The 56,710-nt window shown below is 71.8% G+C and carries 50 protein-coding genes, 1 tRNA gene and 2 pseudogenes (2 of these 53 running past the window's edge); 26 read left to right on the top strand and 27 right to left on the bottom strand.

The window, feature by feature from the left end:
• The 3 genes from ACZ6C1_RS13910 to ACZ6C1_RS13900 form a co-directional block, all read right to left on the bottom strand.
• A protein-coding gene (locus tag ACZ6C1_RS13910) for a hypothetical protein (protein ID WP_469240656.1) crosses the window boundary here: on the bottom strand, positions 1–331 show its start. 494 nt of this gene lie to the left of the window's left edge; the window shows 331 of its 825 coding nt (coding positions 1–331); its start codon is at positions 329–331; its stop codon lies beyond the left edge, outside the window.
• A 160-nt stretch (positions 332–491) separates the two neighbouring features.
• A complete protein-coding gene (locus ACZ6C1_RS13905; protein ID WP_469240654.1) occupies positions 492–1,577 on the bottom strand; it encodes a metallophosphoesterase in 1,086 nt (361 codons plus the stop codon).
• Between the two features lie 232 nt (positions 1,578–1,809).
• On the bottom strand, positions 1,810–2,916 hold the full coding sequence (locus ACZ6C1_RS13900; protein WP_469240652.1) for a LacI family DNA-binding transcriptional regulator: 1,107 nt from the start codon (positions 2,914–2,916) through the stop codon (positions 1,810–1,812).
• A 579-nt stretch (positions 2,917–3,495) separates the two neighbouring features.
• Here ACZ6C1_RS13900 and hisC point away from each other — a divergent pair.
• A complete protein-coding gene (gene hisC / locus ACZ6C1_RS13895; RefSeq protein ID WP_469240650.1) occupies positions 3,496–4,578 on the top strand; it encodes a histidinol-phosphate transaminase in 1,083 nt (360 codons plus the stop codon).
• A gap of 163 nt (positions 4,579–4,741) precedes the next feature.
• Here the strand turns inward: hisC and ACZ6C1_RS13890 are convergent, their stop codons facing one another.
• Complete coding sequence (locus ACZ6C1_RS13890) at positions 4,742–5,113, bottom strand: cyclophilin-like fold protein (RefSeq protein WP_469240648.1); 372 nt, start codon at positions 5,111–5,113, stop codon at positions 4,742–4,744.
• Positions 5,114–5,311: 198 nt separating this feature from the next.
• On the opposite strand from ACZ6C1_RS13890, the gene ACZ6C1_RS13885 reads away from it, so the two are divergent.
• From ACZ6C1_RS13885 to ACZ6C1_RS13865, 5 genes and pseudogenes are all read left to right on the top strand, one after another.
• On the top strand, positions 5,312–6,838 hold the full coding sequence (locus tag ACZ6C1_RS13885) for a cytochrome ubiquinol oxidase subunit I (RefSeq protein ID WP_469240646.1): 1,527 nt from the start codon (positions 5,312–5,314) through the stop codon (positions 6,836–6,838).
• 16 nt (positions 6,839–6,854) lie between these two features.
• Positions 6,855–7,859: a cytochrome d ubiquinol oxidase subunit II gene (cydB, locus tag ACZ6C1_RS13880; protein ID WP_469240645.1), complete on the top strand. Its 1,005-nt coding sequence runs from the start codon at positions 6,855–6,857 to the stop codon at positions 7,857–7,859.
• 37 nt (positions 7,860–7,896) lie between these two features.
• Positions 7,897–11,475, top strand: a complete 3,579-nt coding sequence (gene cydD, locus ACZ6C1_RS13875; protein WP_469240643.1) for a thiol reductant ABC exporter subunit CydD — start codon at positions 7,897–7,899, stop codon at positions 11,473–11,475.
• A gap of 57 nt (positions 11,476–11,532) precedes the next feature.
• Positions 11,533–11,718, top strand: a pseudogene (locus tag ACZ6C1_RS13870) (hypothetical protein); the annotation flags it as partial.
• Between the two features lie 89 nt (positions 11,719–11,807).
• On the top strand, positions 11,808–12,929 hold the full coding sequence (locus tag ACZ6C1_RS13865) for a M23 family metallopeptidase (protein ID WP_469240640.1): 1,122 nt from the start codon (positions 11,808–11,810) through the stop codon (positions 12,927–12,929).
• Between the two features lie 9 nt (positions 12,930–12,938).
• Here the strand turns inward: ACZ6C1_RS13865 and ACZ6C1_RS13860 are convergent, their stop codons facing one another.
• Positions 12,939–13,793, bottom strand: coding sequence for a Cof-type HAD-IIB family hydrolase (locus ACZ6C1_RS13860; RefSeq protein WP_469240637.1), 855 nt, complete (start codon positions 13,791–13,793; stop codon positions 12,939–12,941).
• 95 nt (positions 13,794–13,888) lie between these two features.
• On the opposite strand from ACZ6C1_RS13860, the gene ACZ6C1_RS13855 reads away from it, so the two are divergent.
• The gene (locus ACZ6C1_RS13855; RefSeq protein ID WP_469240635.1) at positions 13,889–14,782 is read left to right on the top strand and encodes an LLM class flavin-dependent oxidoreductase; all 894 of its coding nucleotides are present in this window, start codon (positions 13,889–13,891) and stop codon (positions 14,780–14,782) included.
• 100 nt (positions 14,783–14,882) lie between these two features.
• Here ACZ6C1_RS13855 and ACZ6C1_RS13850 read toward each other — a convergent pair whose 3' ends face one another.
• The 4 genes from ACZ6C1_RS13850 to ACZ6C1_RS13835 form a co-directional block, all read right to left on the bottom strand.
• Positions 14,883–15,431, bottom strand: coding sequence for an RNA 2'-phosphotransferase (locus tag ACZ6C1_RS13850; RefSeq protein ID WP_469240634.1), 549 nt, complete (start codon positions 15,429–15,431; stop codon positions 14,883–14,885).
• A gap of 153 nt (positions 15,432–15,584) precedes the next feature.
• Complete coding sequence (locus ACZ6C1_RS13845; RefSeq protein ID WP_469240633.1) at positions 15,585–16,520, bottom strand: MerR family transcriptional regulator; 936 nt, start codon at positions 16,518–16,520, stop codon at positions 15,585–15,587.
• A 143-nt stretch (positions 16,521–16,663) separates the two neighbouring features.
• Positions 16,664–18,439 carry an SDR family oxidoreductase gene (locus tag ACZ6C1_RS13840; protein WP_469240631.1) on the bottom strand — a complete coding sequence of 592 codons (1,776 nt, stop codon included), beginning with the start codon at positions 18,437–18,439 and terminating at the stop codon, positions 16,664–16,666.
• Positions 18,439–19,299, bottom strand: a complete 861-nt coding sequence (locus ACZ6C1_RS13835) for a M24 family metallopeptidase (RefSeq protein ID WP_469240630.1) — start codon at positions 19,297–19,299, stop codon at positions 18,439–18,441. The genes ACZ6C1_RS13840 and ACZ6C1_RS13835 overlap by 1 nt, the downstream gene beginning before the upstream one ends.
• A 228-nt stretch (positions 19,300–19,527) precedes the next feature.
• Between ACZ6C1_RS13835 and ACZ6C1_RS13830 the strand changes: the two genes are divergently transcribed.
• The 5 genes from ACZ6C1_RS13830 (at position 19,528) to ACZ6C1_RS13810 (ending at position 23,365) form a co-directional block, all read left to right on the top strand.
• Positions 19,528–20,502 (top strand): ABC transporter ATP-binding protein, encoded by a 975-nt coding sequence (locus tag ACZ6C1_RS13830; protein WP_469241211.1) that lies wholly within the window; start codon positions 19,528–19,530, stop codon positions 20,500–20,502.
• A complete protein-coding gene (locus ACZ6C1_RS13825) occupies positions 20,499–21,392 on the top strand; it encodes an ABC transporter permease (protein ID WP_469240628.1) in 894 nt (297 codons plus the stop codon). The genes ACZ6C1_RS13830 and ACZ6C1_RS13825 overlap by 4 nt, the downstream gene beginning before the upstream one ends.
• Positions 21,389–22,300 (top strand): ABC transporter ATP-binding protein, encoded by a 912-nt coding sequence (locus ACZ6C1_RS13820; protein ID WP_469240626.1) that lies wholly within the window; start codon positions 21,389–21,391, stop codon positions 22,298–22,300. Before ACZ6C1_RS13825 ends, ACZ6C1_RS13820 begins: the two co-directional genes overlap by 4 nt.
• Positions 22,301–22,316: 16 nt before the next feature.
• Positions 22,317–23,036 (top strand): ABC transporter permease, encoded by a 720-nt coding sequence (locus ACZ6C1_RS13815; RefSeq protein ID WP_351815585.1) that lies wholly within the window; start codon positions 22,317–22,319, stop codon positions 23,034–23,036.
• Positions 23,037–23,140: 104 nt separating this feature from the next.
• Positions 23,141–23,365: an SGM_3592 family protein gene (locus ACZ6C1_RS13810; protein WP_469240624.1), complete on the top strand. Its 225-nt coding sequence runs from the start codon at positions 23,141–23,143 to the stop codon at positions 23,363–23,365.
• Here the strand turns inward: ACZ6C1_RS13810 and ACZ6C1_RS13805 are convergent.
• Both ACZ6C1_RS13805 and ACZ6C1_RS13800 read right to left on the bottom strand, forming a co-directional pair.
• The gene (locus tag ACZ6C1_RS13805) at positions 23,362–24,627 is read right to left on the bottom strand and encodes a CynX/NimT family MFS transporter (protein WP_469240621.1); all 1,266 of its coding nucleotides are present in this window, start codon (positions 24,625–24,627) and stop codon (positions 23,362–23,364) included. The two genes, ACZ6C1_RS13810 and ACZ6C1_RS13805, sit on opposite strands and share 4 nt — an antisense overlap.
• A gap of 52 nt (positions 24,628–24,679) precedes the next feature.
• Complete coding sequence (locus tag ACZ6C1_RS13800; protein WP_469240619.1) at positions 24,680–25,357, bottom strand: FadR/GntR family transcriptional regulator; 678 nt, start codon at positions 25,355–25,357, stop codon at positions 24,680–24,682.
• 110 nt (positions 25,358–25,467) lie between these two features.
• On the opposite strand from ACZ6C1_RS13800, the gene lpdA reads away from it, so the two are divergent.
• A complete protein-coding gene (gene lpdA, locus ACZ6C1_RS13795) occupies positions 25,468–26,871 on the top strand; it encodes a dihydrolipoyl dehydrogenase (RefSeq protein WP_469240617.1) in 1,404 nt (467 codons plus the stop codon).
• A gap of 216 nt (positions 26,872–27,087) precedes the next feature.
• Here lpdA and ACZ6C1_RS13790 read toward each other — a convergent pair whose 3' ends face one another.
• From ACZ6C1_RS13790 to ACZ6C1_RS13750, 9 genes are all read right to left on the bottom strand, one after another.
• Complete coding sequence (locus tag ACZ6C1_RS13790; RefSeq protein ID WP_469240616.1) at positions 27,088–27,894, bottom strand: HAD family hydrolase; 807 nt, start codon at positions 27,892–27,894, stop codon at positions 27,088–27,090.
• On the bottom strand, positions 27,891–29,168 hold the full coding sequence (gene serS / locus ACZ6C1_RS13785) for a serine--tRNA ligase (RefSeq protein WP_469240614.1): 1,278 nt from the start codon (positions 29,166–29,168) through the stop codon (positions 27,891–27,893). Before serS ends, ACZ6C1_RS13790 begins: the two co-directional genes overlap by 4 nt.
• A 522-nt stretch (positions 29,169–29,690) precedes the next feature.
• Positions 29,691–30,626, bottom strand: coding sequence for a prephenate dehydratase (gene pheA, locus ACZ6C1_RS13780; protein ID WP_469240612.1), 936 nt, complete (start codon positions 30,624–30,626; stop codon positions 29,691–29,693).
• A gap of 41 nt (positions 30,627–30,667) precedes the next feature.
• Positions 30,668–31,912: an iron uptake transporter deferrochelatase/peroxidase subunit gene (gene efeB, locus ACZ6C1_RS13775; RefSeq protein WP_469240610.1), complete on the bottom strand. Its 1,245-nt coding sequence runs from the start codon at positions 31,910–31,912 to the stop codon at positions 30,668–30,670.
• Between the two features lie 7 nt (positions 31,913–31,919).
• Positions 31,920–33,815, bottom strand: coding sequence for a copper resistance CopC/CopD family protein (locus ACZ6C1_RS13770; RefSeq protein ID WP_469240608.1), 1,896 nt, complete (start codon positions 33,813–33,815; stop codon positions 31,920–31,922).
• 21 nt (positions 33,816–33,836) lie between these two features.
• On the bottom strand, positions 33,837–34,235 hold the full coding sequence (locus ACZ6C1_RS13765) for a copper chaperone PCu(A)C (RefSeq protein WP_469241209.1): 399 nt from the start codon (positions 34,233–34,235) through the stop codon (positions 33,837–33,839).
• A gap of 53 nt (positions 34,236–34,288) precedes the next feature.
• Positions 34,289–34,987, bottom strand: coding sequence for an SCO family protein (locus ACZ6C1_RS13760; protein WP_469240606.1), 699 nt, complete (start codon positions 34,985–34,987; stop codon positions 34,289–34,291).
• Positions 34,988–35,019: 32 nt separating this feature from the next.
• Positions 35,020–35,754, bottom strand: coding sequence for a YcnI family copper-binding membrane protein (locus ACZ6C1_RS13755; protein ID WP_469240605.1), 735 nt, complete (start codon positions 35,752–35,754; stop codon positions 35,020–35,022).
• A gap of 83 nt (positions 35,755–35,837) precedes the next feature.
• Positions 35,838–36,635 (bottom strand): hypothetical protein, encoded by a 798-nt coding sequence (locus tag ACZ6C1_RS13750; protein ID WP_469240603.1) that lies wholly within the window; start codon positions 36,633–36,635, stop codon positions 35,838–35,840.
• 234 nt (positions 36,636–36,869) lie between these two features.
• Here ACZ6C1_RS13750 and ACZ6C1_RS13745 point away from each other — a divergent pair, with 234 nt between their 5' ends.
• Positions 36,870–37,322 (top strand): ATP-binding protein, encoded by a 453-nt coding sequence (locus ACZ6C1_RS13745; RefSeq protein ID WP_469240601.1) that lies wholly within the window; start codon positions 36,870–36,872, stop codon positions 37,320–37,322.
• A 110-nt stretch (positions 37,323–37,432) separates the two neighbouring features.
• On the opposite strand, the gene ACZ6C1_RS13740 is transcribed toward ACZ6C1_RS13745, so the two are convergent.
• Both ACZ6C1_RS13740 and ACZ6C1_RS13735 read right to left on the bottom strand, forming a co-directional pair.
• Positions 37,433–38,896, bottom strand: a complete 1,464-nt coding sequence (locus tag ACZ6C1_RS13740; RefSeq protein WP_469240599.1) for an aminopeptidase P family protein — start codon at positions 38,894–38,896, stop codon at positions 37,433–37,435.
• A 113-nt stretch (positions 38,897–39,009) separates the two neighbouring features.
• On the bottom strand, positions 39,010–40,518 hold the full coding sequence (locus ACZ6C1_RS13735) for a PP2C family protein-serine/threonine phosphatase (protein WP_469240596.1): 1,509 nt from the start codon (positions 40,516–40,518) through the stop codon (positions 39,010–39,012).
• 545 nt (positions 40,519–41,063) lie between these two features.
• Here ACZ6C1_RS13735 and ACZ6C1_RS13730 point away from each other — a divergent pair.
• Both ACZ6C1_RS13730 and ACZ6C1_RS13725 read left to right on the top strand, forming a co-directional pair.
• Positions 41,064–41,747 carry a bifunctional DNA primase/polymerase gene (locus tag ACZ6C1_RS13730; protein WP_469240595.1) on the top strand — a complete coding sequence of 228 codons (684 nt, stop codon included), beginning with the start codon at positions 41,064–41,066 and terminating at the stop codon, positions 41,745–41,747.
• Between the two features lie 379 nt (positions 41,748–42,126).
• Positions 42,127–42,657 (top strand): hypothetical protein, encoded by a 531-nt coding sequence (locus ACZ6C1_RS13725; RefSeq protein ID WP_469240593.1) that lies wholly within the window; start codon positions 42,127–42,129, stop codon positions 42,655–42,657.
• 220 nt (positions 42,658–42,877) lie between these two features.
• On the opposite strand, the gene ACZ6C1_RS13720 is transcribed toward ACZ6C1_RS13725, so the two are convergent.
• The 3 genes from ACZ6C1_RS13720 to ACZ6C1_RS13710 all read right to left on the bottom strand — a co-directional run bounded on the left by ACZ6C1_RS13720 (position 42,878) and on the right by ACZ6C1_RS13710 (position 45,588).
• A complete protein-coding gene (locus ACZ6C1_RS13720; protein ID WP_469240591.1) occupies positions 42,878–43,852 on the bottom strand; it encodes a DUF5926 family protein in 975 nt (324 codons plus the stop codon).
• Positions 43,853–44,113: 261 nt separating this feature from the next.
• Positions 44,114–44,734, bottom strand: coding sequence for an ATP-binding protein (locus ACZ6C1_RS13715; protein WP_469240589.1), 621 nt, complete (start codon positions 44,732–44,734; stop codon positions 44,114–44,116).
• A gap of 53 nt (positions 44,735–44,787) precedes the next feature.
• Entirely contained in the window at positions 44,788–45,588 is an 801-nt protein-coding gene (locus ACZ6C1_RS13710; RefSeq protein WP_469240587.1) for a glycerophosphodiester phosphodiesterase, read from the bottom strand.
• A gap of 174 nt (positions 45,589–45,762) precedes the next feature.
• On the opposite strand from ACZ6C1_RS13710, the gene ACZ6C1_RS13705 reads away from it, so the two are divergent.
• The 4 genes from ACZ6C1_RS13705 (at position 45,763) to ACZ6C1_RS13690 (ending at position 48,950) form a co-directional block, all read left to right on the top strand.
• On the top strand, positions 45,763–47,169 hold the full coding sequence (locus ACZ6C1_RS13705; protein WP_469240585.1) for a S1C family serine protease: 1,407 nt from the start codon (positions 45,763–45,765) through the stop codon (positions 47,167–47,169).
• A 69-nt stretch (positions 47,170–47,238) separates the two neighbouring features.
• A complete protein-coding gene (locus ACZ6C1_RS13700; protein ID WP_469240583.1) occupies positions 47,239–47,463 on the top strand; it encodes a hypothetical protein in 225 nt (74 codons plus the stop codon).
• Between the two features lie 67 nt (positions 47,464–47,530).
• Positions 47,531–47,615: transfer RNA gene (locus tag ACZ6C1_RS13695), tRNA-Ser, on the top strand.
• A gap of 702 nt (positions 47,616–48,317) precedes the next feature.
• Positions 48,318–48,950: a LysE family transporter gene (locus ACZ6C1_RS13690; RefSeq protein WP_469240581.1), complete on the top strand. Its 633-nt coding sequence runs from the start codon at positions 48,318–48,320 to the stop codon at positions 48,948–48,950.
• Here ACZ6C1_RS13690 and ACZ6C1_RS13685 read toward each other — a convergent pair.
• On the bottom strand, positions 48,910–49,782 hold the full coding sequence (locus tag ACZ6C1_RS13685; RefSeq protein ID WP_469240579.1) for a bifunctional DNA primase/polymerase: 873 nt from the start codon (positions 49,780–49,782) through the stop codon (positions 48,910–48,912). The two genes, ACZ6C1_RS13690 and ACZ6C1_RS13685, sit on opposite strands and share 41 nt — an antisense overlap.
• A 317-nt stretch (positions 49,783–50,099) precedes the next feature.
• On the opposite strand from ACZ6C1_RS13685, the gene ACZ6C1_RS13680 reads away from it, so the two are divergent.
• The 6 genes and pseudogenes from ACZ6C1_RS13680 (at position 50,100) to ACZ6C1_RS13655 (ending at position 55,573) form a co-directional block, all read left to right on the top strand.
• Positions 50,100–50,405 carry a hypothetical protein gene (locus tag ACZ6C1_RS13680; protein ID WP_469240577.1) on the top strand — a complete coding sequence of 102 codons (306 nt, stop codon included), beginning with the start codon at positions 50,100–50,102 and terminating at the stop codon, positions 50,403–50,405.
• 126 nt (positions 50,406–50,531) lie between these two features.
• Positions 50,532–51,464 (top strand): bifunctional MaoC family dehydratase N-terminal/OB-fold nucleic acid binding domain-containing protein, encoded by a 933-nt coding sequence (locus ACZ6C1_RS13675; protein WP_469240575.1) that lies wholly within the window; start codon positions 50,532–50,534, stop codon positions 51,462–51,464.
• Positions 51,461–51,847: pseudogene (locus tag ACZ6C1_RS13670) on the top strand (MaoC family dehydratase); the annotation flags it as partial. The gene ACZ6C1_RS13675 and the pseudogene ACZ6C1_RS13670, both read left to right, overlap by 4 nt.
• 116 nt (positions 51,848–51,963) lie before the next feature.
• The gene (locus ACZ6C1_RS13665; RefSeq protein WP_469240574.1) at positions 51,964–53,139 is read left to right on the top strand and encodes a lipid-transfer protein; all 1,176 of its coding nucleotides are present in this window, start codon (positions 51,964–51,966) and stop codon (positions 53,137–53,139) included.
• A gap of 125 nt (positions 53,140–53,264) precedes the next feature.
• Positions 53,265–53,822, top strand: a complete 558-nt coding sequence (locus ACZ6C1_RS13660; protein ID WP_469240572.1) for a SigE family RNA polymerase sigma factor — start codon at positions 53,265–53,267, stop codon at positions 53,820–53,822.
• A 101-nt stretch (positions 53,823–53,923) separates the two neighbouring features.
• Positions 53,924–55,573 (top strand): long-chain fatty acid--CoA ligase, encoded by a 1,650-nt coding sequence (locus tag ACZ6C1_RS13655; RefSeq protein WP_469240570.1) that lies wholly within the window; start codon positions 53,924–53,926, stop codon positions 55,571–55,573.
• Positions 55,574–55,691: 118 nt separating this feature from the next.
• Here ACZ6C1_RS13655 and ACZ6C1_RS13650 read toward each other — a convergent pair whose 3' ends face one another.
• Positions 55,692–56,710 carry the 3' end of a hybrid sensor histidine kinase/response regulator gene (locus ACZ6C1_RS13650; protein WP_469240568.1) on the bottom strand. Its footprint extends 2,701 nt past the window's final position, so the window shows 1,019 of its 3,720 coding nt (coding positions 2,702–3,720); its start codon lies off the right edge, out of view; the stop codon is at positions 55,692–55,694.

The raw sequence follows: 56,710 nt of genomic DNA, 5'->3' as shown, positions 1-56,710 counted from the left end.
CCAGCACGGTGACGATGACACCGACCCCGGCGCCCGGTCCCGTCTGGGCCTCGTCACCCTCCGACGCCAGGACGGAATCGATGGCGGACACTCCGCCGGCTGTACGTGACTCCTCACGGACCTTGACGAAGTGGTCGTACTCGGCGGCGGCCGCAGCGGATATCAGCGCGGTGGCGTTCAGGGCCATGGTGCGCAGCTGCTCGGTATTGAGCCGCTGCCCGATCCCGGCGAGATCCGGACGGTCGTGAGCGGTGCGCAGCGCGTCGTCGAGGACGCGCTCATACTCGGCGCGGTCCTCGGTCAGCAGGTGCGGAGCGCTTTTCATGTGCATCCCCCGATGCTCCGTAGAGCCCTGTTTGCCCGCGTAGAACGGGCAGTCGGGCAGAAACGGAGGAGAGCCTGCTACGGAAATACCGATGGTAGAGCGGTTACGGCAAGGGGTGACAGAGGATTTCCGGAAATCGCCCTGGCCGACTGCGCTGCGTCATGGCTCAGTTGGGCAGGGGGAGCTGTACGACCAGCAGCTTTCCGGCCATGGTCACACCGCCGTCCATGGCGATCGCCAGGCCGTCCGCGTACACATGCGGTCCTTCGACCGTCGGGCCGCTGCCGTCCTCGCCGTCCTCGGAGCCCACTTCGCCGAGGAGATACGGAATCGGGCTGTGGCCGTGGACGATGCGCTCGCCGCCGTAGGCCGCCAGCAGTTCCTGTACGGCCGTGGGCCCCGACTCGTCCCGGAAGGCGAAGCGCTTGGTCAGTTTGCGGAACAGGTCCCAGCACTCGTCGGCGTCGTTGCGGGTGAGGATCTCGTGGACGGTGTCGTTGACGTCCTCGATGGTGGACCCGTACTCCAGGTAGGCGGTGGTGTCGGAGTGCACCAGCAGGTGCCCGTCCTCCTCCACCACGGCGTCGAGGCGCGACATCCACTGGAGGTGGACGTCCTGGAGACGGTCCATGTCGCTCTTCTGGCCGCCGTTGAGCAGCCAGGCGGCCTGGAAGGTGGCGGTTCCCGCACCGGAGTTGACGGGAGTGTCCGCGAACCGTTTGGCGCCGATCAGCAGCAGCTCGTGGTTGCCCATCAGGGCCTTGCAGTAGCCGCCGGCGGCGGCGGCCTCGGCGGAGAGCCGCATCACGAGGTCGATGACGCCGATGCCGTCCGGCCCGCGGTCGGTGAAGTCGCCGAGGAACCACAGTCGCGCGTTGCCCGCCGCCCAGTGCCCGTCGGCGTCGATGAGACCTTGCTGGTGCAGGGCGGCGAGGAGCTCGTCGAGGTACCCGTGGACGTCACCCACCACGTACAGCGGACCGGGACCGCTCTCCGCGGCGGGTGCCGGAGCAGCCGCGGCCTCGACCGGGACCGCTTCCGGGGCGACGGACACCTGGACGGTGTCACCGCGATTGATCACCGGGAGGTCGCGCTCGGTCGGCGTGTACCCCTCCGGCAGCTCACCCTCCGGGAACGCGTTGCCCGGGTGAGCGGCACGACCCTGCACGGGTACCTGGGCGTACGGCGGTACGCGGAAGTCGCGCAACGTCGCCGTCCGCACCACGGGTCCCTGACCGGCCCCCTGAGTCATCGACCCCTCCACCACCGTCGCGACGCCCTACACCTGGCGGACCGGCCTGGTCGGGGCGGTCCGCGGTGTCGTCCGCCCATCATAGGAATGAGCGTTGTGCTGTGTGACGCACCAGGGGTGGTGAATCCGGGTGCGCCCCGGGTTCACCGGCCGATTCACCCCCAATTGGGGAAGTTTGCCCTCGGCCGCGACCGGTGGGTGGCCCCGGTCGTTTCCGGGCGCCACGTGCGGGTCATTCCTGTGACGGGGACCGTGGCGGGCTGATCGTCGTCCGCGGGGGCCGTCGCTGGGAGGACGTCCGGACGATCAGCTCGGTCGGTATCACCTGTTCGACGGGCCGGTCGGTGTCGATTCCCTCGATGGCGTCGATGAGCAACTGGACGACGGCGGTGCCGATCCGGCGGGGTTTGAGGGAGAGGGTGGTGATGGGCGGTTCGGTGGCGGCGTAGACGGTCGACTCGCTGCAGCAGACCAGCAGCAGATCGTCCGGTACGCGCAGCCCGTAGCGCCGCGCCGCCGCCAGCAGGTCGGTGCCGTTGGGGTCGAACAGCCCGTACACGGCGTCGGGGCGGTCGGGGCGCGCGAGCAGGCGGTCGGCGGCCACCGCACCGGCGCACGGGTCGTGGGCCGGGTAGGCCTCGTAGACCGGGTCCTGTCCGACACGCTCGCACCAGTTCAGGTACGCCGTGGTGGACAGACGCGTGTACGTGTCGGTGCTGGTGCCGGTGAGGAGACCGATCCGGCGGGCGCCGGCGGCGGCGAGATGGTCCAGCAGGTCGAGGACGGCGGCTTCATGGTCGTTGTCGACCCAGGCGGTGACCGGCAGGGTGCCGGCCGGGCGGCCGTCGGAGACGACGGGCAGGCCTTGGCGGACGAGTTCGGTGACGACCGGGTCGTGGTCGGAGGGGTCGATGACGACGGTGCCGTCGAGGGCGACGTTCGACCAGACGTCATGGCGGGAGGTGGCGGGCAGGATGACCAGGGCGTAGCCGCGGGCGAGCGCGGCGGAGGTGGCGGCCCTGGCCATCTCGGCGAAGTACGCGAATTCGGTGAAGGTGAAAGGTTCATCCCCGTAGGTCGTCACGGTCAGGCCGATGAGGCCGGACTTGCCGGTACGGAGCGTGCGGGCCGCGGCGGAGGGGCGATAGCCCAGCCGGTCGGCGACCTCGCGGACATGGCGGCGGGTGGCGTCCGGGAGCCGGCCCTTGCCGTTGAGCGCGTCGGAGACAGTCGTGATGGAGACCCCGGCTGCGGCGGCCACGTCCCGGATGCCCGCTCGCCCTTGCCGGCTTCCCCGGGTCTGTGCCCGGCTCACCTGGTGCTTCCCTGCTGCTGTCATGGCGAGCCGATAGTAGGGCGAGGCCGGGCGGTTGGGCCGTTCGCATATTCACTCGTTGACAGGCACGTTTCTGCACGGTCGCCACCCCCCAATGGCCTGGAAATGCAAGGTAGTTGGGGCATTTTTTGTGGTGCCTCGAGTTGTCGGCGCGCATGAGCCTGCCAAATGGACGATGTCTCGATGAGGTCTCAACTCACCTCTACGGGGGACGCGCGCCACGGCGCGAGCCATGGGCGCACGGCACCAGGGGGAGCGCTCCCCCCCTGCCGTCACGCCGGTGGTGTGTGCGGCGCACGGCGGCTGCGCGCAGGGTGCGCGGAGGCTTTGCGCGGCCGTGGTCCGGTGGGTGCCCGGGTGGCGCCACGGTGGCTGCCCGGGGGCACCTGGCAGGTGCCCGGTGGGTGTTTGCGGGTGCTTTGCGGGGATCGACCCGGGTGGGGCGTGGCAGGAGTCCCGCGGGGCTTCCGGAAGGCTTCCGGAGGTCCGCGGAGGCCGGGCTGGAAATCGGCCATTCGCAGCGCGGCGGAATCCTCATATGGTGAGCAGTATTGGTGGTACGTACGGTCAAGGAGGACCAGAGTGAGCGAGACGAGCCCGAAGCTGCGCGCCGTGCTGGGCGGCATCCCCACCTACAAGCCGGGCAAGCCCGCCGCGTCCGAGGGGCCGGTCGCGTACAAGCTGTCCTCCAACGAGAACCCGTACCCGCCGCTGCCCGGGGTGATGGAGAGCGCGCTGGCCGCGGCGGCCTCGTTCAACCGCTACCCCGACATGGCGTGCACGGGGCTGATGAACGAGCTCGCCGAGCGTTTCGGGGTGCCCGTGTCGCACCTGGCCACCGGGACGGGGTCGGTGGGCGTGGCCCAGCAGCTCGTCCAGGCCACCGCCGGACCCGGCGACGAGGTCATCTACGCCTGGCGGTCCTTCGAGGCGTACCCGATCATCACGCAGGTCAGCGGTGCGACGCCGGTGCAGGTGCCGCTCACCCCGGGTGACGTCCACGACCTGGACGCGATGGCCGACGCGATCACCGACCGGACACGGCTGATCTTCGTCTGCAACCCGAACAACCCCACCGGCACGGTGGTGCGCCGGGCCGAGCTGGAGCGGTTCCTGGACCGGGTGCCGTCCGATGTGCTGGTCGTCCTGGACGAGGCGTACCGCGAGTTCATCCGGGACGCCGAAGTGCCGGACGGTGTGGAGATCTACCGCGAGCGCCCCAATGTGGCCGTCCTGCGCACGTTCTCCAAGGCGTACGGGCTGGCCGGGCTGCGGGTCGGCTTCGCGGTCGCGCACGACCCGGTGGCCGCGGCGCTGCGCAAGACCGCCGTTCCGTTCGGCGTCAGCCAGCTCGCCCAGGACGCGGCGGTGGCCTCGCTGCGTGCGGAGGACGAGCTGCTGGGGCGGGTGGGGTCGCTGGTGTGCGAGCGGAAGCGGGTGTACGAGGGGCTCGTCGACCAGGGCTGGACCGTGCCGGAGACGCAGGCCAACTTCGTCTGGCTGCGGCTGGGGGACCTCACCGTGGACTTCGCGGCCGCGTGCGAACAGGCGGGCGTGGTCGTGCGGGCGTTCGCGGGCGAGGGCGTGCGGGTCACCATCGGCGAGAGCGAGGGGAACGACATCTTCCTGCGGGCTGCCGAAGCCTTCCGCAAGGAGCGGTTCTAGCCGGTCGGACCGCGCCCGGGCCGGCCGGTGCGGTGAGGACCGCGCCCGGGCCGGCCAGGGCGTTCGGACCGCGCCCGGGCCGGCCGGTGCGGCTGGGGCCCGTCGGCCCGGGGTGGTTCACCCGGGACGGGACGGTTCGGGCCCAGCCGGCCGACCGTGACGTTCAGGAGGCCGGTTCGACGCGGATCGGGTCGCCCGGGCGGACCGTGGCGAGGACGCGGGGGTCGCCGTCGAGGCGGCCGAGGACGTTGCAGGGGCTCGCGAGGCGGCATTCGTCGCCTCGGGAGATCGGCGTGGGGCCGTACGGGAGGGCCAGTGCGGCGCCCTCGGTCCAGAAGGCGACCGTGCCGGGCTCGACCACCTGCTGGGCGTCGGCCTCCAGGGCGGGGGAGGCGGGTGTCTCGAAGTAGACCTCCTCGCCCCAGGTGTGGGCGGTGGAGCTGATCGGCAGAACCCCCGTGAGCGCCTTGCTGGTGGGGGTTTCGTCGAGGGTCGCGGTGACATGGCCCGCGGGCCAGGAGATACGAATCTGCATGTGCGAAATTCAACAAGATGTTGAAGTTTCGCGGAAGAGGCCCCCCGCCTTCCGGTACGGATTTCGTTTGAGTCATAATAGCTTGTGATTGTGAACGCATTCACAAGCGCGCCTGGTTCCTCCCAAGATCCACCGGAATCGGCGAGGCGACGCAACGACGTCCGGACCGTAGGACGTAGGCCGTAAGGAGAAGCTGACGTGGACCTGGCTCTGGCGCCAGAGACGCTGGCGAGATGGCAGTTCGGTATCACCACCGTCTACCACTTCCTCTTCGTACCCCTGACGATCTCCCTCGCCGCACTCACCGCCGGTCTCCAGACGGCATGGGTGCGGACCGAGAAGGAGAAGTACCTCAGGGCGACGAAGTTCTGGGGAAAGCTGTTCCTCATCAACATCGCGATGGGCGTGGTCACCGGCATCGTGCAGGAGTTCCAGTTCGGCATGAACTGGTCCGACTACTCGCGCTTCGTCGGTGACGTCTTCGGAGCGCCGCTCGCCTTCGAGGCACTGATCGCGTTCTTCTTCGAGTCGACCTTCATCGGCCTGTGGATCTTCGGCTGGGACAAGCTGCCGAAGAAGATCCACCTGGCGTGCATATGGATGGTGTCGATCGGCACCGTCCTGTCGGCGTACTTCATCCTGGCGGCCAACTCCTGGATGCAGCACCCGGTCGGTTACAAGATCAACGCTGCTACCGGCCGTGCCGAGCTCACCGACTTCTGGCTCGTGCTCACCCAGAACACGACGCTGACCCAGGTCTTCCACACCATGTCCGCCGCCTTCCTCACGGGTGGTGCGTTCATGGTCGGTATCGCCGCCTTCCACCTGGCGCGCAAGAAGCACATTCCGGTGATGAAGACCTCGCTGCGACTGGGTCTGGTCACCGTGGTGATCGGCGGCATGTTCACCGCGATCAGCGGTGACTTCCTCGGCAAGGTCATGTACGAGCAGCAGCCGATGAAGATGGCCGCGGCCGAGGCGCTGTGGGAGGGCGAGAAGCCGGCTCCGTTCTCGGTCTTCGCCGTGGGTGACGTGGACAAGGGCCACAACAAGGTCGCGGTGGAGATCCCCGGACTGCTCTCCTTCCTCGCGCACAGCGACTTCGAGTCGTACGTCCCCGGCATCAACGACACCAACAAGGCCCTCCAGGAGAAGTACGGCCCCGGTGACTACCGGCCCAACATCCCCGTCGCGTACTGGGGATTCCGGTGGATGATCGGCTTCGGCATGGCGTCGTTCTCGCTCGGCCTGCTCGGGCTCTGGCTCACCCGGAAGCGGTTCCTGCTGCCCGCGCGGCTGCGGGTGGGGGACGACGAGGTGCCCAACCTGGTGCTGTTCAAGAAGCCGCTCAGCCCGAAGCTGACCAAGCTGTACTGGCTGGTCGCGCTCTGGACGCTGGCCTTCCCGCTCATCGCGAACTCGTGGGGCTGGATCTTCACCGAGATGGGCCGCCAGCCCTGGGTGGTCTACGGCGTGCTGCGCACCCGCGACGCGGTCTCGCCCGGTGTCTCCCAGGCCGAGGTGATCACCTCCATGGTCGTCTTCACGGCCCTCTACGCGGTGCTCGCCGTGATCGAGGTCAAGCTGCTCGTGAAGTACGTGAAGGCCGGGCCGCCCGAGCTGACGGAGTCCGACCTCAACCCGCCCACCAAGATCGGCGGCCACGACCGGGATCCGCACAACCCCGAACGTGAAGTCGACCGGCCGATGGCCTTTTCGTACTGAGGACTGGAGCTGAGGCATGGAACTTCACGACATCTGGTTCGTCGTCATCGCCGTCCTGTGGACCGGCTACTTCTTCCTGGAGGGCTTCGACTTCGGCGTCGGCGTCCTGACCAAGCTGCTCGCCCGCAACCGGGTCGAGAAGCGGGTGCTGATCAACACCATCGGACCCGTCTGGGACGGCAACGAGGTGTGGCTGCTCACGGCCGGCGGGGCCACCTTCGCGGCCTTCCCCGACTGGTACGCCACCCTCTTCTCCGGCTTCTACCTGCCGCTGCTGGTCATCCTGGTCTGCCTGATCGTGCGGGGCGTCGCCTTCGAGTACCGGGCCAAGCGGCCCGAGGAGAAGTGGCAGCACAACTGGGAGCAGGCCATCTTCTGGACGTCGCTGATCCCCGCGTTCCTGTGGGGTGTCGCCTTCGCCAACATCGTGCGGGGCCTGCGGATCGACGCGACCAAGGAGTACGTGGGCACGATGGCCGACCTGCTCAACCCCTTCGCGCTGCTCGGCGGGCTGGTGACGCTGACCCTGTTCACCTTCCACGGGACGGTGTTCACCGCGCTGAAGACGGTGGGGGACATCCGGGTACGGGCGCGGAAGCTGGCGCTGACGCTGGGACTGGTCACCGTGGTGCTGTCCCTCGGGTTCCTCGGGTGGCTCCAGGTGTCGCGGGGTGATGGGGCGAGCCTGGTCGCCATGGCCGTCGCCGCTGTGGCTCTGGTCGGAGCGGTCGGCGCGATCAAGGCGGGGCGCGAAGGATGGTCGTTCGCGTTGTCGGGTGTCACGATCGCGGCCGCGGTGGCGATGCTGTTCCTGACGCTCTTCCCGAATGTCATGCCGTCTTCGCTGGACCCGGCCTGGAGCCTGACCGTCACCAACTCGGCGTCCAGCCCGTACACCCTGAAGATCATGACCTGGTGTGCGGCGATTGCCGCTCCGCTGGTGATGCTCTACCAGGGCTGGACGTACTGGGTGTTCCGCAAGCGGATCGGTACGCAGCACATCGCTGACGCCGCTCACTAGCTCACCAGTAGGGCGCTCACCAGCTCACCAGTAGGGGATGTTTCACGTGAAACCGATCGACCCGCGTCTGCTCCGATACGCCCGGGCCACCCGTCTGTTCCTCGCGGCGGTGGTGGCTCTGGGCGTCATCGGGGCGGCGCTGGTCGTCGCCCAGGCCATGCTCATCGCCGAAGTGGTGGTGGGCGCTTTCCAGCGGGGACTGGGGGTCGGGGACCTCGGGACGCCGTTGGTGCTGCTGGCGGCTGTCGCCGTCGGGCGGGGCGTCGTCTCATGGCTGACCGAGCTGGCCGCGCACCGGGCGAGTGCCGCGGTGAAGTCGGAGCTGCGCGGGCGGTTGCTGGAGCGGGCGGCCGACCTCGGGCCGGGATGGCTGAGCGGGCAGCGGGTGGGTTCCCTGGTGGCGCTGGCCACCCGGGGCGTGGACGCGCTCGACGACTACTTTTCGCGCTATCTGCCACAGCTCGGGCTGGCGGTGGTGGTGCCGGTGGCGGTCCTGGCGCGGATCGTCACCGAGGACTGGGTGTCGGCGGCGATCATCGTCGGCACGCTGCCGCTGATCCCCGTCTTCATGGTCCTCATCGGATGGGCCACGCAGGCCCGGATGGACCGGCAGTGGAAGCTGCTGTCCCGGTTGTCGGGGCACTTCCTGGACGTGGTGGCGGGTCTGCCGACGCTGAAGGTGTTCGGCCGGGCCAAGGCACAGGCGGAGTCGATCCGGGCGATCACGTCCGAGTACCGGCAGGCGACCCTGCGGACCCTGCGGATCGCGTTCCTGTCGTCGTTCGCGCTGGAGTTGCTGTCCACGCTCTCGGTGGCGCTGGTCGCGGTCGGTGTCGGCATGCGGCTGGTGCACGGGGACCTGGACCTGTACACGGGGCTGGTGATCCTGATCCTGGCGCCCGAGGCGTATCTGCCTCTGCGCCAGGTCGGTGCGCAGTACCACGCGGCGGCGGAAGGGCTGTCGGCCGCGGAAGAGATCTTCGCCGTCCTGGAGACTCCGGTCCGCAAGGGCGGGGACGGGGTTGCTCCGGCGGATGCGCGGCTCGAGCTGGAGAACGTGACCGTACGGCACGAGGGACGCGCCGAGCCGTCACTGGATCGTGCGTCGCTGGTCGTCGAACCGGGTGAGACGGTCGCCCTGGTCGGGCCGAGCGGGGTCGGCAAGTCGACGCTGCTGGATGTGGTGCTGGGGTTCACCGAGCCTTCGGGCGACGGGGGCGCGGTACGCGTCGGAGGGGTGGACCTGGGGTCGCTGGACCTGGAGCAGTGGCGGGAGCGGATCGCCTGGGTGCCCCAGCGGCCGTACCTGTTCGCGGGGACCATCGCGGAGAACGTACGCCTCGCCCGGCCGGACGCGGACGATGACGCGGTCGCCCGGGCGCTGGCGGACGCGGGGGCGTCCGACTTCGTGGACGCGCTGCCGGCGGGTGCCGGGACGGTGCTGGGCGAGGACGGCGCGGGGCTGTCCGCGGGGCAGCGCCAACGGCTGGCCCTGGCACGCGCGTTCCTGGCCGACCGGCAGTTGCTCCTGCTGGACGAGCCCACCGCGGCGCTGGACGGCGCGACGGAGGCGGCCGTGGTGGACGCGGTGCGCCGCCTCGCCGAAGGGCGCACGGTGCTCCTGGTCGTCCACCGCCCGGCGCTCCTGGCCGTGGCGGACCGGGTCGTCACACTCCGGGAGTCCGCTCCCGCGGGCGCGGCAGCCGCCGAGACGGGCGCACCGCGCGGTCTGGACGCGCTCGACGCGGCGTTCGGGCTCGTGGGCGGGCATCCGGACGCCGTGGAGGCCGACGTCGTGGCCGCCGATTCCCGGCAGGGCGGCGGGGAGTCCGGGCGCGGCGGTGGAGTGCTCGCACGGGTGCGTGGGACGGCCGGGGAACTGCGCGGGCGTCTCGGGCTCGCGCTGACGCTGGGCAGCCTGGCGCTCGGGTCGGCCGTGGGGCTCATGGCCGTGTCCGGGTGGCTCATCTCGCGGGCCTCGGAGCAGCCGCCGGTGCTGTACCTGATGGTGGCCGTGACGGCTACCCGGGCGTTCGGCATCGGGCGGGCCGTGTTCCGGTACGCCGAGCGGCTCGTGTCGCACGACACCGTGCTGCGGATGCTGGCCGAAGTGCGCGTCGCCGTCTACCGCAGGCTGGAGCGGATCACTCCGGCCGGGCTGCGCAGGGTGCGCCGCGGCGATCTGCTCTCGCGGCTCGTCTCCGACGTGGACGCCCTCCAGGACTACTGGCTGCGCTGGCTGCTGCCGGCCGGGGCCGCCGCGGTGGTCGGTGCGGGGGCCCTCGGGTTCACCGCGTGGCTGCTGCCCGAGGCCGGGGCGGTCCTCGCGGTCGGCCTGCTCCTCGCCGGCGTCGCCGTGCCGCTGGTCACCGGTGCCGTCGCCCGGCGCGCGGAGCAGCGGCTCGCCCCGGCGCGGGGCGTCCTGGCCGCCCGGGTGGTGGACCTGCTGCGCGGGTGCGCCGAGTTGACGGTGGCGGGCGCCCTCGCCGAGCGCGTCGCCCGGGTCCGCGAGGCCGACGGGGCCCTCACCCGGATCGCCACCCGTCAGGCCACCGCCACCGCCCTCGGCGGCGGCCTCTCCGCGCTGGTCACCGGCGTGACCGTGGCGGGCGCGGCGCTCGTGGGCGTACAGGCGGTCCACGACGGGCGGCTCGACGGCGTGACGCTGGCCGTGGTCGTGCTGACCCCGCTCGCCGCGTTCGAGGCGGTCATCGGGCTGCCGCTGGCCGTGCAGTACCGCCAGCGCGTCAAGCGCAGCGCCGAGCGGGTGTACGAGGTGCTCGACGCCCCCGTCCCCGTACATGAGCCGCGTGAGCCGCGACCGGCGCCGGACACGGCGTTCCCGCTGGAGCTGCGCGGCCTCACCGCCCGGTACGCGGGCCAGGACCGGGACGCCCTGGCGGCGTTCGACCTGCGGCTGGAGGCCGGCCGGCGGGTCGCCGTCGTCGGGGCGTCCGGCTCCGGCAAGACGACGCTCGCCCAGGTGCTGTTGCGGTTCCTGGACGCCGGGGACGGCACGTACCGGATCGGCGGAGTGGACGCGGCCGCGCTGGACGGCGACGACGTACGCCGACTGGTCGGGCTGTGCGCCCAGGACGCGCACATCTTCGACAGCTCCGTCCGGGAGAACCTGCGGCTGGCCCGGCCCGGCGCGAGCGACGGCGATCTGCGGGCGGCACTGGACCGTGCCCGGCTGCTGGACTGGGTGGACGGTCTCCCCGAGGGCCTCGACACCCTCGTCGGCGAACACGGGGCCCGGCTCTCCGGCGGCCAGCGCCAGCGCCTGGCGCTCGCCCGCGCGCTCCTCGCCGACTTCCCCGTCCTCGTGCTCGACGAGCCCGCCGAGCATCTGGACCTCGCCACGGCCGACGCGCTCACCGACGACCTGCTGCGGGCCACCGAGGGCCGCACCACCGTGCTGATCACCCATCGGCTGCACGGCCTCGACGCGGTCGACGAAGTCGTCGTCCTGGAGGACGGGCGCGGCGTGCAGCGCGGGCCGTACGCGGAGCTGGCGGCCGCCGACGGGCCCCTGCGCCGCATGCTGGAGCGCGAGCGGGCGGCCGATCTGCTGCTGAACACCCCTGCGGCAGGGCCGGCTTTCCCCAAGGACTGACTGTGCTCCGGGCGTGACCGCGCCCCGGATCCGGCGTACGGAGGCAGTGCGGCCACGACCGTCGCGTACGACGGCGTGGGCCTCCCGGAGCGCGGGCGCCGCAGCGGCCTGCGCAACCTCGCGCGGCGCGCGGAGCCGCTCGGCGGACCCAGCCGGTGCGGGCCGGGCACCGGCGAGCACGGCGGCGGTACGACGGTGGTGTGGGAAGCGCCACTGTGCGGACCCTTCCGGGTACGGCCGTAGGCCGGTTGGCGGAACGGGAATGGGCCGGTCGGCGGTACGACACCGCTGGGGTGCCGGACATCGGGCGCGTCCGGCGCCACCATCCCAGGATGTTGTTCGTGGCGCTGGCCGTCCTGCTCGCCCTGCTCCCCCAGCCCGCGGCCACCGCCGCCGACGGGCCGGGCGGCGCGGCCGCGGAGGTGGCGCGGCTGTACGACGAGGCCGCGCGGGCCACCGAGAGGTACGAGCAGGGCCGGCGCGCGGCGGCCGCGCAGCGCGCCCTGGCCGGCCGGCTCCAGCGGCAACTGGCCCTCAAGCGGCGTGAGCTGGCCGTGCTCAACGACCGGATGGGCGAGGTGGCACGCGCCCAGTACCGGGCCGGCGGGTCCGTGGGCCTCGCCGCGCGGCTGCTGCTGGGCGACGACGCGGACGAGGTGATGCGGGCGGAGCGGCTCGCCCGGCAGGCGGACCGGGCGGTGAACCGTCTGATGGAACGCACCAGGCAGGCGGAACGGCGCCTGGTGCTGGCCGAAGGCCGGGCCCGTACGGCGTGGCAGGAGCTGGACGCACGCCGGAAGGGGCTGGCCACGATCAGGCGCGGCATCGAGGCACGGCTGGAGCGGGCCCAGGGGCGGCTCCAGGCGGAGGCGGACCGGAGGGTCGCGTCCGGCCGGTGCGCGGGTGCGGCGGGAGTGGCGGGTGGTGCGCCTGGTGCCGGTGCGGTGGGTGGTGCCAGGTTGGCGAGTGGCGGTGTGGTGGGTGGAGCGGGGTTGGCAAGCGCCGGTGTGGTGGGCGGTGCGCGTGGTGCCGGTGGTGGGGGGCGGGGGTGGGTGGCGCCCGTGGAGGGGTACGTCCTGTCCGCCGGTTTCCACCGGGCGGGCGCGCATTGGGCGCACCGGCACACCGGGCAGGACTTCGCGGTGGCCGTCGGCACCCCGGTGCGGGCCGTGGGAGCGGGACGGGTGCGGTCGGTGTCCTGCGGCGGGGCGTTCGGGATCGAGGTGGTGGTGCGGCACGCCGGTGGCTGGTACTCGCAGTACGCGCACCTCGCCGCGCCCGGTGTGTCCCCGGGGCAGCCGGTCGCGGCCGGTCAGGTGATCGGGCGGTCCGGCAACACCGGCAACTCGACGGGACCGCACCTCCACTTCGAGGTGCGGCTCACGCCGTACATGGGATCGGCCGTGGACCCGGTGCGCTGGCTGGCCGAGCACGGGGTCCTGCTGGGGCGCTGACGGGGGTCACTACGCGCCGAGGATGTCCTCGATGACGCGTGCGACACCGTCGTCGTTGTTGGCGACGGTCCGGCCCGAGGCGGCGGCGACCACGTCCGGGTGCGCGTTGCCCATCGCGTACGACCGGCCCGCCCAGGACAGCATCTCGATGTCGTTCGGCATGTCCCCGAACGCCACGACCTCGTCGGCGGAGATGCCGCGCTCGGCGCAGCACAGGGCCAGCGTGCTCGCCTTGGAGACGCCGAGGCCGCTGATCTCCAGCAGCGCGCTGGGGCTGGAGCGGGTGATGCTCGCACGGTCGCCGGCGGCCGTACGCGCGAGGGCGAGGAAACCGTCCGGCGTCAGGTCCGGGTGGTGGGCGAGCAGCTTGAGCATGGGTGCGCCGAGGCCCGGCTCCTTCTCGTGCAGGAGCTCCTCCGCGGGGGCGATGGTGGCGTCGGGGTCGAGCCAGAAGGGCGGGTAGTCGGGCTCGTAGTGGAAGCCGGTGGTGAGTTCGACCGCGAAGGCGGTGCCGGGTGCCTCGCGGCGGAGTGTCTGCACGACGTCCAGGGCGGTGCTCCGCTCCAGCGGCCGTACCTCCAGCAGTTTGCCGCCGGAGTGCAGGTCGACGACGGCCGCGCCATTGGCGCAGATGGCCAGACCGTGGCCGTGGACGTGGTCGCTGACGACGCCCATCCAGCGGGCGGGCCGGCCGGTGACGAAGAAGACCTCGATGCCGGCCTCCTCAGCCGCCGCGAGCGCCGAGACCGTCCGGTGGGAGACCGATTTGTCGTCGCGCAGAAGCGTTCCGTCGAGGTCGGTGGCGATCAACCGGGGACGTCGGTGTGCCGTGGGCCTGGGGCGGGGAGAGGTCGCTGAGGTCACGCGCCCATTCTCCCGTACGGGGGTGCACGGGCGTGCGGATAGCTGCACATCTGAGCCATGCGGGGTTTGTCAGTGGGGCACCGTAGGCTCATTCCATGCGTCTGAGCACCGTGATCCTCCCCACCCGCCGCTGGCACGACGGCGGTCGCGAGGCGTGGCTTCGGGCCGAGCGCCTCGGCTTCCATGCCGCGTACACCTATGACCACCTGTCGTGGCGGGTGCCTTTCCGCGACGGTCCGTGGTTCGGCGCGATTCCGACGCTGACGGCGGCGGCCGCCGCCACCGGGCGGATGCGCCTGGGCACGCTGGTGACCTCGCCGAACTTCCGGCATCCGGTGACGCTCGCCAAGGAGCTGATCTCGCTGGACGACATCTCCGGCGGCCGGGTCACGCTCGGGATAGGCGCGGGGGGCAACGGCTTCGACGCGACGGCGCTGGGGCAGGGGGCGTGGACGCCGCGTGAGCGGGCGGACCGGTTCGCGGAGTTCGTGCCGCTGCTGGACCGGCTGCTGACGGAGGAGTCGGTGTCGTACGAGGGGACGTTCTACTCGGCGGGCGAGGCGCGCAACATTCCCGGGTGCGTGCAGCGGCCGCGGCTGCCCTTCGCCGTCGCCGCCACGGGGCCGCGGGGGATGAAGCTCGCGGCGCGGCACGGGCAGGCGTGGGTGACGACCGGGGACCCGAAGCTGTTCGAGACGGGCACGCCGGAGCAGTCGCGGGAGGCCCTGCGGGGGCAGTTGGAGAAGCTCGGCAAGGCGTGCGCGGACGCGGGGCGCGACGCGGGGGAGCTGGAGAAGATCCTGCTGACCGGGTTCACCCCGGACCGGCCGCTGGAGTCCTTCGACGCCTTCGTCGATTTCGCGGGCCGTCATGTCGAGCTGGGCTTCACCGAGATCGTGATCCACGCGCCGATCGCCGACTCGATGTTCGCCGCCGACGACAAGGTCTTCGAGCGGATCGCGACGGAGTCCCTCGCGCAGCTCCGCTGAGCCCCCCGCTCCCCGGCTCGCCCGGCCCAGCTCACCTGGCCCCGCGCGCCCGCCCGGTGTGCCCGCTCCCCTGCTCGCCGCCCCGGCGTGCCCGGCCGGCTCAGTCGGGGCCGGGAAAGCGGAGGTAGGCGGGCGGTACGGCGTCGGTGAGCCAGACGCCGTTGGCGCTGACCCGGAAGACGTGGCCGTCCCGGTGCATGGCCGCGGCGTCCACGGACAGGACGACGGGGCGGCCGCGCCGGGCGCCGACCCGGGTCGCGGTCTCACGGTCGGGCGACAGGTGGACATGGTGCCGGGCCATGGGGCGCAGTCCCTCGGCGCGGATCGCGGGCAGGCTGCGGGAGATGGTGCCGTGGTACAGGTAGGCGGGCGGTACGGCGACCGGCAGGTCCAGGTCGACGTCGACGGTGTGGCCCTGGTTGGCGCGGATCCGGTCGCCGTCGATGGTGAAGCGCCGCTTGTCGTTGACGGCGACGACGTGCTCCAGCTCGGCGCGGCTGATCCGTACGCCGTGCTCGGCGGCCGCCCGCAGAAGGTCATCGATCTCGGCCCAGCCTTGCGGATCGAGGACCAGTCCGATCCGCTCGGGCTGGTGGCGCAGGTGCTTCGAGAGGTACTTCGACACCTTCACCGTGCGTCTGTCGTCCATGTCGTTCACATCGCTCAGCGTGTCAGGCATCACGTGGTCACGGCCAGAGAAATTTCGGCTCGTAGGTTTGGTCCACAAACAACTCCGGTTATCCACAGGGAATTTGACGATTCTGTGGACAACTCCCCAACCTTTTCAGGTATTTTGACCGACTTACGTAGAATCATTCTGCGTTGAGGTAAGTGCGTCCAAAGTCCGTGCGTGAACCTCTCTTTCGGTGGCCGCGGTAATGAACGCCGATGCATTCTGTGGGCCAACAAGGCGGTGCACGGCCCGAATCGTGGATGCGGGAAGGGCGACCTGCTCGGTCTCGTCGTTCCGCACCCGGGGTCCTTCCGGTGACAGGTGCTGCTGGAGGTGGCGGGTGGCGAACAGCCGCATCGCCCGCGCCAGTTCGGCGTCCACGGTCTGCTGTGCGAGCGGCCGCAGGCGCCGTACCAGGGTCGCCGCCTCCGAGGCGTCCGCGTCCGTGGGTGGCCGGTGGTCGAGGTAGCGGGCGAAGACGTGCTCCATGGTGAACTCCAGGAACCTGTTGGCGATGTGCTCCACCTGACCGCGAAGTTCCCTGAGATGCCCGGAGATCGCCAGGAGCGGGACACCGGCGGCGTACAACTCGGCTGCCACGGCGAGTTCCTGGGGGCTCGGCACCAGGAACTCGTCCTCCCGCCCCGGGATGCGCTCCAGCACACCGAGCTCTATGGCCTCCTCCACCGCCTTCTCGTCGGGCGTCCCGCCAAATGTGGCGTCCAGCTCCGCACGGGTGATCCGGTCCGCCTCCTCGTCCGTCCACGGCCCGTGCACCTCGGCGACCAGCCCCAGGACACCGCCGAGGCCGCGGCCCGCGTCCCAGGCCTCCAGCAGCTCCTTGATGGACGCCAGGGTGTAGCCGCGCTCCAGCAGGTCGGCGATCTGCCGCAACCGGGCCAGATGGGCGTCGCCGTACACATTGGACCTGCCGCGCCGCTCCGGTTTCGGCAGCAGCCCCCGGTCCTGATAGGCGCGGATGGTCCGGACCGTGGCGCCGCTGTGGTGCGCCAGGTCCTCGATCCGGTACTCGGCCGCCGGTATCCGTGCCGCCTGCTCGTCCACACCCGCTCCCCGCTACCCCGAACCGCCCTGCGAGGGATGGTACGACCGCCCCCGGGACCCGCACCGCCCGCGGGACGCCGGCCGGGACCCGCACCGCCCCCGGGACCCGCACCGCCCCCGGGGCGCGGCGGTGTCCCGCCCGGTCACAGCTTCGCCTCCAGGCGGGCGAGCCTCCGCAACGCCCCCGGCGCCAGCCGGGACAGCAGCCGGGCTCCATGGGCCTCCGGCGTCACCGGCACTACTGCCTCGTTCCTCACGACCGCCCGCAGGATCGCGTCGGCGACCTTCTCCGGCGGGTAGTTGCGCAGGCCGTACAGCCGGGCGGTCTTCTTCTGCCGGCGCTTCTCCTCGTCCGCGGACACCCCGGCGAAGCGAGCAGTGGCGGTGATGTTGGTGTTCACGATGCCCGGGCACACGGCGGTGACTCCGATGTCACGGCCCGCCAGTTCGGCGCGCAGGCACTCGCTGAGCATGAGCACCGCCGCCTTGGACGTGCTGTACGCGGGCAGCATGCGGGACGGCTGGAAGGCGGCCGCGGACGCCGTGTTCACGATGTGACCGCCCTGCCCACGCTCGGCCATCCGCCGGCCGAAGATCCGGCAGCCGTGGATGACGCCCCACAGATTGACGTCGAGGACCTTCTTCCAGTCGTCGCTCGTCGTTTCGAGGAAGGCCCCGGACAGGCCTATCCCGGCGTTGTTCACCAGCACGTCCACCGTGCCGTACTCGGTGGAGACCTTGTCGGCGAGCTTCTCCATGGCCTGCTCGTCGCTGACGTCCACCGCCTCGCCCCAGGCGTCCGGCGCGCCGATCAGCCGCGCCATCTCGGCCGTCCGCGCGGCGCCCTCCGCGTCCCGGTCCACGGCCACCACCCGCGCACCCGCCTCGGCGAACGCGAACGCCGTGGCCCGCCCGATGCCGCTGGCGGCGCCCGTGACCAGGACGAGCTGCCCGCCGAACCGGTCCGCGTACCGCCGTCCCGAGGCGACCGGCGCCGGAACCTCACCGCCCCGCTCCTCGTGCGCCGTCACGAACTCGGTGATCCACGCGGCAAGCTGGTCCGGCCGGGTGCGCGGCACCCAGTGCCTGGCGGGCAGCGTACGCCGCACCAACCGAGGGGCCCACGTGGCCAACTCGTCGTAGAGCCGCTCGGACAGGAAGACGTCACCGGTCGGCGTGATGAGCTGCACGGGCACGTGGGCGTACGCGTCCGGGCGGGGGCGCCGCAGCCGGGCCCGGACATTGTCCCGGTAGAGCCAGGCGCCGTGGGCGGCGTCGGCCGGGAGGGAGGCGGTCGGGTAGCCGTCGTCCGGGACCTTCTCCAGCCGTCGCACGAGCCCGGGCCACCGCTTGCCGAGCGGCCCCCGCCAGGCCAGCTCGGGCAGTACCGGTGTGTGCAGCAGGTACACGTACCAGGACCTGGCGCCCTGGCCGAGCAGCTGGCCCACTCGGCGTGGGGTGGGCCGGCTCATGCGCTGCTTGAGCCAGTGCCCGAAATGGTCCAGGGACGGGCCGGAGATGGAGGTGAAGGAGGCGATCCGCCCCTCGGTGCGCTCGACCGTGACGAACTCCCACGACTGCACCGATCCCCAGTCGTGTCCGACCAGGTGCACCGGTTCGTCCGGGCTGACCGCGTCGATCACGGCCAGGAAGTCGTCCGTGAGCTTCTCCAGCGTGAACCCGCCGCGCAGCGGCTTCGGGGCCGTCGACTGTCCGTGTCCGCGGACGTCGTACAGCACCACGTGGAAGTGCTCGGCGAGCCGCACGGCGACCTCGGACCACACCTCCTTGGAGTCCGGGTAACCGTGCACCAGCACGACCGTCGGGCGCGAGGAGTCCCCGAGCTCGGCGACGCACAACTCGATACCGCCCGTACGCACCCGGCGCTCCCGCGCACCGCCCAGCACATCCGCCCCCATCAGATCGCCTCCCAGCGCCGCACGTGCGGCAGATCGTCGTCCAGCCAGAACGCGCTCTGTTCGGGGTCCTTGGAGTCGGTGACCACCAGCAGTTCCTCGAACTTGGCGCCCGTACCCCTGAAGCCGAGGTGCGGCTCGACCGCCCACAGGCCGGGCCGCGGGGGATGGTCGGAGAACCGGTACGGGGACCACAGCGGCGACCAGCCGTCGCGGTGGCCGTGGAGGGCGTCGCTCGCGAGCCCCTTCAGCGACTGCGTACCGAACCCGAAGAGTGTCGGCGACCAGCGGCGCTCCTTGACCCGGTCGACCTTGTGGGCGATGACGCCGAAGGGATAGGCGCGGTGCCGGTTGGCGTACCCCTGCCGCACCATCAGCCGGTCCACGTCCTCGTAGATCTCGCGCAGCGGGCGCCGCTCCCGCACCTCGCGCAGGATCAGCTCCCGGTGGTCACGGAGGTCGGCGAGCAGTTTGTCGTGGACGGGGCTGAGGCCGAGGCAGCCCGAGTACCCGATGTCGGCGGTGAAGCCCTTGTACACCGGGGCCATGTCGAGGATGAAGGGCATCCCCGCCTCCAGCCGCCGGTTGGTGGGGAAGAACTGCAGCGGTATCCGGAAGTTCACGAACGCCGTGCGGTCGCCGAACCAGGCGAACGGCAGGTGGAACCAGTCCCGTACGCCGCGCTCGCGCAGCCACTCGCGCTGCATCCGCGCCGCCTCGCGCTCCGTCACCCCCGGCTTGAGCTGTGCGGCGACCGCCTCGGCGCAGTCGTACGCCAGACGCTGCACTTCTCTGAAGCCGCGCAGCTCCGCGTCCCGCCCGGTTGCCGAAGACACCGTCGCCGGAGAAACCACTGAGGCCATGCCACCCGCCCGTCCGTCCATCGCCGTACGCGGTCGTAACTTGACACTGATGAATGTGACAATGCCCGGCGGCTGCGTCAAGAGTCGTGCACCGCCTGTGGAAAACCCGGCCCGGAGCCCGACCACGGTCGGGCCCCTTACGGGCTCGTACGCCTGGAGGGGGACATCGATCCAGCCGCCTGGTCTGACGCCGGATGTGGTCCGCGCCACTACCGTCGAAGCGTGACTGTGATCGCGACCGAAAGCCTCAGCAAGCGGTTCCCCCGGGTGACCGCTCTCGACCGGCTCTCCCTGGACATCGGGCCCGGTGTGACCGGACTGGTGGGTGCCAACGGAGCCGGCAAGTCCACCATGATCAAGATCCTGCTGGGTCTGTCCCCCGCCACCGAGGGCCGGGCCGAGGTCCTCGGCCTCGACGTCTCCACCAGCGGCGGCGCCATCCGCGAGCGGGTCGGCTACATGCCCGAGCACGACTGCCTGCCACCCGACGTCTCGGCCACCGAGTTCGTCGTCCACATGGCGCGCATGTCCGGCCTGCCGCCCACCGCCGCACGGGAGCGCACCGCCGACACCCTGCGCCACGTCGGCCTGTACGAGGAGCGCTACCGCCCCATCGGCGGTTACTCGACCGGCATGAAGCAGCGGGTGAAGCTCGCCCAGGCCCTGGTCCACGATCCGCAGCTCGTCCTCCTCGACGAGCCGACCAACGGCCTCGACCCGGTCGGCCGCGACGAGATGCTGGGCCTGATCCGCCGGGTGTACACGGACTTCGGCATCTCGGTCCTGGTCACCAGCCACCTCCTGGGCGAACTCGAACGCACCTGTGACCACGTCGTCGTCATCGACGGCGGGAAGCTCCTGCGCTCCAGCTCCACCAGCGACTTCACCCAGGTCACCACCACCCTCGCGGTCGAGGTCACCGACACCGACACCCACCCCGACGGCACGGCCGCCCTCCGCAAGGCACTCACGGCCGCCGGAATCACCCTCCACGCGCGCGTGGAGGACGGTATGCCGGGAGCCGGCCACATCCTCCTGCTGGAGGCCACCGGCGAGGAGACGTACGACATCGTGCGCGACACCGTCGCCGACCTCGGACTCGGCCTCGTACGGATGGAACAGCGCCGCCACCACATCGCCGAGGTCTTCCGCCCGGGGCCGGAAGCGACCGCCGCCCAGACGCAGGAGGCGCAGGCCCGATGAGCACCCCCACCCCACAGGCCGAGACCCGCATCCACAACATCGGCTACCGCGACTACGACGGGCCGCGCCTCGGCCGTGCCTACGCGCGCCGCTCGCTGTTCTCGCAGTCGCTGCGCGGCGCGTACGGACTGGGCCGCAGCGCCAAGTCCAAGGTGCTGCCGATGATCCTCTTCGCGGTGATGTGCATCCCCGCGCTGGTCGTCGTCGCCGTCGCGGTGGCCACGAAGCTGAAGGACCTGCCGCTGGACTACACGCGGTACGCGATCTTCACGCAGGCTGTCATCGGGCTGTACCTGGCGGCGCAGGCCCCCCAGTCGGTCTCGCGTGACCTGCGCTTCAAGACCGTTCCGCTGTACTTCTCCCGCCCCATCGAGCGTGTCGACTACGTCCTCGCCAAATACGGCGCGATGGCGTCGGCCCTGTTCATCCTGACCGCCTCGCCGCTGCTCATCCTCTACATCGGGTCGCTACTGGCGAAGATGGACTTCGTCGACCAGACCCAGGGCTTCGCACAGGGACTGGTCTCCGTGGCTCTGCTCTCGCTCCTGTTCGGTGGAATCGGCCTGGTCCTGGCCGCGCTGACCCCGCGCCGCGGGTTCGGCGTCGCCGCCGTCATCGCCGCGCTGACCATCTCGTTCGGTGCCGTCTCCACCCTTCAGGCGATCGCCTGGAGCACCGACTCCCTGGGCGCGGTGAAGTGGCTGGGCCTCTTCTCGCCGATCACGCTCATCGACGGCGTGCAGACCGCCTTCCTGGGCGCCACGTCGTCCTTCCCCGCAGAGGCCGGACCGGACGCCGGGGTGGGCGTGGTCTACCTGCTGGTCGTCCTCGCCCTCATCGCCGGCTCCTACGCCGTCCTGCTGCGCCGCTACCGAAAGGTCGGGCTGTGACCACCATCGACATCGACCACGTCTCACGGTGGTTCGGAAACGTCGTGGCCGTCAACGACGTCACCATGACCATCGGCCCCGGGGTGACCGGACTCCTCGGCCCCAACGGCGCCGGAAAGTCCACGCTGATCAACATGATGGGCGGCTTCCTCGCCCCCTCCACCGGATCCGTGACCCTCGACGGGCAGCCGATCTGGCGCAACGAGTCCGTGTACCGCCAGATCGGAGTCGTGCCCGAGCGGGAGGCGATGTACGACTTCCTCACCGGCCGCGAATTCGTCGTCGCCAACGCAGAGTTGCACGGCCTGGGCACGGCCGAGGCGCAGAAGGCGCTGGCCACGGTGGAGATGGAGTACGCGCAGGACCGCAAGATCGCCACGTACAGCAAGGGCATGCGGCAGCGGGTGAAGATGGCCTCGGCCCTCGTCCACGAACCGTCCGTGCTGCTGCTGGACGAGCCGTTCAACGGCATGGACCCGCGTCAGCGCATGCAGTTGATGGACCTGCTGCGGCGGATGGGAGCAGAGGGCCGTACGGTCCTGTTCTCCTCGCACATCCTGGAGGAGGTCGAGCAACTCGCCTCGCACATCGAGGTGATCGTCGCCGGACGGCACGCGGCGAGCGGTGACTTCCGCCGGATCCGGCGGCTGATGACCGACCGGCCGCACCGCTACCTGGTCCGCTCCAGTGACGACCGCGCCCTGGCGGCCGCGCTGATCGCCGACCCCTCGACGGCCGGCATCGAGGTCGACGTGACGGAGGGGGCCCTGCGCATCCAGGCGGTCGACTTCGCCCGCTTCACCGCGCTGCTGCCCGAGGTCGCCCGCGCGCACTCCATCCGGCTGCTGACGGTCTCGCCCTCGGACGAGTCCCTCGAATCGGTCTTCTCGTACCTCGTCGCGGCCTGAAGGGAGCCTTACGACCATGTACAACCCCACAGTCGCCCGGCTCACCTACCGGGCCCTGCTCGGCCGCCGCCGAGCCGCCATCCTCTTCGTCCTGCCCGGCCTGCTGCTGCTCATCGCGGCCGCCGTCCGCGGCTTCAACGGCGCCGACGACCAGATCGCCGCCGACGTCCTGGGCGGGTTCGCGCTCGCCACGATGGTGCCGTTGATCGGTGTCATCGCCGGCACGGGCGCGATCGGGCCCGAGATCGACGACGGTTCGATCGTCTACCTGCTCGCCAAGCCGGTGAAGCGGCCGACGATCATCTTCACCAAGCTGATCGTGGCCATCGCCGTCACCATGGTGTTCTCCGCGGTCCCCACCTTCCTCGCCGGGATGATCCTCAACGGCAACGGACAGCAGGTGGCGGTCGCCTACACCGTCGCCGCGCTCGTCGCCTCGATCGCGTACAGCGCGCTCTTCCTGCTGCTCGGTACGGTCAGCCGCCACGCGGTCGTCATCGGCCTGGTGTACGCGCTGGTCTGGGAGGCGCTGTTCGGCAGCCTCATCGAGGGCGCCAAGACCCTCAGCGTCCAGCAGTGGGCGCTGGCCGTCGCGGAGAAGGTCACGGGTGACGGGCTGGTCGCCTCGGACGTGGGGCTGCCGGTCGCGGTGGCGCTGCTGGCGGGCGTGACGGTGGCGGCGACCTGGTACGCAGGCCAGAAGCTGCGGACCCTGACGCTGGCGGGCGACGAGTAGCCGTACGCACGGAAAGGGCCCCGCACGCGCGCGTGCGGGGCCCTTTCGTCTTCACACCACCTTGACGAGAGGGTGGGCACACTTGCCGTACGGAGGAGGCAACCATGGCCGCTGACCCCGACGACCCGTGGGACGACGTCGAGCTGGACAACGACTTCATACGCTCCGCCGAGACCACCGAGCCGTCCGCACGCGCCCGGATGCTCGCCGCCCGGTGGCGCGGCCGTCCGCCCGAGCCGCAGCCCTGGCGCTCCGACGAGCCCCCGGCGGGCTGGTTCTTCAGCCGGGCCCGCCGGCGCAAGCGGCGCCGCCGCAAGGACGACGACTAGACCTTCCGGTCGCGTGCCGCCAACAGCCCCACCACGAGGGCCACCGCGCACACACCCAGCACCAGGGCGAGGGGAACCGTCCACCCCCCGGTCGCCTCGTGCACCGCGCCCGCGGCCGGCGGGCCGGCGGCCGCCAGCAGGTAGCCGACCGTCTGCGCCATCCCCGACAGCCGTGAGGCGGTCACCGCGTCTCCGCTGCGCAGCACGATCAGCGTCAGGGCGAGCCCCACGGCGCCGCCCTGGCCCACGCCGAGCACCGCCGCCCACAGCCAGGCACCGGACACCGGGGCGACCATCAGCCCCACGTAACCCGCCGCCACCAGTGAGGTGACCAGCGCGACCAGCGGGCGCTGGCTGCGCATCCGGCCGGCCAGCAGCGGTACCAGGAACGCGCCCGCCACCTGGATGAGGTTGTTGAAGGCGAAGACGACACCGGCCGTCGAGCGGCTCATGCCCTGATCGGTGAAGACCGTCGGCATCCAGGCGATCAGGACGTACGTCCACAGCGACTGCAGACCCATGAAGAGCGTGACCTGCCAGGCGAGCGCCGAGCGCCAGACGCTCCGGCCGGTGCGGGAAGCCGCCGGGGCCACCCGCGCCTCACGTCCCGTACGCCCCCGGGCGATCAGCACCTGCGGCAGCCACGCCACCGCCGCCACCGCCGCGAGCAGCGACCAGAAGGCCAGCGACGCCTCCCAGCGGCCCCCGAACGCCCGCTCCAGCGGCACCGACGCGGCCGCCACCACCGTCGCGCCCGCGATCATCGAGCCGGTGTAGACGGACGTCATCGACGCGGCCCGGTCCGGGAAGTCGCGCTTGATCAGCCCGGGCATCAGGACGTTGAGCAGCGCGATCGCCGTTCCCACCAGGACACCGCCGCCGTACAGCGCGTACAGGGACGGCAGTACGCGGACGAGGATCCCGGCCGCCAGCAGCAACAGGGCGCCGATCAGCACCTGTTCGGTACCCAGCCGCCGTGCCGGCCAGGGCGCGACCAGCGCGCCCACCCCGAGGAACAGCACCGGCACCGACGTGACCAGGGAACTCGCGGTCGACGACAGCCCGAAGTCCGCGCTGATCTCACCGACCAGCGGGGACACGCTCGCCAGCGCCGCCCGCATGTTCAGCGAAGCCAGCACGATCCCGACCAGCAGCAGCACCGGGTGGGCGAGCAACGCCCGCCGCGCGGCGGCTTCTTGGGGCGAGGGCAGGACATCTGCCTCCGCGTCGAGGAGCAGCCGGCCGGAATCCGGGCGTGCCACGTTCACAGCACCTTTCGCGAAGAACAACAGAAGAACAGCAGACGTAGGGGGTTCAGCGGGCGGCGACGATCGCCCTGACCGTTTCCAGCGGTACGCGCAGCAGCTCGCGCACGGCCGCACCCGCCGCGTCCGCGTCACCCGCCTCGATCGCCACGACCAGCGCGTCGTGCGCGTCCAGGTCGATGGCGGGCATCGCGTGGTCGCCGAGCGACTCGACGAGGCTTTCGTGGACCTGTACGGAGAAGAACCGGTACACCTCGGTGAACGCGGCGTTGTGCGTGGCCTCGACCACCGCCCGGTGGAAGGCCACGTCGGCGTCCGCGTCCCGGTCGCCCTCCTCGCGCAGGGTGGCCAGCGCGGCGCGCAGCCGCAGCAGGTCGTGGGTGTCGCGCCGGAGCGCCGCCAGGCGGGCGGCCTCCGTCTCCAGGGCGATCCGCAGCTCCAGTACGTCCAGGGCGCCGGCGGCCCGGACGGTGCGGAGCACGGCGGCGGGGTCGGCGGTGGAGCGTACGAAGGTGCCGTTGCCCTGACGGGACTCCAGCAGACCCGCGTGGACCAGGACACGGACGGCCTCACGCACGGTGTTGCGGCCGACACCGAGCTGCCCGGCGAGCTCGTGCTCGGTGGGGATGCGGTCACCCACGGCCCATTCGCCGTCCGTCAGCTGGGCCCGGAGCTGGTCGACGACCGTGTCGACGAGGGAGGTCCGGCCCGCGGCCTTCAGCACCATGTCCCGGTACTCCATTCGCCTCAATCACCCGGTTGCCCAGTCATCCTACAACTTGCCTCCAGGATTACTGTGGGCACATCCGCACTCACTCACACCCTGGGGAGCAAGCCATGTCAGACCGCTTCGACGTCGTCGTACTCGGAGCAGGCCCCGGCGGATACGTCGCCGCCATCCGTGCCGCCCAGCTGGGCAAGCGCGTCGCGGTGGTCGAGGAGAAGTACTGGGGCGGTGTCTGCCTGAACGTCGGCTGCATCCCCACCAAGGCACTGCTGCGCAACGCCGAGCTGGCCCACCTCTTCACCCACGAGGCCAAGACGTACGGCATCAAGGTCGACGGCCAGGTCTCCTTCGACTACGGCGAGGCGTTCCGGCGCAGCCGGACGGTCGCGGACGGCCGGGTCAAGGGCGTCCACTTCCTGATGAAGAAGAACAAGATCACCGAGTTCACCGGCCGGGGCACCTTCCTGGACGCGAACACGATGCGGGTCGCGCTGACCGACGGCACGGAGACCACGATCTCGTTCGACAACTGCATCATCGCGACCGGTGCCACGCCGCGGCTGCTGCCCGGCACGCGGCGCAGCGAGCGGGTCGTGACGTACGAGGAGCAGATCCTCAGCCAGGACCTGCCGCGTTCGATCGTGATCGCCGGCGCGGGCGCCATCGGCATCGAGTTCGCGTACGTGATGCAGAACTACGGCGTGAAGGTCACCATCGTCGAGTTCCTCGACCGGATCGCGCCGCTGGAGGACAAGGACGTCTCGGCGGAGCTGGCGAAGCAGTACCGCAAGCTCGGCATCGACGTGCTGACCTCCACGCGGGTGGAGTCGATCGACGAGTCCGGCTCCCAGGTGCGGGTCACGGTGACCGGCAAGGACGGCAAGCAGCAGGTGCTGGAGGCCGACAAGGTGCTGCAGGCGATCGGCTTCGCGCCGAACGTCGAGGGGTACGGCCTGGAGAACACCGGCGTCGAGCTCACCGAGCGCGGCGCCATCGACGTCGACGGCCGGTCGCGGACCTCGGTGCCGCACATCTACGCGATCGGTGACGTGACCGCGAAGCTGATGCTCGCGCACACCGCCGAGGCGATGGGCGTGGTGGCCGCCGAGACGATCGCGGGCGCGGAGACGATGGAGCTCGACTACCCGATGATCCCGCGCGCCACGTACTGCCAGCCGCAGATCGCCAGCTTCGGCTGGACGGAGGAGCAGGCGCGGGAGAAGGGCTTCGACGTCAAGGTCGCGAAGTTCCCCTTCATGGCGAACGGCAAGGCGCACGGGCTCGGTGACACGACGGGGTTCGTGAAGCTGATCAGCGACGCCAAGTACGGCGAGATCATCGGCGCCCACCTGATCGGACCCGACGTCACCGAGCTGCTGCCCGAGCTGACGCTGGCCCAGCAGTGGGACCTGACGGTCCACGAGGTGGCGCGGAACGTCCACGCCCACCCGACGCTGGGCGAGGCGGTCAAGGAGGCCGTGCACGGCCTCGCGGGCCACATGATCAACTTCTGACGGTTCGCGCGTACGCGTGCGGTTCGTGCGTACGCGTGCGGCGGTGCGGCGCCCGGTAAAGCGGTGGCGCCGCCTCGTGCCCGCGGGGCACGCTGGTGTGGCACGGGGGAGGTCGGGGGGCGGCCGCTTCGAGCGCGCGACACGTCGCGCGGGCCGCCCCACGAGCGCCCACGAGCGCCCTCGACGGGGACCCGGGACGGCTCCCCCTGCACCGACTCAGGCGTGCAGGAGCTCCTCCAGCACCACCGCGATGCCGTCCTGGTCGTTGGACGCCGTGACCTCATGGGCGACGGCCTTGAGGTCGTCGTGGGCGTTGGCCATGGCCACGCCGTGCTGCGCCCAGGCGAACATGGGGATGTCGTTGGGCATGTCGCCGAACGCGACCGTGTCCGCCGCCTTCACGCCCAGCCGGCGGGCCGCCAGGGACAGGCCCGTGGCCTTGCTCAGCCCCAGGGGCAGGATCTCGACGATGCCCGCGCCCGCCACCACCACGTCCACGAGACCGCCGACCGTCTGCCGGGCGGCCCGGGCCAGGGCGTCGTCGTCCAGTTCGGGGTGCTGGATGTAGACCTTGTTGAGCGGGGCGGACCACAGGTCGGCCGGGTCCTCGAACGGGACGTACGGCAGCGGTCCCTCCTGGACGCGGTAGCCCGGACTCACGAGGACCTCGCCGTCCAGGCCGTCGCGGCTCGCGGCGAGGGCCAGCGGGCCCACCTCTGCCTCCAGCTTGGACAGGGCCAGGCCCGCGAGCTGGCGGTCCAGGGTCACGGACGTCAGCAGCCGGTTCTCGCCCGCGTGGTAGACCTGCGCGCCCTGGCCGCAGACGGCGAGGCCGTCGTAGCCCAGGTCGTCCAGGATGTGACGGGTCCAGGGGACGCCACGGCCGGTGACGACGATGTGCGCGGCGCCCGCCGCCGTCGCGGCGGCGAGCGCGTCACGCGTGCGCCGGGAGACCGTCCCGTCGGAACGCAGCAGCGTCCCGTCGAGATCGGTCGCGACCAGCTTGTAGGGGAACGGAGTCACTTGGAGACGGGCTCCAGGACTTCCCGGCCGCCGAGGTACGGGCGGAGGACCGGGGGGACCCGCACGGAGCCGTCGGCCTGCTGGTGGTTCTCCAGCAGCGCGACGATCGTGCGCGGTACGGCGCACAGCGTGCCGTTGAGGGTCGCGAGCGGCTGGACCTTCTTGCCGTCGCGCATCCGCACCGACAGCCGCCGCGCCTGGAAGCTGTCGCAGTTCGACGCGGACGTCAGCTCGCGGTACTTGCCCTGCGTGGGGATCCAGGCCTCGCAGTCGTACTTGCGCGAGGCGGAGGCGCCCAGGTCGCCGGTGGCCACGTCGATCACCTGGAACGGCAGCTCCAGGGACGTCAGCCACTGCTTCTCCCAGTCCAGCAGCCGCTTGTGCTCGGCCTCGGCCTCCTCGGGAGCGACGTACGAGAACATTTCCACCTTGTCGAACTGGTGGACCCGGAAGATGCCCCGGGTGTCCTTGCCGTACGTGCCGGCCTCGCGCCGGTAGCAGGGCGAGAAGCCGGCGTACCGCAGCGGCAGCTTCTCCGCGTCGAGGATCTCGTCCATGTGGTACGCGGCCAGCGGCACCTCGGACGTGCCGACCAGGTAGTAGTCGTCCTTCTCCAGGTGGTACACGTTCTCCGCGGCCTGGCCGAGGAAACCGGTGCCCTCCATGGCGCGCGGCCGGACCAGCGTGGGCGTCAGCATCGGGATGAACCCGGCCTCCGTCGCCTGCGCGATCGCCGCGTTGACGAGCGCGAGCTCCAGCAGCGCGCCGACGCCCGTCAGGTAGTAGAAGCGCGAGCCGGAGACCTTGGCCGCACGCTCGACGTCGATGGCGCCCAGCGCCTCACCGAGCTCCAAGTGGTCCTTGGGCTCGAAGCCCTCGGCGCCGAAATCGCGGACGGTGCCGTGCGTCTCCAGGACGACGAAGTCCTCCTCGCCGCCGACCGGTACGTCCTCGTGGACGATGTTGCCGAGCTGGAGCAGCAGCCGCTTGGTCTCCTCGTCCGCCTCGTTCTGGGCGGCGTCGGCGGCCTTCACGTCGGTCTTCAGCTCCTCGGCCTTCCGCAGCAGCTCCGCGCGCTCCTCCGGGGAAGCCTTGGGGATCAGCTTGCCGAGCGCCTTCTGCTCGGAGCGGAGTTCGTCGAAGCGGACGCCGGACGACCTGCGCCGCTCATCGGCGGAGAGCAGGGCGTCGACGAGGCCGACGTCCTCTCCACGGGCGCGCTGGGAGGCGCGAACACGGTCGGGGTCCTCACGGAGCAGGCGAAGGTCAATCACCCCACCAGGCTACCGGTGCGGGCTCATGTCACCCCAGCCGATATGCCGCGCGGCCCTTGCGTGTTGCTTTGCCCCAATTGTCGGAGTTTATCCGTGGGAAAGTCGCGGGGCCGAGTGGGGAAACACGACGGAATTCCCTCGCTTGCCGCCCTTCCTTCCCACCGTCGAAGGGTGACCCGCGACCCTCTCCCGATGCCGTTCGAGCGCCGTTGTCCACAGACGCCACCAGCTTCCGGGGGTTATCCACAGGCTGTGCGAATCCGCTGTGGACTCAGGAATTGATCATTCCGAATACCCTGCCGTCGCCCTGGATTCCCTGATCAAACCCCGTCCACACACTCATTCGGCTGGGAAATTCTCGCTCTAAGGAGTTGATCGACGGAATTGAGGTGACACGGTCGACGTGCCGCGCTCTGCGGCCACCTGGGAGAGCTGGAGCGATTTGTCGACCCTGTCCGGTTGTGATGTCGACTTGTCCCCAGGTCGAGAAGCAGGCCTGTGGATAACTTTGTGGACGTACGCTCAGGCCCGTCCGTCCTGGCACCGCGCCAGCCAGTCGGACGCCGCCGTGAAGTCCTCGTCGGACGTCCCGGGCCGCAGCGGGGTCACATCGTCGGCCGTCGCGCCCGCCCGCGGATACGACCCGAGGAACCGGACGTTCGCGCAGATCCGCTTCAGGCCCATGAGCGCCTCACCGACCCGACGGTCCGAAATGTGGCCCTCCGCGTCGATGGCGAAGCAGTAATTGCCGATCCCCGCACCCGTCGGCCGGGACTGGAGCAGCATCAGGTTGACCCCGCGCGCCGCGAATTCCTGGAGCAGCTCCAGCAGCGCACCCGGGTGGTCCTCGCGCTGCCAGATGACCACCGACGTCTTGTCCGCACCGGTCGGCGCCGCCGGCCGGGCCGGGCGGCCCACCAGTACGAACCGGGTCTCCGCGTTCTCGGCGTCGTGGATCTCGGTGACCAGCGCCTCCAGCCCGTACGTCGCCGCCGCGAACTCACCCGCGAACGCCGCGTCGAACCGCCCCTCCTGCACCAGCCGCGCACCGTCCGCGTTCGACGCGGCCGACTCCCACACCGCCTCGGGCAGATGCGCCCGCAGCCAGTTGCGCACCTGCGGCTGGGCGACCGGGTGCCCGGTGACCGTCTTGATGTCGGAGAGCTTGGTCCCCGGCCGCACCAGCAGCGCGAACGCGATCGGCAGCAGCACCTCGCGGTAGATCATCAGGGGCCGGCCGGACGCCAGTTCGTCGAGGGTCGCCGTCACCCCGCCCTCCACCGAGTTCTCGATCGGCACGAGGGCCGCGGCGGCCTCCCCGTTGCGCACGGCGTCCAGCGCCGCGGGCACCGAGACCATCGGCACCAGCTCCCGCGTGGCGGCTTCCGGCAGCGTGCGCAGGGCGGCCTCGGTGAAGGTGCCCTCGGGACCGAGATACGTATAGCGAGTGGCCGACATACCGGTCACCCTAATGCGCCGGAAGCCCCGGCGGACCGCGATCAGGCCTCCAGCAGCCGCTGTCCCACGTACTCGCCCTCGCCCGGCCCGCCCGGCACCGCGAACAGACCGCTCGCCTCGTGCCGGACGAACGGCGACAGGGCGTCCCCCCGGTCCAGCTTCCGCTGCACCGGGACGAAGCCCCGCCGTGGATCGGCCTGCCAGGCGATGAACAGCAGCCCCGCGTCCGGCGTCCCGTCCGGCCCGATCCCGTCGTGGAACGAGAACGGTCGCCGCAGCATCGCCGCACCACCGTTCTGCTCCGGCGCCGAGATCCGCGCGTGCGCGTTGTCGGGCACCACCGGCTTCCCGTCCGGTCCCGTCCTGTCCAGGTCGATCCCGGACGTCTCGCTCCCGCCCGTCAGCGGCGCCCCGTCCGACTTCCGGCGGCCGATCACCCGCTCCTGCTCCTTCAGCGGCAGCCTCTCCCAGTCGTCCAGCAGCATCCGGATGCGGCGTACGACGGCGTACGAGCCGCCCGCCATCCACGGCTGCTCCCCGCCCGCCGGGACGAAGATCCGCTCCTGGAAGTCCGGCTCCGACGGCTTCGGGTTGCGCGAACCGTCCACCTGGCCCATCAGGTTGCGGGCCGTCATCGGGTGCGCGGTGGCGCCCGGGGAGCGGTTGAAGCCGTTCATCTGCCAGCGCACCTTCGCGGCCCCGCCCGCCTCCTTCTGGACGGCGCGCAGGGCGTGGAAGGCGACGAGCGCGTCGTCGGCGCCGATCTGCACCCACAGATCGCCGTTCGACCGCTTGGGGTCCAGCCGGTCGGACGAGAAGGGGGGCAACGGGTCCAGCTCCACCGGCCGCCGCGCCATCAGCCCCGTCCGGCCGAAGAAGGAGGCGCCGAAGCCGAACGTGACGGTCAGGGAGGACGGCCCGGCGTCCAGGGCGACCCCCGTGTCCCCGTCCCCCACCGGCTTGCCCGCCATCAGCAGCCCGGCCACCGCCGACCAGCGGCGCATCAGCGCCACCGCCTCCTTGCGCCCCGCGCCCGGCGCCAGGTCGAAGGCGACCAGGTGGCCACGCGCCTGCAACGGCTGGAGGATGCCCGCCTGATGCGTGCCGTGGAACGGCACGGCGGTCGAGCCGACGGTCGCCAGCGCCGTACCGGCGGCGGGCTGCGCACCGGCGGCGGCGTACGTGGCGGCGCCCCCGGCCGCGCCGAGCGCCAGCCCGGTGGCGCCGGCCGCGCCGACGGTTCCCAGCAGCTTGCGCCTGGAGATGTGGAGGTTCTCGGTGCTCACGGTCAGGTCAGCCGATCTTCACGTTCTTGTCGAGGGTGGTCTGGTCGATGTCGGAGGTCCGGACGGTGACCCGGAGCTTCCACTCGCCCGGCATCGGGATCTGCGCGGCGGCGGAGGTCCAGTGCCCGGCCGCGACCCGGTCCGGTACGACGGGCAGGGGGCCGATCTGCTTCGACTCCAGGGTGAAGGACACCTTCAGCTCGGGCAGGTCCATGGGCTTGCCGTTCGCGCCGGTCACGTACAGGTGCATGGCGTTCGCACCGGAGCGGCCCGGGGCGAGGGTGAGCCGTAGCGTCCCCTTGCCGTTGACGGCGCCGCCGGTGTCGAAGGGCAGCGTCAGGTCGAGCGGCCGGTCCGGCACGGCGGGGGAGGACGACACCGCCTCGGTACGGCCCGCCTCCTCCTCCGTACGGCCGGGCTCGGTCGTGGTCAGTACGGTCGTCACGGCGAGCAGCACCACCGCGACGCCCGCCTCGGCCAGCACGGACCGGCGCAGCCCGGCCCTCCCGGGGTCGGCGTCGCGGGCGCGCCTGGCGCGGGCGGTGGCGAGGGCGGCGCGCTGGCGGGCGAGCTGGGCGGCCCGCTCTGGGTCGTCCGGCACGGTGACCGGCTCGACGGCCTCCTCGCTCTCCTCGGGCTCCTCGCTCTCCTCGTCCTCCTCGGGCGCGCCGACGGCCGACGCCTCCGTGAGCCGCCCGGTCCACCGCCGGGAGATCCACGCGACCCCGACCAGGACGGCGACGAGGCCCACCTTGAGCAGCAGCAGCCGGCCGTACGCCGTGCCGGTCAGCGCCGACCAGGAGCCGACCTGCCGCCACGACTGGTAGATCCCGGTCGCGGCCAGCACGACGACGGAGCCGAACGCGACGCGCGAGAACCGCCGTACCGCCGACCGCTCGATCGACGGCTCCCGGTGGAGGGCGACCAGCAGCGCGGCCAGACCGCCCAGCCAGGAGGCCATCGCCAGCAGGTGCAGGATGTCGACGGGCATCGCGACGAGCGGCTGGAGTCCGGCCGACGCGTGCTCGGACAGGGCCCACGTGCCCGCGATACCGGCCGCGACGACCGTGCCGCCGATCGCGAGCCCGAAGGTCAGGTCCTTCTTCTCGCTCGCGTCCTCCCGCTTGGTGTACGTGCCGAAGAGCACCGCGACGAACAGTGCCGCCGCGCCCAGCAGCAGCAGCCGCGAGACGAGCGCGGCACCGGTCTTGGTCTCCAGGACCGCGCCGAGTGAGCCCAGTCCGAAGGCTTCCCCCGTGTACGGCGCGCGCAGCAGCAACAGGGCGAGGGTCGCCGCCGTCAGCACCACCCACCCGCGCACCACGAGGCGTTGCAGCGGCCGGACGGACGCGCCGCGCGGCCAGCAGGCCAGGATGAACGCGGCGCCGCCCGCCAGCAGGATGAAGCCGCCGTACGAGATGTACCGCGCGATGCCGTAGAGCACCCCGACGACCCCGCCGCCCACCTTCTCCTCGGGCAGCGCGACGGTCGTCTGTGACGGGGCGCCGATGGAGAAGGTGAACGCGCCCGAGATGGGGTGGCTGTCGGCGGAGATGGCCCGCCAGGCGACGGTGTACGTGCCGTCCGGCAGCCCGGCGTGCAGGTTCACGCCGTACTTGATGATCGCTCCGGCGCACAGGTTGCGCAGCTCACCCGTGTCGGCCCGCTTGCCGCTCGGTTCCAGCACGCGGATCGAGTCGTCCCCCATGGCGACCTGCTCGGAGAAGGTGAGCGTGACGCCCTTGGGGGCGGTGGCGACCACCGCCCCGTCCTTCGGGTCGCTGCCGGTCAGCGCGGCGTGGGCGCTCGCCGTGCCGGAGAGCACGGTGCCGAGCAGCGCCAGGGTGGCCAGCAGCAGCCACAGCATGTGGGCGGTTCCGAAGCGCGGGGCGGTGGCTTTCATGGTGGTCGGTCCCCCAAGTGCCTAGTGCTTCGACGGGTTGTGGGTGGCGGCTTCCACCGGGAGTTCGACCTCGATCGGGTCGGACTTCTCGAAGTGCAGCTCTATCCGCACCTTCTCGCCCTGCTTCGGCTGCTTCTTGATGGCCATGAACATGATGTGGCTGCCGCCTCGTTCGAGCTTCAGCTCACCGTTGGCAGGGATGTCGAAGGACTTCACCTGCCGCATCTTCTGGTCCTTGGTCTCGTGGATCTGGACGTCGTCGGAGAGCGGGCTCGTGACCGACGTGAGCTTGTCGGCCGCGTCTCCGGTGTTGGTGACGGTCAGGAAGCCGCCCGCCATGTCGCCCACGGGCTGCGGCATGAAGGCCCCGTCGACCTTCAGTTCGGGCCCGCTGTCGGAGGAGCACCCGCCCAGTGCCATGGCGCCGGCGAGGGCCACGGCGGCGGACAGGGCGGTGAGGGTGGTGCGGCGGGTCACGGGTTCTCCCCCTTGATGAGCTTCGGCAGGTCCTTCTCGTACTCCTCGGCGGTGGTGTCGTCGTCGTAGACGACATAGCCCTGGTCGGTCCTGGGCGAGAACGCGATCACCTGTGCGCCGTGCATGGAGACGACCGAGCCGTCCTTCTCCTTCTTCGGCGGGTCGATGCCGATGCCGATCTGGCGCGCACCCGCCTGGATGGTGGGGAAGTCGCCGGTGAGGCCGATGAAGGACGGGTCGCCGGCCCCGGGCAGCCACGTGCCGAGCTCGGCGGAGGTGTCCCGTTCGGGGTCGGTGGTGACGAAGACGACCTGGAGCTTGGCCTGGTCCGCCTTGGGGAGCTCCTTGTAGGCCAGGGCGATGTTGCTCATCGTCATGGGGCAGACGTCGGGGCAGTGCGTGTAGCCGAAGTAGATCAGCGTCGGCCTGCCCTTGGTCCGCTCCCGGAGGTCGTACGTCTGGCCCTTGGTGTCCTTCAGGACGAGGTTGGGCTTCTCGAAGGGCCGGTCGAGTACGGTCGCGGCCTTGTCCGGGGAGGCGTCGACGGACACGCCGGCGACCGAGTCACCGGCCGTGTCCTTCCCGCCGTCGCCGCAGGCCGACAGGGTGAGCGCCGACACGGCGGCGAGTGCGGCGGCGAGCACCGGGGTGCGGCGGCGCGGCCGGGACCGCTCGCCGGTCTTCTGGATGTGCATGGGTTTCTCTCTTGGTGTTCCGGGGGTGGCCGTCAGGCCGAGCGGCGGCGGCCGGCGAGGACGCCGAAGGCGACACCGGCGGCGCCGACGAGAATGCCGCCGGCCCCGAGGAGACGGGCGGTGGTGTCGCTGGAGTCGGCGGACGCCGCCTTCTCCTTCCCGCCGTGACCCTTGTCGTCCGTCTTGCCGTCCGTCTTGGTGGCGGCCGCGCCGCCGTGGTGGTCGTCCTGGGCCGCGGACAGCGTCAGGACGGGAGCGGGCGCCTCGGGCTCGGGGGAGCCTGCCTTCGGCTCCTCGATCCAGCGCACGACCTCCTTGTTGTCGTACGTCTGGAGGGCCTTGAAGACGAGCTGGTCGGCGTTCTCGGGCAGCGCGCCCATGGCGACCGGGAACTGCTGGAACTGGCCGGGGCCGATCTTCGAACCGTCCGCCGTCCAGGTGATTTTGGTGGCGGCCTCGGTGATCTGCTCGCCGTGCATCTCGACCGGCTTGGCCAGCTTCGCCTTGGTGACCTCGGCCTTCCAGCCCGGGACGGGCTGCGTGGCGACGTAGGCGAGCGGGTGCTGCGCCGGGAGGTTGATCTCCACCTTCACGGTCGAGGCGTTGTCCCGCTCGTTGGGGACCCTGAACTGGACGATCGCGTAACCCCCCTTGGCGGCCTCGCCCTGCGGCTCGACGCTGACGTGCGCGAAGGCGGTACCGGAGAGCAGGACGACGGAGGAGACGGTGACGCCGGCGGCGAGGGCGATACGGGAAGAAACGTTCATGGCAGAACACACTCCACGGGGATCAGGTGAGTGGACGCGTGCGCACGGGCGCACCACGGCACCACTCCGTCGAGTGGGCCGTGTCAGGCTGCGAGGGCGTAGATCGATACGGCCGGGGGGCCGCGCCTGATCACCGTGTGCTGAAGTTCCTCCGCCGCGGCGGGCCGCGGAGGGTCGTCGTCGGTACGCGGTGGCCGCGGCCCGCCCGAGGGCAGCGCGGGCAGCCCGGCGACCAGGGCGCGTACGAGGACGAGGGCGGCGCGCAGCGCGCGTACGAACGCCCCTTGGGCGAGCCCGGTGGCGCCGTGCGCCGACAGCCGGCCCAGCTTCAGCAGCGCGAGGTCGCCGCGCCGCAGCAGCCAGCCGGTCACGAGGGCGGCCAGCAGGTGCCCGAGGAGCATGGGGAGGCTGGGCCACAGCCCGGCGGCGGGCTCCGCCGCGTACCCGGCGTGCCCCGCGTGTCCCGTGTGCGATCCGGCCGCGGCCGGGTCCAGCCCGGCGCGGGTGACGATGCGGTGCGCGTCGGCGGGGCTCAGCGACGACGCGCCGGCCCCGCACACCAGTTTGGCGGCCATCCGGATCAGCGCGTCGTCCGCCCGTTGGCCGATATCCACCGTGAGGTGCTGCCGCTGTCCGATCCCGAACAGCGCGTGCAGGCCGAGCTGACCGCCGGCCAGTGCCGTGGCGATCACCGGAAGCGACCGTTCGCGTCCGGCGAACGGCACGGTCAGCGCGAAGACACACAGGAACCCGAGGGCCAGCGTCCACCACGGGACGGTCTCGCAGGCCGCGAGCACATGTCCCAGCGCGGACAGCACGAGACAGACCGCGGTGAACACCGCGGCCCTCAGCAGCCGCGGACCAGCGGAAGGGGCAGACATGGCCGGGCCATCATCGCACTGCGCCCCTCCGCTCCACACGGCAGGTCCGGAAGGTCACCGTTTCACCGCCGGAGTCCGCATGGACCCGACAGAGTCCGACACACACCGACATACACCGGCGTACGGGCTACGCATATCCGCCGAACGGGGTGCGTGGCGTCAACGCGGCGCTTACGACCGACAAGTGGGGGCAATACGTAACGGTATGTCGAGCCGCAGCCAGGAGGCTGGAGCATGAGCATCTGGTGGTCCCTCCATTTGCGGCGCGAGGCTGCGAGCGTTCCGCTCGCCCGTCGCCTCCTTCTCGGCACCATGGAGACCGCGGGGGTCGACCCGGAGATCTCCTACGACCTCTCCCTCGCCCTCACCGAAGCCTGCGCCAACGCGGTGGAGCACGGCGGGCGGACGGGGACCGGGGACGTCTCCACGGAGTACCGGGTGACCGCGTACCTGGACGGCGAGAAGTGCCGTATCGAAGTGGCGGACTCGGGCCCGGGTTTCCCCTCCGGCCCCGCGCCGACGGTCCGCAGGCCCGTCCCGGAGGCCGAGAACGGACGGGGCCTGCGCCTCATCGAGGAACTGGCCGACCACGTCCACTTCGGGAACAGGTCCGGACGCGGCGGCGCGGTGGTGAGCTTCGACAAGATCGTCAAGTGGCGTACGGACGCGCCGCTCGTGGCGTCCTGACGCCTCCCGTCCGCGGCGTCCTGACACCTCCGGCCGCGGCTCTCCGACGCACACGGCGAGGCCCCCCACCGGCAGACGGCGGGGGGCCTTTCGTCCGTGTCGCGCGGGCGTCAGCCCTTCAGGGCCGCCATCCACGCCTCGACCTCGTCCGACCGGCGCGGCAGCGCGGCCGACAGGTTCCGGTTGCCGTCCTCCGTGACCAGGATGTCGTCCTCGATCCGGACGCCGATGCCCCGGTACTCCTCCGGCACGGTCAGGTCGTCCGCCTGGAAGTACAGGCCCGGCTCCACGGTCAGGCACATGCCCGGCTCCAGTACGCCGTCCACGTACGTCTCCGTCCGCGCGGCCGCGCAGTCGTGGACGTCCATGCCCAGCATGTGACCGGTGCCGTGCAGGGTCCAGCGGCGCTGCAGGCCCAGCTCCATGACCTTCTCCACGTCCATGTCGCCGAGCAGGCCCCACGAGACCAGCCGCTCGGTCAGCACCCGCTGCGCGGCGTCGTGGAAGTCGCGGTACCGGGCGCCCGGCTTCACCGCCGCGATGCCCGCCTCCTGGGCGTCGTACACCGCGTCGTAGATCTTGCGCTGGAGCTCGGTGAAGCGGCCGTTGATCGGCAGGGTGCGGGTCACGTCCGCCGTGTAGAGCGTCGTCGTCTCCACGCCGGCGTCCAGCAGCAGCAGCTCACCGGAGCGGACCGGGCCGTCGTTGCGCACCCAGTGCAGGGTCGTGGCGTGCGGTCCGGCCGCACAGATCGATCCGTAGCCGATGTCGTTGCCCTCGACCCGGGCGCGCAGGAAGAAGGTGCCCTCGATGTACCGCTCGCTGGTCGCCTCGGCCTTGTCCAGGACGCGTACGACGTCCTCGAAGCCGCGCGCGGTCGAGTCGCAGGCGCGCTGCAGCTCGCCGATCTCGAACTCGTCCTTCACCAGGCGCGCCTCGGAGAGGTACACCCGCAGCTCCTCGTCGCGCTCGGCGGTGACCTTGTCGGTCAGGGCCGCCTCGATGCCCGCGTCGTGGCCGCGCACATTGCGCACCGGCCCGGTGGCCTCGCTCAGGTGCCCGGCCAGCTCGCGCACGTCCTTGGCCGGGATGCCCAGTAGCTGCTCCGCCTCCGCGAGGGAGTGCCGGCGGCCCACCCACAGCTCGCCCTGGCCGTCCAGCCAGAACTCGCCGTTCTCCCGGTCGGAGCGGGGCAGGAGGTAGATCGTCGCCTCGTGGCCGCCGTCCTTCTTCGGCTCCAGCACCAGCACGCTGTCGTGGGTGTGGTCACCGGTGAGGTACGCGTACTCGGTGGACGGGCGGAAGGCGTACTCGGTGTCGTTGGAGCGGGTCTTCAGGTTGCCCGAGGGGATCACCAGCCGCTCGCCGGGGAAACGCGCGGACAGCGCGGCGCGCCGGGCAGCGGTGTGGGCGGCCTGGGGGATGAGCTCCAGGCCGTGCAGCTCGGTGTCGGCCCAGCCGGACTTCATGTTCTCCGCGAGCTCGTCGGACACGCCCGGGTACAGGCCGTTCTTGCGCTGCTTGATCGGCTCTTCCGACTCTTCCGGGGTCGCCGGCGTGAGCTCTTCGGCCACGGGTCCGCCTCCTGTTGGTACGACACTCGAACCCCCCGGACGCCCGGCGGTGGCCGGGCTGGGGGACGCCCCCCATCGTACGGTCGTACGGATGCCGGCCCCAGGGTCTTATGTCACTCGAACCGGGCCGCCAGCATCACCACGTCCTCGTCCCCGGACCCGCTGTCCGGCAGCACCGTGCGCAGCACGTGGTCGGCGATCGCGCCCGGATCCGCCCGGTCCGCCCTGGGTACGGTGGCGGCGGCCGCGTGCAGCCGCGCGAAGGCCCGGTCCGTCGACTCCCCGGTACGGCGCAGCAGCCCGTCCGTGTAGAAGAGCACCGTCTCGCCGGGCTCGGGGGCGATCTCCACGCTCGGTGCCTCCCAGCACGCGAGCATCCCGAGCGGCGCCGACAGCGACGTCTCGACGTACTCGGTGCGCCGCTCGCCCACGATCAGCGGCGGGGTGTGCCCGGCCCCGGCCAGGACGATCCTGCGCTGCGCGGGCTCGGCGTACGCGAAGAGCGCGGTGGCCGACCGGGCCGGCTCGGTCAGCCGCAGCAGCAGCTCCAGGTCGGAGAGGACGGCGACCGGGTCCTCGCCCTCCATCACGGCGTACGCCCGCAGCGAGGCCCGCAGCCGGCCCATCGCGGCCAGCGCGCTCGGGCCCGTCCCGGACACCGACCCGACCGCCATACCGAGCGCGCCCTCCGGCAGCGGCAGCGCGTCGTACCAGTCGCCGCCGCCCTGCGGCCCGGTGCGGTGCCGGGCGGCGAGCTGGACGCCCGGAACGCGCGGCAGCCTGCTCGGCAGCAGCTCCTCGGCGATGGTGGCCAGCCGGGCGCGGCCCCGCTCCAGCTCCAGCAGCCGGGCCAGGTGCTCGGAGGCGTACTGCCCGTACAGGCCGACGAGGTGGCGCCGCCCCTCGGCCGGTTCGGCGGGCTCGTCGTACAGCCAGACGGCGGCGCCCAGCCGGCCGGCCGCCTCGGTGGCGAGCGGTACGGCGTAGCTGGCGGCGTAGCCGAGGCGGGCGGCGACCTCCCGGTGGCGTGGGTCGAGGCCCTCGTCGGCGAACAGGTCGGGGACGGCGACGGGTCCGGGCCGTCCGTGCTCGGCGGGCGGTTCACCGGGGACGTCGTCGAGGAAGCGGCCGTAGGAGGTGGCGCTGCGCGGCACGGTCTCGATGGTGCCGAGGTCGGCGTGGGCGAGGCCCAGACCGATGGTGGTGGTGGGGCCGAGGCCGTCGGCCGGTTCCAGGACGGCCATGCCGCGGCGGGCGCCGACGAGCGCGGCGCCCGCGCGCAGCAGCTCCTGGAGGGCGTCGTCGACGGTGCCCGTACGAATGAGGCGTTCGGTGAGTTCGTGCAGCGTGGTGAGGTCGGAGACCCAGCCCGCCAGCTTGTCCTGGATCATCGCGCCGGGCGCGACGGGAGGGTTCGGGAGGCCCGGGAGAGGCGCCGCAGTGTGCGCGGGCGCCGGAACGGTTGGATCGATTCCAGCCACTTTCGGCAGGTGAGGGGCGCTCATGGCAGCCGGCTCTTCGACGGGTGCGTTTCGCTGGATAGCATCGCAAACCCCCATGTCAATCTGCGCCGCTGTCACTGCACCCACATCTACACGCAGAAGTAAGGGGATGTCCAGCATTGTCACGGGGCGGGCGCGCGGTATTTACGTGAGCAGCAACTTGGCTCAAAAATGCCCCCCATGGACAGGATTTGCGGTCGACTGAGCCCCGTTCGAAAAGGGGCACCACCTGGAGGCGGCGTCGGCAGGCGCGGTCCGAAGGGGCGTCGTTCCGATCGGGCTGGGTACGTAATCGGTGTCGGCCGGGGGCAGTTGGGACAAGCCCGGAACCTGGCGGGGGACCCTGGCGTCCTTGACCCCGAAGGCCGCGCCCCATCCCCGAGTGGCGGGGAACGAGAGAACAGCGGACAAGCGGGACAGCCAGTGCGCGCCATGGGCGCGCCACCCTCCGCCACGCGTTTAATGGACGGACAGCCGGCCCGGGCTGCGGCCCGGCCCACGCTCGGCGGCCCCTGGCGGTGTTTCCTGCCGCAGGCGAAGAGAGGCCGGCCCTACGCCGGCACCGGCACGGGGCGGTGACGCGCCGGACCGTACGCACAGTGAAGTGACGCACACCTGTTGTCATGTGGATGACCTCGGCGTTCAACGGAAAGGAACGAGCGCTCATGCGCGAGATCCTCGGAAGGCGACGCAGGCTCCGGTTCCGGCGCAAGAGGAGGCCTGCCCATCTGGAGGCGGCGCTCCTGTGCGCCACCGAGTGGGACTGGCCCGTACTCCCCGGCGTGGGGCTGAACGCGGCCACCGGCCGCGGTGACCGGGAACGCGGATGCGCCTGTCCCGACCCCGAGTGCGTCGTACCCGGCGCACACCCCTTCGACCCCGGCCTGCTCGCGGCCACCACGGACGAACGCATGGTGCGCTGGTGGTGGTCCAACCGCCCGGACGCCCCGGTCGTGCTCGCCACCGGCGGCCGCGCACCCTGCGCGGTGAGCCTGCCCGTCGTCGCGGCGGCGCGGGCGCTGGCCGTGCTCGACCGGATGGAGATGCGGCTCGGACCGGTGGTGGCGACGCCCACCCGCTGGTCCCTGCTGGTCGCCCCGTACACCCTCGAACAGCTCGGCGAGCTGCTGTACGTCAAGGACTGCGTGCCCAGCTCGCTGCGGTTCCACGGGGAGGGCGGCTACCTGGTGCTGCCGCCCTCGGACACCGGGCCGGGAAAGGTGCGCTGGGAACGCGCGCCGCTCGCCGGGTCCGCGTCGCCGTGGCTGCCGGACGTGGAGGCGGTCGTGGACGCGCTGGTCGAGGCGAGCACCAGCGCCCCGGACGGCGGCAGCCGCCTGCGCTACTGAGGCGCGCACTCCGGCGTCGGGGCGAAGGCCTGACCTCCCGCTCCCGGTCGGAGGCCTGACCTCCCGCTCCGGGTCGGAGGCGTGCACTCCGGCTTCGGCGCGAAGGCCTGCATTCCCGCTTCGGGCCCGGGGGTCTGCACTCCGGCTTCGGTGCCGCGGCGCGTCCTCCGGCTTCGACGCCGAGGCGCGTCCTCCCGCTTCGGGACGGAGACCCGTACTCCGCTTTCCGGCCCCGCTGTCACCCGTGAGTCACTCGTACGGGTGTGAGCGGGGCCGAGTTGTACGGGAATCGGGCGCACGGCTGCCGGGACCGCCGCGTTCCGTCGATATCGTCACCTCACCGTCAGGAATCCCGGGCAATTGGGCAGGTGGGGTCGCCATGAATCTCCGCGTGATCGGGCTCGGGACCGTGGTGGTCTGCGCCGCGCTGCTGCCGCTGGCGGCGTCCGCCGGACCGGCCGGCAGTCCCGGAGCCCCGGCCGAGGACGCGAAGCCGGAAGCGGCGCCGGCACTTCTGGCCGGAATCGATTCCCCGGCCGCCTCTCCGCCCCCGTCCCCCGCCCCGGCGAGCCTCGCGACCTGCGGGCCGGAGGTGTCCTCGCCGGGCGGGGTGGAGGCGCAGACGTGCGTACTGACCGAGGGGCTCGACACCTGGGCGCGCACCTATTACCGCAATGCGACGGGCGAAGAGCTCGGCGCCGTACTCACCTTGATGGGGCCCGGCGGGCGCACCGTACAAGCCCATTGCGACGTGCGGGCGGAGGACGATCCGGGTGTATGCGAGACGCCCCGGGAGCCGTCACGCGGGAGTTCCGCCGAATACACGGCGGTGGCGGAGTTCGCGGAGAACGGTGAAAGCGCGCTGTTGCTGCGCTCGGGGAGCAACTCGCCCGAGCCGACGGCCAGTTGAGGCGCAGAGCCGGAAGATCCCATTCCGTGGAAATGGAAGGGCCCGGTCGCTGGCGACGGGGGATGCACCAGCGACCGGGCTTCAAGCACCGTAACAAGAGATCGGCTGTTCGCAAATTCGATCTCAGTTATTCGGACAGGGATTTACCTTCGGTACGGACCATTGTGGCGGAAATCACCGACCGGTCGGGATGTGGATCACTTCCACCTCTGGTAGTGGATCAGCTGAGGGTGACCTGGCGGTTGGTGAGCCCTCCGCGGGCCCGCCGCTCCTCCGCCGTCAGCGGCGCGTCGACGGCGAGCGCGCCCGCGAGCCGCTCGGCGAACTCGGCGGCCGGCTGCTCGCACTCCTTCGCGCCCATGCCGGTCGGCAGGTCCCACACCGGGACCATCAGCCCGTGGGCGCGGAACGAGCCGACCAGCCGGGTGCCCTCACCGAGCGAGGACCGGCCGGCGGCCTGCAGCCGGGCCAGCGCGTCGAGGAGCTGCTCCTCCGGGTGCGGCATGACCCAGCGCAGGTGGTTCTTCTCCGGCGTCTCGCACCAGTACGCGGCGTCCACGCCGGACAGCTTGACGGTCGGGATCGCGGCGGCGTTGGCCCGCTCCAGGGAGGCGGCCACCTCCGGCGACGCGCTCTGCTCGGAGTCCGGCACCCAGAACTCGAAGCCCGAGTGGACGACCGGCTCGAAACCGGCGTCCGCGTCCAGCAGGTCCTGGAGGCGCGGCCCGTCCGCGGGCACCCTCTGGGCGGCGACCGGCGTGCCCGGCCGGGCGGCCAGCGCGCGCTGCAGGGTGTCCGCGAGGTCCCGGCTCAGGTCACCGGAGGAGGTGTCGTTCTGGAGCGCCAGCAGGACGGAGCCGTCGTCGCGGCGCAGCGCGGGCCAGGCCATCGGCAGGACCGTCGCGAGCGTCACCGAGGGCACGCCCTCGGGCAGCCCGCCCTTGAGGTGGAGCGGCGCGGTCGCGGCGGGCACCAGCTCGCGCAGGGCGACCCAGTCGCACTCGCCGGGCAGGCCCTCGAACGGCCGCTGGACCAGCTCGGTCACCGCGTGCGCGGCCTCCCGGCCGTGGCAGGCCTTGTAACGGCGGCCGGAACCGCAGGGGCAGGGCTCGCGGGCCCCGACGACCGGGATCTCTCCGTCCTTCAACTGTGCTTGCGGCTTCCCGGCCTTGGTCTGGGGACGCTTCTTGCCCATGGTCTGACTTCTCCCGTAACGGCGGTGCGGCACTGCTGTGTCGGCCGCGAGCCTAGCCGCCCGGAGGCTCCGGCCGGGCCACCGCGCGTCCGTCGCCCCTGGGTGCCGTGCCCGTGCCGTGGGGGGCGCCCGGGCCGGTCGTGGTGCCCGGATCGCACCCGGCGGCCCGGCCGGTCACCGTGCCCGGGGCGCATCCGGCGCCCAACGGGCATCGCCGGTCGCCGTGGCGCCGCGCGCGGGCCGTCCGGGTGGGGCGGGAGGTCAGTCGAGGTCCTCGTAGGCGCCGTACGCCTCGTACGTGGCCAGGAAGTCGAAGCCCGGAGCGGTGACGCGCGTAGCGAAGTCGTCGCGGCGGTGCCCTCCCGTGAGGACCACCCACACCGTCACCTCGCCGGACGCGCTGTCGCGTACCCCCCAGTCCTGGGCCAGCGCACTGATGATGTTCAGCCCCCGGCCGCCGCGCGCGGTCACCGAGGGCGTGGCCGGAACCGGGCGGGTCGGACCACCGCCGTCCGTCACCTCGACGGTCAGCCCGCCCTGCTGGTCGACGCGCCACGCGGCGCGGATGTCGCCGTCACCGACCTCCACCCCATGGCCCAGCGGCCTGCCGTGCCGACAGGAATTGCTGAGCAGTTCGGAAAGGACCAGTACGGCATCGTCGACGACCGATTCGGCCATACCGCTGCGGCGGAGCTGCTCCCGCATACGGTGCCTCGCCTCACCCACGCCCGCAGGGCCATGGGGTACGGCCATGCTCGACGACGTGGGCACCTCCTGTGCCACCACCAACGCCACCCCCGAGACCTCCTTTGCCCCACGCCACGGAGTGAATGCCCCAATGGACTGGACCGGAAACCGGCCAACCGGTGTGTAGTGAGGCACTCGTCACGGCCGGACACGGAACGAACGCGCCGGGGTACTGGCTGTAACGGGTGTTAAAGGCGACCCAGTTGGGACAGAACCTGTTTGGGGCGGTTGGTGATGATTGCCTCCACTCCGAGCCGGGCGCACAGTTCCACGTCCTCCGGCTCGTTCACCGTCCAGACATGGACACGGTGCCCGGCCCGGTGGAGGCGGGCGATGTAGCCGGGGTTGTTGCGGACGATCCGGATGGACGGCCCGGCGATCCGGGACCCGGCCGGCAGCCGCCCGTCACGCACGCGTGGGGTGACGAACTGCATCAGGTACACGGTCGGCACGGCCGGGGCCGCCGCCGCGATCCGGTGCAGCGAGCGGGCGGAGAAGCTCATGATCCGTACGGGGGTGGTGGTGCCGGTCCGCGGCCGGGCCAGCCCGAACCGCTCCAGCAGTTCCACCAGCCGCGCCTCCACCTGGCCGGCCCAGCGGGTGGGGTGCTTGGTCTCGATGGCGAGCTCGATGCGCCGCCCGGCGTCGGCCACGAGCGCGAGCAGCCGCTCGAGCGTCAGGACGGAGGTGTACTCGGGGTCGCCCCAGTCCGGGCTCTCGTTCGCGTCCTTCCAGGCGCCGAAGTCGAGCTGGGCCAGATCGGCCAGCTCCAGCGTGGAGACGGCGCCGCGGCCGTTGGAGGTGCGGTTGACGCGGCGGTCGTGGACGCAGACGAGATGCCCGTCGGCGGTGAGCCGTACGTCGCATTCGAGCGCGTCGGCGCCGTCCTCGATCGCCTTCATGTACGCGGCCAGGGTGTGCTCGGGCGCGTCCTCGGAGGCGCCTCGGTGGGCGACGACCTGGATCGTGTGCTGCCGTGCGTGGGTCACCGCGACATGGTGCCACCGCTGTTCGGCCCTCTACGACAGGCGTCCGATTCGCCGGAAATAAAGGATGGCCCGAAGACGCACAGCTCCGGCTTACAGTGGCCTGACGGGCTGTGGGAAAAGCTGTCCGCAGACACGTGCGACCCTGACGACGTGGAACCCTGAGGAGACCGAGCCGTGAGTACTGAGAACGAGGGCAACGCGGTCCCGTCCGCCCCCTCCACACCTCCGGTGCCGCCCTCTTCGTCAGCGCCGACGGAGGGCGCCCACGAGACGCCGCCGGCGGCGCAGGAACCGCCCCGTACACCCCCGCACGCGCCCATGGCACCGACGCGGGCCCATGACGTGCCGCCGCCCCCCGCGCCCCCCGCCGCACCCCCCGCCACGGGCTGGCCGGCCCAGCCGCCACCGCCCACCGCCTGGGGCACCCCGGTCCCGGCGACCCCCGAGCCGCCGCGCAAACGTTCCGGCGGCGGGCTGGTCGCCGCCGTCCTGGTCGCCGCGCTGGTCGCGGGCGGCATCGGCGGCGGTATCGGTTACTGGGCGGCCGAGCGCAGCGACGGCTCCAGCAGCTCGACGACCGTCGCCGCGGGCGAGGCACCGGCCGACTTCAAGCGCGAGCCGGGCACGGTCGCCGCGGTGGCGAGCAAGGCCCTGCCGAGCGTCGTCACCATCGAGGCCAAGTCGGGCGGCTCGGAGGCCGAGGGCGGCACGGGCACCGGGTTCGTGTACGACAAGGAAGGCCACATCCTCACCAACAACCACGTGGTCGCCTCCGCGGCGGAGAGCGGCACCCTCTCCGCGACCTTCTCCAACGGCAAGAAGTACGACGCCGAGGTCGTCGGCCGGGCCCAGGGCTACGACGTCGCCGTCCTGAAGCTGAAGAACGCACCCTCGGGGCTCACCCCCCTGCCCCTGGGCAACTCCGACAAGGTGGCCGTCGGCGACTCGACGATCGCGATCGGCGCGCCGTTCGGCCTGTCCAACACCGTCACCACCGGCATCGTCAGCGCCAAGAACCGCCCGGTGGCGTCCGGCGACGGCAGCCCTGCCGGCCGTAACTCGTACATGAGCGCCCTGCAGACCGACGCCTCGATCAACCCGGGCAACTCCGGGGGTCCGCTCCTCGACGCGCGCGGCGCGGTGATCGGCATCAACTCCGCCATCCAGTCGGCCGGCAGCGGCGGCCTCGGCCAGTCGCAGGCGGGCTCCATCGGCCTCGGGTTCGCCATCCCGGTCAATCAGGCGAGGAGCGTCGCCGACCAGTTGATCAAGACGGGTCAGCCGGTCTACCCGGTGATCGGCGCCACGGTGAACATGACCGAGGAGGGCGAAGGCGCCCGCATCGCCGACCAGGGCGAGGGCGGCACCCCGGCGGTGGTCCCGGGCGGCCCCGCCGCGAAGGCGGGCCTCAAGCCGGGCGACGTGATCACCAAGTTCGGCGACCGGACGATCGACAGCGGCCCGACCCTGATCAGCGAGATCTGGACCCACAAGCCGGACGACAGGGTTACCCTCACCTACGAGCGCGGAGGCAAGGAAACGACGGTCGACGTCACCCTGGGCCAGCGCAAGGGCGACTAGCCGGCGCACGCGTCACCCGTACCCGCCCCCCGGCGTGCCGGGGCACGGGTACGGGCCCACAGTGGGTCCATGACCGCAGACCCGCCGCCCGTGACCGTCTCCCCGCCGAACCCCACCGGCGGCCGCAGCGTCCACGCCGACGACACGCCCCTCGGCCTCGCCCACAGCGTCGCCGACCTGGTCGACCTGCTCAGCAGCGTGGGCCTCGAACTGGGCCCGGACGAGGTGGCCACGACCCGCCTCATCCACTGGCAGGGCGGCGGCCCCGGGGTCTGGGCCGAGTCACCCCCCTGAGCCCCTCCGCCACCCTCCCCAGCCGGTAGGCTGTAGCCCGCCCCCGCAGCAGGCGCCGCGGGGCGCGGGTGGGTTGCCCGAGCGGCCTAAGGGAACGGTCTTGAAAACCGTCGTGGCGCGAGTCACCGTGGGTTCAAATCCCACACCCACCGCGGGTGAACACAGAGGGCGGGCCCCACTTCGGGGCCCGCCCTCCGCGTTGCCCATGTCGCTCCACCGCGTGGCGAACGCGCCTGCGGCAGCGACTCGGGATGAATGAGCTCGAGATGCATGAGCGGGGGGCCCATTTCCATCGACCGCTGAGACCGACGGCGGTCCGGCCGCCACGTCGAGGCGAGGCGTCCAGGAGCGCGAACCAGCAGCTCAACGCACCTGTCAGCGTGGCCTCCTATAGTGACGGCATGGGGGATTTCGAGAGTCGGGGCCGGACCGTGCTGTGCAAGTCGTGTCACCGGCCGCTGCGTCAGAACCGTCGTTGGTTTCCGCGGGAGTACTGCAACCGCTGGCACAAGGTGAGACACCGGGTGGCGAACTTCGTCGGGAGCGTGCTGGACAGCGCGTAGCGGAAGCGCCGGAGGTGCCCTGTTCCGCGCCGGTGTGTGACGACGGGAGCTGTGGTCCGTGCGCCGGGTGTGACGCGCCCACCGGCGTAGGGCGGGACGCGCCCAACGGCGTAGGGCGTAGCGCGCCCACCGGCTGTTGGCCGCGGAAATTGCGTTGCCCGTCCGGTGCGGCCGACGTCAGCATCTGGCCATGACTTCCTTCGTCCGTTCCCTGTCGCCGTCCGCCGCCCTTCGCGTGCCGGGGCGACAGCAGCGGTGCGGGCCGGGGTGGGGGTCGGCTTCCGTGTGGCCGTGATCGGCGCGCTGGTCGCGGGGGCGCTCGCCGGGTACGGGATCGCCGTGCCGGTGGGGGCCGTCGGGGCGTATCTGGTGGCGCTCACCGCGCGGACGTCGCTCAGGGTCGGGGCGTCGGCCGCGCTCGGGGTGGCCACCGCGGACGGGCTGTACGCGCTGGTGGCCGTTGCCGGAGGGTCGGCGCTGGCGCCCCTGGTGGAACCGTTCGTGGTGCCCCTGCGGTGGGCGTCGGGTCTGGTGCTGGTGGCGCTGGCGGTGCGCGGCGGTGCCGTGGCGGTGGGGCAGTACCGGGGGCGGAGGGCGGTGACGCGGGGCGTCGAGGTGCCGGTCGGGCCGCTGCGGGCGTATCTGACGTTCTTGGGGATCACGGTGCTGAACCCCATGACGGTGATCTACTTCGCGGCGCTGGTGATCGGCGGCCGTGGCGCCGGGGAGCCCGGGGGGCCGGAGCAGGCCGTCTTCGTGCTCGCCGCCTTCGTCGCCTCCGCCAGCTGGCAGTTGCTGCTGGCCGGGAGCGGCGCACTGCTCGGCAGGGCGCTGACGGGCCGCCGCGGGCGTCTCGTCACCGCCCTGGTCTCCAGCGCGCTGATCATCGCGCTCGCGGTCCATCTGCTGCTCTCGGCGCCGTGAGGCGGGCCGCCGAGGCGATGGTGGCGCGGGCCTCGTGGGCGGTGAGGCCGGTGTGTACGGCGGCATCGGTGAGGGCGTCCGCGAGGGTGTCGCCGAGGCCGTTCTCGTACGCCCGGCAGGCCGCCCAGAACAGCCGGGTGTTGCGCTGGCCCTCGTGGGCGGCCAGCACGAAGTGGACCAGGCCCTCGCCGTGCGGTGCTCCGGGCCGCCGCCCGGGCGCGGGGGGCCGCGGCGGGGGGACCAAGAGGCGGAGGAGGCCGGGCGGGCACGGCGCCGGGGCCAGGGCCGCCGTGCCGGGGGCCAGACGGTAGGCGCCGCGGGCGGTGACCGACCCGGGGCCGGCCAGGTAGCCGCCGGCGCCCCTGATGTCGACGCCGGGGGCGAGGCGGCCGGCGGAGTTCGGGACGACGACGTCGGGCGGGCCGGTCAGCCAGAGGTGGCGGCCGCCGCTGGGCGTGAGGACGGTGACCGTCTCGGGGACCGTGAAGCCGTGCTGCCGGGCGAGGTGCTGGAGGACGGCCGGCTCGGTGTCGAGGTCGACGCCGATCAGGTGGTGGGGCGGGCGCCCGCAGGCGATGCCGTATCCGGTCGCGCGGGGTGCGAGGGCGAACAGGGCGCGTACGGCGGCGGGGTCGGTGGTGGCGTCGTGGACGCCGTGCCCGGGCCGGCCGCACTCGCCGCGGCAGCGGACCGGTACGGGGTCGTCGCGGTGCGGGGACGGCAGGGCGGGGAGCTTGGTCGGCGACAGGGGGATGACGGGCAGCCCGCGTTCGGCGGCGGACAGCGCGTGGGCCAGGGCAAGGGTGACCCTGCGCCGGTCTGTAGCGGCCATGGCTCCATGTTCGTACGGGCGTTCTAATAAGGGAAGAGGTAAGGGATGGCCGGAAATGCACCGGAACGTTTCTCCCCTCCGGTGCGGCGGCCCCCTGGGGCTCCTCCGTAGTCGATCAAGCCCTGAACTGCGCTTTCGCGGCGCGAAGGGGGTTTATCGACTTGTCATCACGCTTGCGAGGGAAGAGGCACTCCGGGCGGATTCGTCGGGGATTCGGTGGGCAACTCTTGAACCACGACGTCGAGAACTCGCCGGGACGGTCGGCCAACCGCCCGGGAACAAGCCGTAGTTACGCACATGGTCCCTGGAGGACATACATGGCAAGCATCCGTACCGCTCGCGTCATCGCCGCCGTGGCCGCACTGCCCCTCGCCGCCGGTCTCTTCGCGGGGGTGGCGCACGCCGACACCGGTGGTCTCGCGAACGACGGATCCAACGCGTCCGCGGCATCGATCAGCGGCAGCGGTGTCGGCGGGAGCAACGCGGGCAATTCCACGACCGGCCAGCAGACCGCCAACGGTGGCGGCGCCTCGAACCAGAGCAACACCACGAGCGTGAACGGCCCGGGCTTCACGGTCATCGGCCAGAGCACCCCCACGGTGGACTTCGTGCCCTTCTGGTAGACCGGCCCGTGGGGGGTCATGGGGACGAGGTGAACGGCGGCCTGTGCGGCGGTACTCCGGTACCGGCGTACAGGCCGTTCGCCGTCTCTTGACAGTGGCCCACTATCTGACGGACAGTCAGAAACTGTGACGGACGAGCTGGACGACCCGGCCCCGGTGGACGACCCGGACGCGCTGTACAAGCGGCTCACGACGTACGAGGGCCGCGTGGCCGCCACCGGGGGCGTCGGCAAGGACCCGGTCAACGCGCCCATGATCAGACACTGGTGCGAGGCGATGGGTGACACCCACCCCGCGTACACCGGGCCCGAAGCCATCGCCCCGCCCACCATGCTGCAGGTGTGGACCATGGGAGGCCTGTCCGGGCACCCCGGCCGGTCCGGCGCGTACGACGAACTGCTCGCCCTCCTGGACCGCGCCGGCTGCGGCGCTGTGGTCGCCACGGACTGCGAGCAGGAGTACCTACGGGATCTCCGCCCCGGGGACGCCGTCACCTTCGACGCGGTGATCGAGTCCGTGTCCGCCCGCAAGAACACCCGGCTGGGCACCGGCCACTTCGTCACCACGCGCACGGACGTCCGGGTGGACGGACACCTCGTCGGCATCCACCGCTTCCGCATCCTCAAGTACGCACCCGCGGGGCCCCGCGCCGCCCACAAGCGCCCCCGCCCCGTGATCAACCGTGACAACGCCGGCTTCTGGGACGGTGTCGCCGCCCACCGGCTGCTGATCCAGCGGTGCACCGGCTGCGGCACGCTGCGCCTCCCCTGGCTGCCGGGGTGCAACACCTGCGGGTCGGGGGAGTGGGACACGGTCGCGTCGAACGGCGAGGGGACGGTCTACTCGTACGTCGTCATGCACCACCCGCCCTTCCCGGCCTTCGACCCCCCTTACACGGTCGGCCTCATCGAACTGGCGGAAGGCGTCCGCATGATCAGCAATGTGATCGGGGTGCCTCCCGGCGAGGTACGCATCGGCATGCCCGTACGACTGGAGTTCCTGCGGGTCGACGAGGAACTCGAACTGCCGGTCTTCCGGGGAGAGGCAGGCGCCCGGTGAAGCCCGGGGACGCACTCCCGCCTCTGCGCGTGCCGATCACCCGCACGCTCATCGTCGCGGGTGCCATCGCCTCCCGTGACTACCAGGACGTCCACCACGACGCCGAGCTCGCCAAGGAGAAGGGCTCCCCCGACATCTTCATGAACATCCTGACGACGAACGGTCTCGTCGGCCGGTACGTCACCGACCACTTCGGCCCGCGGGCCCGCCTCCGCAAGGTCGCCATCCGGCTCGGCGCGCCGAACCACCCCGGCGACACCATGACGCTGACCGGCACGGTCACCTCCGTCGACGGCGACACGGCCACCGTCCGCGTGGTCGGTGCCAACCGGCTCGGCAACCACGTCAACGGCACGGTGACCGTCACACTCACCGGCACGGCGACCGGCGCGGCGACCGGCGCGGCGAGCGGCAGGGTGACCAGCGTGGCGACCAGGACGGCGACGGGCACGGCGACCGGTACGGCGAGCGGCAGGGCGACCGGCGCGGGAGCGGGAACGTGAGCGTCCGCGCGGCCGACGCGCTCGGCGGCCGGGCGGCCATCGTCGGGATCGGCGCGACCGAGTTCTCCAAGGACTCCGGGCGCAGCGAACTCAGGCTCGCCGTCGAGGCCGTGCGCGCCGCCCTCGACGACGCCGGGCTCACCCCCGCCGACGTCGACGGCATGGTCACCTTCACCATGGACACCAGCCCCGAGATCACCGTCGCCCAGGCGGCCGGCATCGGCGAGTTGTCGTTCTTCTCGCGGGTCCACTACGGCGGTGGTGCCGCCTGCGCCACGGTCCAGCAGGCCGCCCTCGCCGTCGCCACGGGCGTCGCCGACGTCGTCGTCTGCTACCGCGCCTTCAACGAACGCTCCGGCCGCCGCTTCGGTGCCGGCGTGCAGCACCGCGAACCCTCCGCCGAAGGAGCCGCGCTCGGCTGGCAGCTACCGTTCGGGCTGCTCACCCCCGCCTCCTGGGTCGCGATGGCCGCCCGGCGCTACCTCCACACGTACGGCCTGACCCCCGACGCCTTCGGCCACGTGGCCGTCACCGACCGCCGCCACGCCGCGACCAACCCCGCCGCGTACTTCCACGGCCGGCCGATCACCCTCGCCGACCACGCCGCCTCCCGCTGGATCGCCGAGCCGCTGCGGCTCCTCGACTGCTGCCAGGAGACCGACGGCGGCCAGGCGCTCGTCGTCACGAGCACCGAACGCGCCCGCGATCTCCCCCACCCGCCCGCCGTGATCGTCGCGGCCGCGCAAGGAGCCGGGCGGGCTCAGGAGGCCATGACCCACTTCTACCGCCACGACCTCACCGGCCTGCCGGAAATGGGTGTCGTCGCCCGGCAGCTGTGGCGCACCTCGGGCCTCCGCCCCGCCGACATCGACGTCGGCATCCTCTACGACCACTTCACACCGTTCGTGCTCATGCAGCTCGAGGAGTTCGGATTCTGCGCCCCCGGCGAGGCGGCCGGCTTCGTCGCGGCCGACGCCCTGCCCCTCAACACCCACGGAGGCCAGCTCGGCGAGGCGTACCTGCACGGCATGAACGGCATCGCGGAAGCCGTCCGACAGCTACGCGGAACGTCGGTGAACCAGGTGCCCGGCGCGGCAACGGCCCTGGTCACGGCCGGCACCGGCGTCCCCACCTCCGGCCTGGTCCTGGGCGCGAGCACCGTCCGACCCTGAGCCCGGCCCCCCCGCTCCTCCACCTCCAGGAGGTCCGGCGGGCCACCCCCGTACAACCTGAGGCGGATCCCGGTTCGGCACCTCTGGGCGATCCCCCGCGTAGCACCCGCTCATAGCGTGGACCTATGACCGCGACCGCCGGCACCGTCTGCACCGGGGCCTCCACAGCCGCCACCGGCCACGCCACCTCCTACCCGTCGTTCTCGTCGTACGTACGGGCCCGGGGGCCCGTGCTGCTGCGTACCGCCCGGTCGCTGACCGCCAACCCGTGCGACGCCGAGGACCTGCTGCAGACCGCCCTCACCAAGACGTACGTCGCCTGGGGGCGCATCGAGGACCACCGGGCGCTCGACGGCTACGTACGCCGGGCCCTGCTGAACACCCGCACCTCGCAGTGGCGCAAGCGCAGGGTCGACGAGTTCGCGTGCGACGAGCTGCCCGAGCCCCCCGGGCTGCCGGACCCCGACCCGGCCGAGCAGCAGGTGCTGCGCGACGCGATGTGGCGCGCGGTGATGAAGCTGCCCGACCGGCAGCGGGCCATGGTGGTGCTCCGGTACTACGAGGACCTCAGCGAGGCCCAGACCGCGGAGGTCCTCGGGGTCTCCGTCGGCACGGTCAAGAGTGCCGTCTCACGGGCTCTCGGCAAGCTCCGTGAGGATCCGGAGCTCTCCCCCGTACGGTGATCGGCTCGACCCGATCTACTCCTGGGTAGTGACATACCGCGTGGTATGTGCGCAGAATCTGCACACCCTTTCTGCCACGTAGCGCCCAACGGGAGGACGCCGTGCTGAGCACCATGCAGGACGTACCACTGACTGTGACCCGCATCCTCCGCCACGGGATGACGATCCACGGGAAGTCGCGGATCACCACCTGGACCAGCGACGCCGAGCAGCCGCACCGTCGCACCTTCGCGGAGACCGGCGCACGCGCGACCCAGCTGGCCGGAGCCCTGCGCGACGAACTCGGCGTCACCGGCGACGAGCGGGTCGCCACGCTCATGTGGAACAACGCCGAGCACGTGGAGGCGTACCTGGCGATCCCCTCCATGGGCGCCGTCCTGCACACCCTGAACCTCCGCCTGCCCGCCGAGCAGCTGGTCTTCATCGTCAACCACGCCGCCGACCGGGTCGTGATCGTCAACGGCAGCCTCCTTCCGCTGCTCGCCCCGCTCCTCCCCCACCTGCCGACCATCGAGCACGTGGTGGTCTCCGGCCCCGGCGACCGCGCCCTCCTCGACGGCGCCGCACCCGCCGTCCACGAGTACGAGGAGCTCATCGCGGGCCGCCCGACCACCTTCGACTGGCCCGAGCTGGACGAACGCTCCGCCGCCGCCATGTGCTACACCTCCGGCACCACCGGCGACCCCAAGGGCGTCGTCTACTCCCACCGCTCCATCTACCTGCACTCCATGCAGGTGAACATGACCGAGTCGATGGGACTGACGGACAAGGACACCACCCTGGTGGTCGTGCCCCAGTTCCACGTCAACGCCTGGGGCCTGCCCCACGCCACCTTCATGACCGGCGTCAACATGCTGATGCCCGACCGCTTCCTCCAGCCCGCCCCGCTCGCCGAGATGATCGAGCGCGAGAAGCCCTCGCACGCGGCGGCCGTCCCCACCATCTGGCAGGGCCTCCTCGCCGAGGTCACCGCCAACCCCCGCGACCTGTCGTCCATGGCCAACGTCACCATCGGCGGCGCCGCCTGCCCGCCGTCCCTCATGGAGGCCTACGACAAGCTCGGCGTCCGTCTCTGCCACGCCTGGGGCATGACCGAGACGTCCCCGCTGGGAACCATGGCCAACCCACCGGCCGGCCTCACCGCGGAGGAGGAGTGGCCCTACCGCGTCACCCAGGGCCGATTCCCCGCCGGAGTCGAGGGCCGGCTTGTCGGCCCCGGCGGCGACATCCTGCCCTGGGACGGCGCGTCGGCGGGCGAGCTGGAGGTCCGCGGCCCGTGGATCGCGGGCGCCTACTACGGCGGCGCGGCCGGTGAACCCCTCAGGCCCGAGGACAAGTTCACCGCGGACGGCTGGCTCAAGACCGGCGACGTCGGCGTGATCAGCCCGGACGGCTTCCTCACCCTCACCGACCGGGCGAAGGACGTCATCAAGTCGGGCGGCGAGTGGATCTCGTCGGTGGAACTGGAGAACGCGCTGATGGCCCACCCGGAGGTGGCCGAAGCGGCCGTCGTCGCCGTCCCGGACGACAAGTGGGGCGAGCGCCCCCTGGCGACGGTGGTCCTCAAGGAGGGCGCGACCGCGGACTACGTGGCGCTGCGCGACTTCCTCGCCGAATCGATCGCCAAGTGGCAGCTCCCCGAGCGCTGGGCCGTCGTCCCGGCGGTGCCGAAGACGAGCGTGGGGAAGTTCGACAAGAAGGTGATCCGCAAGCAGTACGCGAGCGGAGAGCTGGACGTCACCCAGCTCTGATCACGCCGCAGGGGCGCCTCCTCCGGGGGGCGCCCCTGCGCTGTCCTGCGCCGTCCTGCGCTGTACTACGTACCGTCCTGCGTACGGTCGGTTCGTACCGTCTTCGGCCCGCATACCCTCAGTTCGTACCGATCTTGGCCAGCAGGTCCACGATCCGCGACTGCACCTCGGCACTCGTCGACCGCTCCGCCAGGAACAGCACCGTCTCGCCCGACGACAGCTTCGGCAGCTCCGCCTGCTGGAGGCTCGCCGAGGTGTAGACGACGAGCGGCGTACGGTTCAGCTGACCGTTCGCCCGCAGCCAGTCGATGATCCCGGCACGGCGGCGACGCACCTGCATCAGGTCCATCACCACCAGGTTCGGCCGCATCTGCGCGGCCAGCGTGACCGCCTCGCCGTCCGTGGCCGCCCGCGCCACCTGCATCCCGCGCCGCTCCAGCGTCGCCGTCAGCGCGAGCGCGATCTCCTCCTGCTCCTCGATCAGCAGGACCCGCGACGGATGCTGCTCACTGTCCCGAGGGGCCAGCGCCTTGAGCAGTACGGCCGGGTCGGCTCCGTACGCCGCCTCCCGCGTCGCCTGGCCCAGCCCCGCGGCCAGCAGCACCGGCACCTCGGCCGCCACCGCCGCCTGCCGCAGCGACTGCAGTGCCGTGCGCGTGATCGGCCCGGTCAGCGGGTCGACGAACAGCGCCGCCGGGAACGCCGCGATCTGGGCGTCCACCTCCTCGCGCGAGTGCACGATGACGGGCCGGTAACCACGCTCGCTCAGCGCCGCCTGCGTGGAGACGTCCGGCGCGGGCCACACCAGCAGCCGGCGCGGGTTGTCCAGCGGCTCGGGGGGCAGCTCGTCGTCGACGGGCAGCGGCGGACGCTCGTTCGCCACCTCGACGGCTCCACCGGGACCGTCCAGCGGCTCCGGGCCCTCGGCCGCATCCTCGTCCGGTGCCCCTATCTCGTACGCCCGGCCCTCGGCCGGGGCGGACAGCCGCTGCGGCGGGGCGGAGGCGGGAGCCGGGGGCGACTGGGGGTGCGGCCGGGCGGCCGGTCCCTCCGCCGGGGGCGTGGCCAGCTTGCGGCGCCGCCCGGAACCCGAGGACTGCTGCTGGGCGATCTGCTGGGCGAACGGCACGCCCTGGC

Source organism: Streptomyces sp. NPDC041796, assembly GCF_055590785.1.
This window is presented reverse-complemented; position numbering and strand designations above follow the sequence as displayed.

Bases quoted from the DNA above. Each gene is read 5' to 3' on its own strand.
- ACZ6C1_RS13905 (WP_469240654.1), bottom strand. From the start codon at position 1,577: ATGACTCAGGGGGCCGGTCAGGGACCCGTGGTGCGGACGGCGACGTTG.
- ACZ6C1_RS13900 (WP_469240652.1), bottom strand. From the start codon at position 2,916: ATGACAGCAGCAGGGAAGCACCAGGTGAGCCGGGCACAGACCCGGGGA.
- ACZ6C1_RS13890 (WP_469240648.1), bottom strand. From the start codon at position 5,113: ATGCAGATTCGTATCTCCTGGCCCGCGGGCCATGTCACCGCGACCCTC.
- cydB (WP_469240645.1), top strand. From the start codon at position 6,855: ATGGAACTTCACGACATCTGGTTCGTCGTCATCGCCGTCCTGTGGACC.
- cydD (WP_469240643.1), top strand. From the start codon at position 7,897: ATGTTTCACGTGAAACCGATCGACCCGCGTCTGCTCCGATACGCCCGG.
- ACZ6C1_RS13865 (WP_469240640.1), top strand. From the start codon at position 11,808: ATGTTGTTCGTGGCGCTGGCCGTCCTGCTCGCCCTGCTCCCCCAGCCC.
- ACZ6C1_RS13855 (WP_469240635.1), top strand. From the start codon at position 13,889: ATGCGTCTGAGCACCGTGATCCTCCCCACCCGCCGCTGGCACGACGGC.
- ACZ6C1_RS13850 (WP_469240634.1), bottom strand. From the start codon at position 15,431: ATGGACGACAGACGCACGGTGAAGGTGTCGAAGTACCTCTCGAAGCAC.
- ACZ6C1_RS13840 (WP_469240631.1), bottom strand. From the start codon at position 18,439: ATGGGGGCGGATGTGCTGGGCGGTGCGCGGGAGCGCCGGGTGCGTACG.
- ACZ6C1_RS13835 (WP_469240630.1), bottom strand. From the start codon at position 19,299: ATGGCCTCAGTGGTTTCTCCGGCGACGGTGTCTTCGGCAACCGGGCGG.
- ACZ6C1_RS13825 (WP_469240628.1), top strand. From the start codon at position 20,499: ATGAGCACCCCCACCCCACAGGCCGAGACCCGCATCCACAACATCGGC.
- ACZ6C1_RS13815 (WP_351815585.1), top strand. From the start codon at position 22,317: ATGTACAACCCCACAGTCGCCCGGCTCACCTACCGGGCCCTGCTCGGC.
- ACZ6C1_RS13810 (WP_469240624.1), top strand. From the start codon at position 23,141: ATGGCCGCTGACCCCGACGACCCGTGGGACGACGTCGAGCTGGACAAC.
- ACZ6C1_RS13800 (WP_469240619.1), bottom strand. From the start codon at position 25,357: ATGGTGCTGAAGGCCGCGGGCCGGACCTCCCTCGTCGACACGGTCGTC.
- lpdA (WP_469240617.1), top strand. From the start codon at position 25,468: ATGTCAGACCGCTTCGACGTCGTCGTACTCGGAGCAGGCCCCGGCGGA.
- pheA (WP_469240612.1), bottom strand. From the start codon at position 30,626: ATGTCGGCCACTCGCTATACGTATCTCGGTCCCGAGGGCACCTTCACC.
- ACZ6C1_RS13770 (WP_469240608.1), bottom strand. From the start codon at position 33,815: ATGAAAGCCACCGCCCCGCGCTTCGGAACCGCCCACATGCTGTGGCTG.
- ACZ6C1_RS13765 (WP_469241209.1), bottom strand. From the start codon at position 34,235: ATGGCACTGGGCGGGTGCTCCTCCGACAGCGGGCCCGAACTGAAGGTC.
- ACZ6C1_RS13760 (WP_469240606.1), bottom strand. From the start codon at position 34,987: ATGCACATCCAGAAGACCGGCGAGCGGTCCCGGCCGCGCCGCCGCACC.
- ACZ6C1_RS13755 (WP_469240605.1), bottom strand. From the start codon at position 35,754: ATGAACGTTTCTTCCCGTATCGCCCTCGCCGCCGGCGTCACCGTCTCC.
- ACZ6C1_RS13750 (WP_469240603.1), bottom strand. From the start codon at position 36,635: ATGTCTGCCCCTTCCGCTGGTCCGCGGCTGCTGAGGGCCGCGGTGTTC.
- ACZ6C1_RS13745 (WP_469240601.1), top strand. From the start codon at position 36,870: ATGAGCATCTGGTGGTCCCTCCATTTGCGGCGCGAGGCTGCGAGCGTT.
- ACZ6C1_RS13735 (WP_469240596.1), bottom strand. From the start codon at position 40,518: ATGCTGGACATCCCCTTACTTCTGCGTGTAGATGTGGGTGCAGTGACA.
- ACZ6C1_RS13730 (WP_469240595.1), top strand. From the start codon at position 41,064: ATGCGCGAGATCCTCGGAAGGCGACGCAGGCTCCGGTTCCGGCGCAAG.
- ACZ6C1_RS13725 (WP_469240593.1), top strand. From the start codon at position 42,127: ATGAATCTCCGCGTGATCGGGCTCGGGACCGTGGTGGTCTGCGCCGCG.
- ACZ6C1_RS13720 (WP_469240591.1), bottom strand. From the start codon at position 43,852: ATGGGCAAGAAGCGTCCCCAGACCAAGGCCGGGAAGCCGCAAGCACAG.
- ACZ6C1_RS13700 (WP_469240583.1), top strand. From the start codon at position 47,239: ATGACCGCAGACCCGCCGCCCGTGACCGTCTCCCCGCCGAACCCCACC.
- ACZ6C1_RS13685 (WP_469240579.1), bottom strand. From the start codon at position 49,782: ATGGCCGCTACAGACCGGCGCAGGGTCACCCTTGCCCTGGCCCACGCG.
- ACZ6C1_RS13680 (WP_469240577.1), top strand. From the start codon at position 50,100: ATGGCAAGCATCCGTACCGCTCGCGTCATCGCCGCCGTGGCCGCACTG.
- ACZ6C1_RS13660 (WP_469240572.1), top strand. From the start codon at position 53,265: ATGACCGCGACCGCCGGCACCGTCTGCACCGGGGCCTCCACAGCCGCC.